The 57,671-nt window shown below is 71.6% G+C and carries 45 protein-coding genes and 3 pseudogenes (2 of these 48 cut by a window edge); 19 read left to right on the plus strand and 29 right to left on the minus strand.

What is annotated here, in order from left to right:
* Positions 1–1,707, minus strand: partial view of an amino acid adenylation domain-containing protein gene (locus ACWDD7_RS13955; protein WP_450457499.1) — the 5' portion only. The gene continues 27 nt to the left of window position 1, outside the view; only the first 1,707 of its 1,734 coding nucleotides appear in the window; the start codon lies at positions 1,705–1,707; its stop codon lies off the left edge, out of view.
* A 222-nt stretch (positions 1,708–1,929) separates the two neighbouring features.
* Here ACWDD7_RS13955 and ACWDD7_RS13960 point away from each other — a divergent pair, with 222 nt between their 5' ends.
* Entirely contained in the window at positions 1,930–2,136 is a 207-nt protein-coding gene (locus ACWDD7_RS13960) for a hypothetical protein (RefSeq protein WP_351874906.1), read from the plus strand.
* Between the two features lie 70 nt (positions 2,137–2,206).
* Here ACWDD7_RS13960 and ACWDD7_RS13965 read toward each other — a convergent pair whose 3' ends face one another.
* Both ACWDD7_RS13965 and ACWDD7_RS13970 read right to left on the minus strand, forming a co-directional pair.
* Positions 2,207–5,515, minus strand: a complete 3,309-nt coding sequence (locus ACWDD7_RS13965) for an AfsR/SARP family transcriptional regulator (RefSeq protein ID WP_450457500.1) — start codon at positions 5,513–5,515, stop codon at positions 2,207–2,209.
* A 379-nt stretch (positions 5,516–5,894) separates the two neighbouring features.
* Positions 5,895–6,245 (minus strand): annotated as a pseudogene (locus tag ACWDD7_RS13970) (helix-turn-helix domain-containing protein); the annotation flags it as partial.
* 58 nt (positions 6,246–6,303) lie between these two features.
* On the opposite strand from ACWDD7_RS13970, the gene ACWDD7_RS13975 reads away from it, so the two are divergent.
* A complete protein-coding gene (locus tag ACWDD7_RS13975; RefSeq protein ID WP_450457501.1) occupies positions 6,304–6,576 on the plus strand; it encodes a YrhB domain-containing protein in 273 nt (90 codons plus the stop codon).
* A gap of 54 nt (positions 6,577–6,630) precedes the next feature.
* A complete protein-coding gene (locus tag ACWDD7_RS13980; RefSeq protein WP_450457502.1) occupies positions 6,631–7,335 on the plus strand; it encodes a GntR family transcriptional regulator in 705 nt (234 codons plus the stop codon).
* Positions 7,336–7,370: 35 nt separating this feature from the next.
* Here ACWDD7_RS13980 and ACWDD7_RS13985 read toward each other — a convergent pair whose 3' ends face one another.
* The 10 genes and pseudogenes from ACWDD7_RS13985 to xylB form a co-directional block, all read right to left on the minus strand.
* Positions 7,371–7,553 (minus strand): hypothetical protein, encoded by a 183-nt coding sequence (locus ACWDD7_RS13985; protein ID WP_450457503.1) that lies wholly within the window; start codon positions 7,551–7,553, stop codon positions 7,371–7,373.
* Between the two features lie 300 nt (positions 7,554–7,853).
* A pseudogene (locus tag ACWDD7_RS13990) lies at positions 7,854–8,410 on the minus strand (ISAzo13 family transposase); the annotation flags it as partial.
* Positions 8,411–8,538: 128 nt separating this feature from the next.
* On the minus strand, positions 8,539–8,697 hold the full coding sequence (locus ACWDD7_RS13995; RefSeq protein WP_450457504.1) for a hypothetical protein: 159 nt from the start codon (positions 8,695–8,697) through the stop codon (positions 8,539–8,541).
* A gap of 181 nt (positions 8,698–8,878) precedes the next feature.
* Complete coding sequence (gene adh / locus ACWDD7_RS14000; RefSeq protein WP_351865576.1) at positions 8,879–10,402, minus strand: aldehyde dehydrogenase; 1,524 nt, start codon at positions 10,400–10,402, stop codon at positions 8,879–8,881.
* A gap of 56 nt (positions 10,403–10,458) precedes the next feature.
* Positions 10,459–11,766 carry a GAF domain-containing protein gene (locus ACWDD7_RS14005; protein WP_450457505.1) on the minus strand — a complete coding sequence of 436 codons (1,308 nt, stop codon included), beginning with the start codon at positions 11,764–11,766 and terminating at the stop codon, positions 10,459–10,461.
* A gap of 102 nt (positions 11,767–11,868) precedes the next feature.
* Positions 11,869–12,465 (minus strand): N-acetylmuramoyl-L-alanine amidase, encoded by a 597-nt coding sequence (locus ACWDD7_RS14010; protein WP_450457547.1) that lies wholly within the window; start codon positions 12,463–12,465, stop codon positions 11,869–11,871.
* Between the two features lie 211 nt (positions 12,466–12,676).
* Positions 12,677–13,690: an acetamidase/formamidase family protein gene (locus ACWDD7_RS14015; protein WP_351865580.1), complete on the minus strand. Its 1,014-nt coding sequence runs from the start codon at positions 13,688–13,690 to the stop codon at positions 12,677–12,679.
* A gap of 181 nt (positions 13,691–13,871) precedes the next feature.
* Entirely contained in the window at positions 13,872–15,356 is a 1,485-nt protein-coding gene (locus tag ACWDD7_RS14020) for an APC family permease (protein ID WP_450457506.1), read from the minus strand.
* A 277-nt stretch (positions 15,357–15,633) separates the two neighbouring features.
* A complete protein-coding gene (locus ACWDD7_RS14025) occupies positions 15,634–16,842 on the minus strand; it encodes an ROK family transcriptional regulator (RefSeq protein ID WP_351865584.1) in 1,209 nt (402 codons plus the stop codon).
* A gap of 39 nt (positions 16,843–16,881) precedes the next feature.
* Positions 16,882–18,327, minus strand: a complete 1,446-nt coding sequence (gene xylB / locus ACWDD7_RS14030) for a xylulokinase (protein ID WP_351865586.1) — start codon at positions 18,325–18,327, stop codon at positions 16,882–16,884.
* Positions 18,328–18,523: 196 nt separating this feature from the next.
* On the opposite strand from xylB, the gene xylA reads away from it, so the two are divergent.
* Together xylA and ACWDD7_RS14040 are read left to right on the plus strand one after the other, a co-directional pair.
* The gene (gene xylA / locus ACWDD7_RS14035; RefSeq protein ID WP_351865588.1) at positions 18,524–19,690 is read left to right on the plus strand and encodes a xylose isomerase; all 1,167 of its coding nucleotides are present in this window, start codon (positions 18,524–18,526) and stop codon (positions 19,688–19,690) included.
* A gap of 297 nt (positions 19,691–19,987) precedes the next feature.
* On the plus strand, positions 19,988–20,170 hold the full coding sequence (locus tag ACWDD7_RS14040; RefSeq protein WP_392218588.1) for a hypothetical protein: 183 nt from the start codon (positions 19,988–19,990) through the stop codon (positions 20,168–20,170).
* 23 nt (positions 20,171–20,193) lie between these two features.
* Here ACWDD7_RS14040 and ACWDD7_RS14045 read toward each other — a convergent pair whose 3' ends face one another.
* Positions 20,194–21,063 (minus strand): hypothetical protein, encoded by an 870-nt coding sequence (locus ACWDD7_RS14045; protein WP_450457507.1) that lies wholly within the window; start codon positions 21,061–21,063, stop codon positions 20,194–20,196.
* A 287-nt stretch (positions 21,064–21,350) separates the two neighbouring features.
* Between ACWDD7_RS14045 and ACWDD7_RS14050 the strand changes: the two genes are divergently transcribed.
* Positions 21,351–22,256 (plus strand): oxygenase MpaB family protein, encoded by a 906-nt coding sequence (locus ACWDD7_RS14050; protein WP_450457508.1) that lies wholly within the window; start codon positions 21,351–21,353, stop codon positions 22,254–22,256.
* On the opposite strand, the gene ACWDD7_RS14055 is transcribed toward ACWDD7_RS14050, so the two are convergent.
* Positions 22,233–22,766, minus strand: a complete 534-nt coding sequence (locus ACWDD7_RS14055) for a PadR family transcriptional regulator (RefSeq protein ID WP_351865600.1) — start codon at positions 22,764–22,766, stop codon at positions 22,233–22,235. The two genes, ACWDD7_RS14050 and ACWDD7_RS14055, sit on opposite strands and share 24 nt — an antisense overlap.
* 112 nt (positions 22,767–22,878) lie before the next feature.
* On the opposite strand from ACWDD7_RS14055, the gene ACWDD7_RS14060 reads away from it, so the two are divergent.
* On the plus strand, positions 22,879–23,634 hold the full coding sequence (locus tag ACWDD7_RS14060) for an alpha/beta fold hydrolase (RefSeq protein ID WP_450457509.1): 756 nt from the start codon (positions 22,879–22,881) through the stop codon (positions 23,632–23,634).
* Positions 23,635–23,638: 4 nt separating this feature from the next.
* Here the strand turns inward: ACWDD7_RS14060 and ACWDD7_RS14065 are convergent, their stop codons facing one another.
* Positions 23,639–24,238, minus strand: a complete 600-nt coding sequence (locus ACWDD7_RS14065) for a class I SAM-dependent methyltransferase (protein WP_351865605.1) — start codon at positions 24,236–24,238, stop codon at positions 23,639–23,641.
* 88 nt (positions 24,239–24,326) lie between these two features.
* Positions 24,327–24,755, minus strand: a complete 429-nt coding sequence (locus ACWDD7_RS14070; RefSeq protein ID WP_351865608.1) for a PPOX class F420-dependent oxidoreductase — start codon at positions 24,753–24,755, stop codon at positions 24,327–24,329.
* 91 nt (positions 24,756–24,846) lie between these two features.
* On the opposite strand from ACWDD7_RS14070, the gene ACWDD7_RS14075 reads away from it, so the two are divergent.
* Positions 24,847–25,260 carry a roadblock/LC7 domain-containing protein gene (locus tag ACWDD7_RS14075; protein ID WP_351865611.1) on the plus strand — a complete coding sequence of 138 codons (414 nt, stop codon included), beginning with the start codon at positions 24,847–24,849 and terminating at the stop codon, positions 25,258–25,260.
* A 198-nt stretch (positions 25,261–25,458) separates the two neighbouring features.
* Positions 25,459–26,487 (plus strand): annotated as a pseudogene (locus tag ACWDD7_RS14080) (DUF6397 family protein).
* Between the two features lie 31 nt (positions 26,488–26,518).
* Here ACWDD7_RS14080 and ACWDD7_RS14085 read toward each other — a convergent pair.
* Both ACWDD7_RS14085 and ACWDD7_RS14090 read right to left on the minus strand, forming a co-directional pair.
* On the minus strand, positions 26,519–27,388 hold the full coding sequence (locus tag ACWDD7_RS14085) for an acyl-CoA thioesterase (RefSeq protein ID WP_351865617.1): 870 nt from the start codon (positions 27,386–27,388) through the stop codon (positions 26,519–26,521).
* Between the two features lie 19 nt (positions 27,389–27,407).
* Positions 27,408–29,921 carry a DUF3516 domain-containing protein gene (locus tag ACWDD7_RS14090; protein WP_450457510.1) on the minus strand — a complete coding sequence of 838 codons (2,514 nt, stop codon included), beginning with the start codon at positions 29,919–29,921 and terminating at the stop codon, positions 27,408–27,410.
* 145 nt (positions 29,922–30,066) lie between these two features.
* Here ACWDD7_RS14090 and ACWDD7_RS14095 point away from each other — a divergent pair, with 145 nt between their 5' ends.
* Positions 30,067–30,861, plus strand: a complete 795-nt coding sequence (locus tag ACWDD7_RS14095; protein ID WP_450457511.1) for a metal-dependent hydrolase — start codon at positions 30,067–30,069, stop codon at positions 30,859–30,861.
* A gap of 32 nt (positions 30,862–30,893) precedes the next feature.
* Here ACWDD7_RS14095 and ACWDD7_RS14100 read toward each other — a convergent pair whose 3' ends face one another.
* From ACWDD7_RS14100 to ACWDD7_RS14115, 4 genes are all read right to left on the minus strand, one after another.
* Complete coding sequence (locus tag ACWDD7_RS14100) at positions 30,894–31,157, minus strand: type B 50S ribosomal protein L31 (RefSeq protein WP_392218578.1); 264 nt, start codon at positions 31,155–31,157, stop codon at positions 30,894–30,896.
* 60 nt (positions 31,158–31,217) lie between these two features.
* On the minus strand, positions 31,218–31,688 hold the full coding sequence (locus tag ACWDD7_RS14105; RefSeq protein ID WP_351865628.1) for a DUF5709 domain-containing protein: 471 nt from the start codon (positions 31,686–31,688) through the stop codon (positions 31,218–31,220).
* A 210-nt stretch (positions 31,689–31,898) separates the two neighbouring features.
* Positions 31,899–33,680: an ABC transporter ATP-binding protein gene (locus ACWDD7_RS14110; RefSeq protein WP_450457512.1), complete on the minus strand. Its 1,782-nt coding sequence runs from the start codon at positions 33,678–33,680 to the stop codon at positions 31,899–31,901.
* On the minus strand, positions 33,677–35,494 hold the full coding sequence (locus ACWDD7_RS14115; RefSeq protein ID WP_450457513.1) for an ABC transporter transmembrane domain-containing protein: 1,818 nt from the start codon (positions 35,492–35,494) through the stop codon (positions 33,677–33,679). The genes ACWDD7_RS14110 and ACWDD7_RS14115 overlap by 4 nt, the downstream gene beginning before the upstream one ends.
* Before the next feature lie 146 nt (positions 35,495–35,640).
* Between ACWDD7_RS14115 and ACWDD7_RS14120 the strand changes: the two genes are divergently transcribed.
* The gene (locus ACWDD7_RS14120) at positions 35,641–36,279 is read left to right on the plus strand and encodes a hypothetical protein (protein ID WP_450457514.1); all 639 of its coding nucleotides are present in this window, start codon (positions 35,641–35,643) and stop codon (positions 36,277–36,279) included.
* Positions 36,280–36,391: 112 nt separating this feature from the next.
* On the opposite strand, the gene ACWDD7_RS14125 is transcribed toward ACWDD7_RS14120, so the two are convergent.
* Both ACWDD7_RS14125 and ACWDD7_RS14130 read right to left on the minus strand, forming a co-directional pair.
* A complete protein-coding gene (locus ACWDD7_RS14125; RefSeq protein WP_450457515.1) occupies positions 36,392–38,398 on the minus strand; it encodes an N-acetylmuramoyl-L-alanine amidase in 2,007 nt (668 codons plus the stop codon).
* A 228-nt stretch (positions 38,399–38,626) separates the two neighbouring features.
* Entirely contained in the window at positions 38,627–40,288 is a 1,662-nt protein-coding gene (locus ACWDD7_RS14130) for a M1 family metallopeptidase (protein WP_450457516.1), read from the minus strand.
* A 137-nt stretch (positions 40,289–40,425) separates the two neighbouring features.
* Between ACWDD7_RS14130 and ACWDD7_RS14135 the strand changes: the two genes are divergently transcribed.
* A complete protein-coding gene (locus ACWDD7_RS14135) occupies positions 40,426–42,036 on the plus strand; it encodes a peptide-N4-asparagine amidase (RefSeq protein ID WP_450457517.1) in 1,611 nt (536 codons plus the stop codon).
* 57 nt (positions 42,037–42,093) lie between these two features.
* Here ACWDD7_RS14135 and ACWDD7_RS14140 read toward each other — a convergent pair whose 3' ends face one another.
* On the minus strand, positions 42,094–42,543 hold the full coding sequence (locus ACWDD7_RS14140) for a MarR family winged helix-turn-helix transcriptional regulator (protein WP_351865646.1): 450 nt from the start codon (positions 42,541–42,543) through the stop codon (positions 42,094–42,096).
* Positions 42,544–42,657: 114 nt separating this feature from the next.
* Here ACWDD7_RS14140 and ACWDD7_RS14145 point away from each other — a divergent pair, with 114 nt between their 5' ends.
* Complete coding sequence (locus tag ACWDD7_RS14145; protein WP_351865648.1) at positions 42,658–44,460, plus strand: ABC transporter ATP-binding protein; 1,803 nt, start codon at positions 42,658–42,660, stop codon at positions 44,458–44,460.
* Between the two features lie 130 nt (positions 44,461–44,590).
* Complete coding sequence (mltG, locus tag ACWDD7_RS14150; protein ID WP_351865649.1) at positions 44,591–45,487, plus strand: endolytic transglycosylase MltG; 897 nt, start codon at positions 44,591–44,593, stop codon at positions 45,485–45,487.
* Positions 45,488–45,508: 21 nt separating this feature from the next.
* On the opposite strand, the gene ACWDD7_RS14155 is transcribed toward mltG, so the two are convergent.
* Positions 45,509–46,588 (minus strand): NAD(P)-binding domain-containing protein, encoded by a 1,080-nt coding sequence (locus tag ACWDD7_RS14155; protein WP_450457518.1) that lies wholly within the window; start codon positions 46,586–46,588, stop codon positions 45,509–45,511.
* 71 nt (positions 46,589–46,659) lie between these two features.
* On the opposite strand from ACWDD7_RS14155, the gene ACWDD7_RS14160 reads away from it, so the two are divergent.
* From ACWDD7_RS14160 to ACWDD7_RS14180, 5 genes are all read left to right on the plus strand, one after another.
* Complete coding sequence (locus ACWDD7_RS14160; RefSeq protein WP_351865654.1) at positions 46,660–47,082, plus strand: secondary thiamine-phosphate synthase enzyme YjbQ; 423 nt, start codon at positions 46,660–46,662, stop codon at positions 47,080–47,082.
* Between the two features lie 624 nt (positions 47,083–47,706).
* Positions 47,707–48,072 (plus strand): hypothetical protein, encoded by a 366-nt coding sequence (locus tag ACWDD7_RS14165; protein WP_450457519.1) that lies wholly within the window; start codon positions 47,707–47,709, stop codon positions 48,070–48,072.
* Positions 48,062–52,336: a polymorphic toxin type 17 domain-containing protein gene (locus tag ACWDD7_RS14170; RefSeq protein WP_450457520.1), complete on the plus strand. Its 4,275-nt coding sequence runs from the start codon at positions 48,062–48,064 to the stop codon at positions 52,334–52,336. The genes ACWDD7_RS14165 and ACWDD7_RS14170 overlap by 11 nt, the downstream gene beginning before the upstream one ends.
* Before the next feature lie 21 nt (positions 52,337–52,357).
* On the plus strand, positions 52,358–52,585 hold the full coding sequence (locus tag ACWDD7_RS14175) for a hypothetical protein (protein WP_351865665.1): 228 nt from the start codon (positions 52,358–52,360) through the stop codon (positions 52,583–52,585).
* A gap of 481 nt (positions 52,586–53,066) precedes the next feature.
* The gene (locus tag ACWDD7_RS14180) at positions 53,067–54,371 is read left to right on the plus strand and encodes a glycoside hydrolase family 3 N-terminal domain-containing protein (protein WP_450457522.1); all 1,305 of its coding nucleotides are present in this window, start codon (positions 53,067–53,069) and stop codon (positions 54,369–54,371) included.
* 33 nt (positions 54,372–54,404) lie between these two features.
* Here the strand turns inward: ACWDD7_RS14180 and ACWDD7_RS14185 are convergent, their stop codons facing one another.
* Both ACWDD7_RS14185 and ACWDD7_RS14190 read right to left on the minus strand, forming a co-directional pair.
* Complete coding sequence (locus ACWDD7_RS14185; RefSeq protein WP_450457523.1) at positions 54,405–56,147, minus strand: hypothetical protein; 1,743 nt, start codon at positions 56,145–56,147, stop codon at positions 54,405–54,407.
* Positions 56,144–57,671 carry the end of a DUF5682 family protein gene (locus ACWDD7_RS14190; protein WP_450457524.1) on the minus strand. The gene runs 2,390 nt beyond the window's last position, so 1,528 of the gene's 3,918 nt are visible here — the last part of the coding sequence; the start codon falls outside the window, past its right edge; it ends in the stop codon at positions 56,144–56,146. The genes ACWDD7_RS14185 and ACWDD7_RS14190 overlap by 4 nt, the downstream gene beginning before the upstream one ends.

Below are 57,671 nucleotides of genomic sequence, written 5' to 3' on the forward strand. Positions count from 1 at the left end.
GGCGTCGGCGAGACCGGCCGGGGTGGGGGCGAGGTAGAAGGTGACCGGCGAGATCTGCACGCCGTACTCGCGCTCCAGGTCGGTGGTGATCCGCACTCCCACCAGGGAGTGGCCGCCGAGTTCGAAGAAGTCGTCGTCGGCGCCGATCCCGTCGATGCCGAGGTGGTCGCTCCACAGCTGGGCGACCGCGGCCTCGATGCCGGGGGCCGGGGTGCGGTGCTCGGCGTTCAGCTCGGGCCTGGCCGGTGAGGTGTCGGCGGTGAGGGCGGCCCGGTCGACCTTGCCGTTGGCGGTCAGCGGCAGCGCGTCGACGACCCGGACGTGCGAGGGAACGGCGTACGAGGGCAGTACCTCGCCCAGTTCGCGGCGCAGCGCGAGGGTGGCGGGCCGGGCGCCGCCGTGTCCGGTGACGAAGGCCACGAGCCGCTTGCCGCCGTCCGGTCCGGGCTGTGCGACGACCGCCGCCTCGGCGATGTCGTCGCGGGCGGCGAGCGCGGCCTCGATCTCGCCGGGCTCGATCCGGAAGCCCCGGATCTTTACCTGGCGGTCGGCGCGGCCGTGGTAGTCGAGGACACCGTCCGCGCGGCGGCTCACCAGGTCGCCGGTGCGGTACATCCGGGCGCCGGGCCGGTCGTCGAACGGATCGGGCAGGAAGGCGCGGCTGGTCTGCTCGGGGTCGCCGAGGTAGTCGAGGGCGAGACCGTCGCCCGTGGCGTACAGCTCGCCGACCTCGCCGTCGGGCACGGGCCGCAGGTCGGCGTCGAGGATGTGCACGCCGGTACCGCGGATCGGGCGGCCGATGGGTACGGCGCCCTCGACCGGTGCGGTGATCGTGTGGCAGCAGGTGAACGTGGTGTTCTCGGTGGGCCCGTAGCCGTTGACGAGAGTGAGGCCGGGCAGCGCCGCGAGGGCCTGGTTGACATGCGGCGGCGACAGGACGTCCCCGCCGGCCAGCAGGACCCGTACCCCGCCGAGGTCGTCGAGGCCGTACTCCACGACCTGCTGGAACAGTCCGGCCGTGAGCCACAGCACGGTGATCCCGAAGTGGCGGATGTGCTTGGTCAGTTCACCGATGGCGAGATCGCGCTCGGGCGCCACGTCGAGGCGGGCCCCGTTGAGCAGCGGCCCCCAGATCTCCAGGGTGGAGGCGTCGAAGGCGACGGGCGCGTACTGGAGGACGACGTCGTCGGGCCCGATGGTGAGGAAGTCGGCGTCCACGACGAGCCGCAGGACCGCGCGGTGCGGCACCCGGACTCCCTTGGGGACGCCGGTCGATCCCGAGGTGTAGGCGACGTACGCGACGTCGTCCGGCGCGGTCTCGACGGGTTCGGGGGCCGAGCCCTCGCCCAAGGCGTCGAGGTCGTCGCGGGTCAGTACGACCTCGGCGCCGCTGTCGGCGAGAATGAGCCGCCGGCGCTCGGCCGGGTAGCGGCGTTCGAGCGCCAGGTAGGCGGCCCCGGCCTTCAGGATGCCGAGGAGGGCGACGACGGTCGCGGCGCGGCGGTCCGCGTCGAGCCCGACCACGTCGCCGGGCTTGACCCCCCGGTCCTGCAAGTGCCGGGCCAGGTGGTCGGAGCGGCGGTCCAGCTCCCGGTAGGTCAGCTCGGCGTCCTCGCCGCGCACGGCGATCCGCTCGGGGGCGCTGCGGGCCTGCCGCACGAAGAGCGCTGCGATCGACGGGGGGTGCGTGCCGTACTGCGACTCCACGGGCCGGCCTCCAGGTGCTGATCGGGCGCGGCCACCGGGTTTCGGTCACCGCCGCGGCCCATCATGGGTACGGCCCCTACCGACACGCTTTCGGCCACATACCGGGCGCGGGTAGTGCGGTGATAGCGGAGGCGGTAGCAGGGCGATAGCGCGGCTGCATAGCATCGCCGCACCGAGCGACGAGCACTCGGCCGATCCATCGGCTTCGGAAAGGGAGCAGACGTGCGGAACCTCCTCACCATCGCGATCACCTCTTTGATCGCGGCGGCGGTCCTCCCGGTGGCCCTCAGCGGGCAGGCTGCCGCCGCGGACACCCCCTGGCCTTCTCCCGGTGCCAAGAGCGTGGTGACCGCGGGGGACACACCGTGGCCCGGCACCGGCACCGGCACGGCCGCCGTCAACGGCGACACCCCGTGGCCGGTGGCCTGACCCCGTCGACCGGCCTCGCTCGGGACCCGGTCCCCCCGAGCCTGGTGCCGGGGGGACTTCCGGCCGGACCTCAGCAGTGCAGCCCGCTCGGCTTCCCCGGGCCCGGCGACTGTGCCGCCCGGTCCTCCAGGTCGACTTCCAACTGGGCCAGTTCCAGGCGTACTTCGGCCGCACCCACCCGGTCCATGATGCGTTCCCGGGTCGCGATGGCGGCACGCAGCAGGCGCTGGGCGTCGTCGTTGCGGCCCAGGCGTGCGCTCACGCCGCCGAGGCGGTGCAGTACCCGTGACTCCCCGGCCACGTCCCGCCGCTCGCGCACCTGCCGCAACAGGTCGGCGAGCACCTCCTCGGCCTCCTCGTAGCGCCCCTGGCGCTGCATCAGGTCGCTGAGCACGTAGCGCACCTGCAACTCGACCCGGCGGCTGCCCGCGCCCTGGCAGATGTCCAGGGCCTCGTTGAGATAGCCGCCGGCGGTGCCCCAGTTGCCGCGGTCGCCCTCCAGGCGCCCCATGTGCACCAGCACGCTGGCCGCGCCGACATGGTCGCCCGCCTCCCGGAACTCGCCGAGCGCCGCCCAGAAGTGGCCGAGCGCGGCCTCCAGGTCGCCTCGGCGCGCCTCCAGCAGGGCGAGATTGCGCCGAGCCAGGGCGCAGCCGTGCACATCGCCGAGCGAGATGAACAACTCCAGTGCGGGTACGAGGTGTTGGCGGGCCGCCTTGAGCTGCGAGCGGCTCAGGTGCAGCGAGCCGAGCGAGCACAGCAGCGCCGCACGGCCGCGCTCGGCGCCGGCCGCCCGCACGCTCTCCAGTGCCCGCAGATGCGTGGCCTCCCAGTCCTCGAAGTAGCAGCGCGCCTCGAACAGCGAGACGAGCCCGGTGGCCAGGTCCCAGCAGGCCTCGGCCTGCCCGGTGCGGGCCGCGAGGCCGACGGCGGCGCAGACGTTGGCGCGCTCGGATTCCAGCCAGCCCAGCGGATCGGCCAGCGTCCGGTCCAGGGTGAGGCCGGCCGGGCTGCGGCGCGGCGCCGTGCCGTGCAGGACGGTGAAGTCGCCGCCGTAGATCCGCCGGTGCGCCTCGTCGACGAGGCTGAGCCAGCCGCCGATCACCCGGGCGAGGGCGGCGTCGCTGTCGTCGGCGTCCCGGTGCCGGAGCAGTTCCTCGCGGGCGAACAGCCGGACCAGGCCCGGCAGCCGGTACCGGGGACTGAACGTCGGGTCGTTTCCCACCACTTCGAGGAGCTGCGCCTCCACCAGCTGGTCGAGCAGGTCGACGGCCTGGAAGAGATCCACGTCGAGCAGGGCCGCGGCGACCCAGCCACCGGTCGAGGGCCCGTCGAGCAGGCTCAGCAGGCGCAGCAGCCGGCGGGCGCTGTGGTCGAGGGCCTCGTAGGAGAGGGTGAGTCCGGTACGGATCTCCAGGTCGCCGTAGGCCAGTTCGTCGAGGCGCCGGTGCTCGTCGGAGAGCCGCTCGACCATCCACGCCAGCGACCAGTGCGGGCGGGCCGCGAGCCGGGCCGCCACGATCCGCAGCGCCAGCGGCAGCCGGCCCACGATGCGGCCCAGCGTCTCGGCGGCCTGCGCCTCGTTCGCCACCCGCCGCTCGCCGACGACACCGGCGAGCATCCGCAGGACCTCGTCGTCGTCCAGGACGTCCACGGTCAGGGCCCGCACACCGGGCAGGCCTGCCGCCCGCGGGCTGCCGGTGACGAGGACGGCGCTGGCGCCGGTGCCGGGCAGCAGCGGGCCGAGCTGGGCCTCGGTCGCCACGTCGTCGAGGACCACGAGCATCCGCCGCTCGGCGAGCAACTGCCGGTACAGGGCGGCGCGTTCGTCGCACGACGCGGGCAGCGCCTCGCCCGGAACACCGAGCGCCCGCAGGAAGCGGCAGAGGACTTCGCTCGCGGTCAGCCGGCTGCCGGGCGCGCGGCCCAGGTCGCAGTACAGCTGCCCGTCAGGGAAGGCGCGGGCCATCCGGTGGGCGGCGTGCACCGCGAGGGCGCTCTTGCCGATGCCGGACTGCCCGGTGAGGGCGACGACCCGGACGCCGGTGGCGCCGGACCCGGTGAGCAGCTCCTCGACGGTTCTGAGGGGGTCGGTCCGGCCGACGAAGCCGACGATGTCCGGCGGCAGTTGGCAGGGGACGGCGGCGGTGTCGGTGCCGTCCGCCGCCACGACGACCGCCGGCGCGGGGAGTCCGCCGTCCGCCGGGGGCTCGACGGCGGCGGACGGCGCACTCGCCGCGGCGGCCGAGGCGATCCCGGCCTCGCCGGAGAGGATGGCGCGCTGGGTCTCCCGCAACTCGTCGCCGGGTTCCAGACCCAGTTCCTCCACGGCGAGCCGGCGGCCGGTCCGGTAGGTCTCCAGTGCCTCGGCGGTCCGCCCCGAGCGGTGCAGGGCGAGCATCAGCTGACCGCGGGTGCGCTCGCGCAGCGGGTGTTCAGCGAGCAGGGCCCTGAGTTCCCCGACGAGTTCGGTGTGGCGTCCCGCGTCGAGCCGGAGTCCGGCGTAGGTCTCCAGCGCGGCGAGGCGGGCTTCTTCCAAATGCTGGGCGCGCAGCATCAGGCGGTTGCTTCCGGTGCCACTCATCGCCGGGCCGCGCCACAGGGAAAGAGCCGACCTGAGAACCTCCTGTGCTTCGGCGGCACAGTTCTTCCTCATCAGTGCATGCGCTGCGGAAACGCCGGAAAGAAATATCTGACTGTCCAGTTCCCCTTCGGCGACCCGAATCATGTAGCCGGGGTCTTTCGTGACGATGACCGAAGAGCGTCCGCTCTTCGAAAGCAACGTCCGCAGACCCGATATGCAACTCTGTATCTGTGTGCGTGCGGTGAGCGGCGGATTTTCTCCCCACACCGCTTCCATCAGGTTCTCCGCGCTGACCACACGGTTCGCCTCAAGGAGCAGAACGGTCAATACCGTCTGCATTCGACCGCGCGGAACCCGACTCTCCGGTGACCCCTCGAAGACGACTTCGAGCGGGCCCAGAATTCGATAGACCGGACGGTTCACCGTCACCATGCAACCCCCTGGACGAGTCTTTCCGAATACCTGTGGGCACGAAGAGAGAGGGTTCATGAGCATTTGTGACGGTGCCCCTGAACACCCTCGTGACCGCACTGTACGTGAAGACAGGTGACGCCCGACGAGTCGTGAACGCTGTTCCGCGGGCGGTCCCGCCGACGTAGGCCATACGCCCGCGGGGCGGCGGGGCGCGGCGATCGTCTTGGCGGCCCGCGGTGCGAAGAGGCCGGGAATCCGCCGCGGCGGGGACTGCGACGGGCCGGCTCTGTCGCCGGGCATCTCCGGTGCCGACGCGTACGACGGCCGTGGCCTCACGTCGATCGTGCGCGGCATCCGCCACCGCGTCGCGCGCAAAGGCATCGGCGCCCGCGCCACCGTAATGAGCGCAAGGCCGGGTCATGCGTGCCTTCGTCGATATGGCCGAAGCTTTCGTCGGTCACCGCCGACTCACAACGGAATAGTGTCACCAGGGTTTTGCCGTCAGTCGTCGAATCGGCCCTCGGACATGTGCTGTCATACGGAGAGGGCCCCGACCGTCAAAGGTCGGGGCCCTCTCCGTACATGCTCACGGCCTATCTGCTCCGGCGTCAGGGCGTGGCGCCGGTCTCCTCGCCGGACTGCCGCGTGGCGGCCCCGCCCGTCGGTCCGAACGCCTGCCAGGCCTCGGCGGCGGCCGCCTCGGTGTGGGGTGGCTGTCGTCCAGCCAGTGGGTGACGAGGCCGATGAAGGCTCCGGCCGCGTGGTCCCGGGTGGGGACCAGGGTGCCGTCCGCGATGAGCACGGTGCCCTTGGCGAACCGCTTGCGGGGCTGGAGGGCGAGCATCGGCCCGAGGTGGCCGATGATCCGGTCTGCCGCTGATTTCGACACCCCGAACAACGGGGCGAGCTGCCTCATCGTGAGGTTCGTTCGCCAGTACGCCGCGACCAGTAGGGCCCGGTCCTCCAGCGGAAGACTCCACGGCCGGCCCCTGCGGACCGCGTCCGCACCCTCGCGTCGCAGCACCGTCACCAGCTTCCCGAACTGACGCGGGCTGAGCCCGGTGAACGGGGCTATCCAGGAGGGCTCCGACGCCGTGATCACATCAGCCACACCAAGATCATCTCAGGCCGGTTAGGGTGCCTTCTCCGAGTCGACGGACTGGAGACGGATGATGGAGCAAGACGAGGCCCTGCAGCTCGCGATGGCGTTTCTCGCGCACAGCCAACGCGATGACGAGCTGCCACTCGCCATCGACGCAGAGCGGGTCCGTGAGAGCAACGGGCTCCTGATCGTGCCCTACAACTCTGTGCAGTACCTCGCCTCGCGTGATGCGAGAGAGCAACTGTTGGACTGCTGGCCCATCCTCGTCGACCTTGAACGCGGAGACGTGCGATTCGGGACCCTGGACGAGCGACATCTGTGGAGGAACCCGAGCGCCTGAGGGCTGTCCCGCAACGATAGTTGCGGGACAGCCCTTAGATGTCAACATCTGAACATGGTGTCCGCTCTGCCGAAAGCCGCTCTGCCGAAAGCCGCCCGCCGAGGGCTCGCCGACGAGGCAGCCGACCTGGTCCGCGAGGCGATCCTCGCCGGCCATTTCCCACCTGGAGCGCCGCTGCGGGAGGTTGAACTCGCAACGCACCTCGGCATCAGCCGCGGCTCGGTCCGTCAGGGCCTCGCCGAGCTGGAACACGAAGGCCTCATCCGCACCGGCTGGCACCAGGCGACCACCGTCATCGAGGTGCGAACTGAGGACGTCGAGGAGGTCTACGCCCTGCGCGCCGCGCTCGACCGCCTCGCCGCGACGACCGCGCGGCGATCAGCGGGCACCGCCGACTTCGCCGAGCTCGACCGCCTCGTCGACGCGATGGACACGGAATGCCGTGCCACCGCCGACAGTCGTCGTCTGGTGGCACTGGACATCGCGTTTCACGACCAGATCTATGCCGCCGCCGGCAACGGGCGCCTCACTACGGCGTGGCACGCCATCCGATCTCAGATCCACCTGTTCCAGCTGCGCCGGTTCGAGTCCGGCTATGACCACTACCGTGCCCGGGTTGTCGACGAACATCGGGAACTGGCAGCCCTTTTGCGCGATGGCGACGTACGAACCCTGGCACGAAAGGCTGAAGAACACGTCGACTCCGCTCGCCGCTCGCTACTGGCGGGTCTGCCGAACGCGTCGCCTACATCGCCTTGATCGTGGGTGGATTCTCGCTAAGGGCTTGCAGATCATCAACATGACGTTTTGATCTTGCTGTTGAGGTCGTTGCTCAGGGCGATGACCCGGGCTTGGAGGATTGCGAGGGCGGCGGGTGGGGTGGCCACCGGTGGGATGCTGATGCCGTGTGCGTCGAGCAGTCTCCTGATCTTCAGCAGGGTGCGGTGCATGGCGGTCCGGCTGCTGCCGAAGAGCACGGCGAGGGGTTTCGCGGCCAGGTTGACGCGCAGGGCAGCACGGTGGCCAGGACCTGGTCGGGGAAGGCGAGCCGGGGAGGGCGGCCGCGTCGGGTATCGCCGGCCGGGACCAGGGTCTGGGCCAGGTCGTTCAGTTGGTGAGGGGGGGCAGTCCGGTCAGTGCGGGATCGGTCAGCAGGGCCGGATCCCATGCCGGTGTCTGCGGAGCTCGGGGTGCCGGGATGGCCGGGGTCGGTTGGGGGTGCAGGGCGTAGTCCCAGTCGCCGTGGAAGGCATGCCGGGACAGTGGCAGGGCTGCCGTTCCTTCTTCTTGGTGTCCACGCTGATCACCGGCTGGCCGGCGTCCCGGTGCTTGCGCGCCTGCTCGTTGAGATAGCGGAACTGGGCATCGCGGTCGGCGTGCTGGCCACCCTCCAGGGTCTTGGCGTTGGCCTGCGGGCTGAAGCCTTCCTCCCGCAGCAGATCGGCGACGGTATCGGCGCTGACCTTGTGCCCAGCCCGGGCCGGCTCCCGAGCGAGGGTGCGGGTCGACTTGACCGTCCACCGCAGCGGCGACATCGGATCGCCCCGCTCGTTCGGCTCGACCAGCGCCAGCAGCGCGGGCCGCAGCCCCGCATCGAGGTCCGCGACCCGTTTGCGGCCCCGCCCGGCCGCCGCACCCGTCCCGGCGGGGCCTCGCCGGCCTCCAGCTCGGACACACCCCTGTGGACCGTCGTCTCGCTCACCGTGGCCGCCCGCGCGACGGCCCGGGTGCCACCGTGCCCCAGCAGCCGGGCCTCCGCTCCCATCAGCAAGCGTCGCTGCCGCTCGTCGAAGTGCGGGACGTTCGGGCGGTCGTCGCGCCCCTCGGCGACCATGCGCACCGCACGACGGCGGAGCTCAAGCGGGCAACGGGAAGGTCATGCCGTGACTCGCTCCTTTCATGAAATCGATTCTCCATTCGAACCGGTGCGGTTCACCGGCGTGCCGGGATCTCGTTCTTGCTCTACTCCGGAGTGGACCCGACCGAGTACGCCCGCTGCGCCCGCCAGAGCGTTGCGTTGAGGTTCTCTTTCGCCACTACGCCAAGTTCCTTGACGGCCTTCGAGAGCAGGCGAACCGTCTCATCGAGCAGTCCATCAACGAGTGGCAGCGCGTCGGTCAAGTTGACGTACCCGAGGGCTGAACCGAGGGTTTGGTCCGTGACTGGTCCGGAAGCGCTGGTCGGGAGGGGTGCAGTCGTGGGAGGAACTGGGCGTTAGCGCGCAAGCCGGGCCCGGTCGAGAACGGGTTGCACGAAGGGCGCCTGACGGGTGAAAACCCAGGTCAGGCGCCTTCGCAGGCGTCTAGAAGAATCCCAGCTTCTTCGGCGAGTACGACACCAGAAGATTCTTGGTCTGCTGGTAGTGCTCCAGCATCATCTTGTGCGTCTCGCGGCCGATGCCGGACTGCTTGTAACCGCCGAACGCCGCGTGCGCCGGGTAGGCGTGGTAGCAGTTGGTCCAGACGCGGCCCGCCTGGATCGCGCGGCCCGCGCGGTACGCGGTGTTGGCGTCCCGGGTCCACACCCCCGCGCCGAGCCCGTACAGCGTGTCGTTGGCGATCTTGATGGCGTCGTCGAAGTCGTCGAACGAGGCCACCGAGACGACCGGGCCGAAGATCTCCTCCTGGAAGACCCGCATCCGGTTGTCGCCCTCGAAGATGGTCGGCTGCACGTAGTAGCCGCCCTTCAACTCCCCGTCGTACTCGATGCGTTCGCCACCCGTAAGGACCTTCGCACCCTCCTGCCGGCCGATGTCCAGGTAGGAGAGGATCTTCTCCAGCTGGTCGTTGGAGGCCTGGGCGCCGATCATGGTGTCGGTGTCGAGCGGGTGCCCCGGCTTGATCTGCCGGGTGCGCTCGACCGCGGCCGCCAGGAACTCCGCGTAGTTGCCGCGCTGGACGAGCGCCCGGGACGGGCAGGTGCACACCTCGCCCTGGTTGAGCGCGAACATCGTGAAGCCTTCCAGCGCCTTGTCGCGGAAGTCGTCGTCGTGCGCCCACACGTCGTCGAAGAAGATGTTCGGCGACTTGCCGCCCAGTTCGAGCGTGACCGGCTTGATGTTCTCCGAGGCGTACTGCATGATCAGCCGCCCGGTCGTGGTCTCCCCGGTGAACGCCACCTTCGCCACCCGCGGGCTCGACGCCAGCGGCTTGCCCGCCTCGACCCCGAAGCCGTTGACGATGTTCAGCACGCCCGGCGGCAGCAGGTCCGCGATCAGGCTCACCCAGTAGTGGATGGAGGCCGGGGTCTGCTCGGCCGGCTTGAGCACCACCGCGTTGCCCGCGGCGAGCGCCGGCGCGAGCTTCCACGTGGCCATCAGGATCGGGAAGTTCCAGGGGATGATCTGCGCGACGACCCCGAGCGGCTCATGGAAGTGGTACGCCACCGTGTCGTCGTCGATCTCGCCCAGCGACCCCTCCTGCGCCCGGATCGCCCCCGCGAAGTACCGGAAGTGGTCGATCGCCAGCGGGATGTCCGCCGCCAGCGTCTCCCGCACCGGCTTGCCGTTCTCCCAGGTCTCCGCCACCGCGAGGGACTCGAGGTTGGCCTCCATGCGGTCGGCGATCTTCCGCAGGATGTCCGAACGCTCGGTCACCGACGTGCGGCCCCATCCGGGGGCGGCCGCGTGCGCCGCGTCCAGCGCCCGCTCCACGTCCTCCGCCGTGCCGCGCGCGATCTCGGTGAACGGCAGACCGTTCACCGGCGACGGGTTCTCGAAGTACTGCCCGCGCACCGGCGGCACGTACTCGCCGCCGATGAAGTGGTCATAGCGCGCCTGGTAGGAGACGATCGCGCCCTCGGTGCCCGGCGCCGCGTAACGAGTCATCCTGGTGTGCCTCCCGGTGCAGCGCTGCCCGCCGTTGGGCAGCTCTCGGCGCGAGGCTAGGCGGGCGGACGTTGCAAGTACGTTGCGCCGCGGAATCGCGTGTGTGTCCCCGCGACCGGCACCGCCAACTCGGCCTCCAGCGCCGCCAGCCGCGCCCGCACCGACGCCGTCGGCCGCACCGCCGCGAGCGCCCGCCACACCTCGATGTCGTCCTCCCCCCACGGAGCGTGTGCCCAGTCCGCCAGCAGATCCGGATCGCGGTGCGCCACCAGTGCCGTCCGCAGCCCCCGCGCGAGACGCTCCCGCAGCCGCACGATCGCCGGCGCCCCCGATCCCGGCAGCAGCGGGCCGGCGTACGCCTCGGTCGCCGCGGTGAGCGCCCCCGACGCCAGCCGCCGCTCCACCACGGTCGCGTCCGCGTCGACCGCGGCCGTCAGGCGGTACGGCCGCGAGGCCAGCAGTCCCGGTCCCAACAGCCGCCGCAGCCGTGCCAGTTCCGCCCGCAACGTCACCGGGGTCACCGACTCGTCCGCGTACAGCGCGCACAGCAACGCGTCCCCCGTCAGCCCCTCGGGGTGCCGCGACAGCAGCAGCACGATCTCGCTGTGCCGACGGCTGAGCCTCATCCGCCTTTCTGGAAGCACGAGTTCGGCCTCGTCCCGGCCCAGCACGCGCAGCATCGGAGCGTCACCCGTCTGCCGCGCCGGGGCGAGCAGCGCCAACTGGGCCTCCGCGGCCCGCGCCACGGCCTGCACGAAACCCAGGCTGTGCGGATGCGCCAGGCCGTCCCCGCCGGTGACGTCCACGGCGCCCAGCACCCGCCCGGTGCGCGGATCGTGCACCGGCGCGGCCACGCACGTCCAGGGCTGCACCCGCCGGGTGAAGTGCTCCGCCGCGAACACCTGCACCGGCCGATCCAGCGCCACGGCGGTCCCCGGCGCGTTGGTGCCCACCGCGGCCTCCGACCAGCGCGCCCCGGGCACGAAGTTCATCGCGTCCGCGCGCCGCCGCGCCGCCGGATGCCCCTCGACCCACAGCAGTCTGCCCTGCGCGTCGCACACCGCGAGCAACTGCTCCTCCTCCGCGGCGAACGTGCCCAACAGCTCCCGGAACAACGGCATCAGCCGGGCCAGCGGATGCTCCGCCCGGTAGACACCGAGGTCCTCGTCGGACAGCTCCACGGACGCCGTGCCGTCCGGTACGACGCCGGCCCGCGCGCTGCGCCGCCACGACTCGGCCACCACCGACCGCACCGGGCGCGGCACCGCGCCCACCGTGGTGAACGTCTCGTGCGCCCGGCGCAGCACCCGGACCCGCTCGGCGGGATCGGCCCCCGGCTCCAGGGCCACCCACGAATCGGTCAACTCGGCCTCCCCGGACGGCGTTGCGGCGATGATCCGTCCGGGACCATCGTCACGTGCCGTGTCCGCGCAGACAACCGGTGTGACGCCGGTTCGGGTTCTGTGCTAGGCGAAGTTGACCAGTCTGATGTAGCGGACCCAGTCCCAGTAGGGGCCGGGGTCGGTGTGGTCGGTGCCGGGTACCTCGTAGTGGCCGATGATGTGCTCCCTGTCCTTGGGGATGCCGTACCTGTCGCAGACGGACGCCGTGAGCGTCGCCGACTGCTCGTAGAGGGCGTTGGTGAAGTAGGAAGGCTGGTCCACCCACCCCTCGTGCTCGATGCCGATGCTGCGGGTGTTGTAGCTCCAGTTGCCCGCGTGCCAGGCGATGTCGCTCTCGTGTACGCACTGGGCGACGTGCCCGTCCGCCGAGCGCACCACATAGTGGGCGGAGACCTGTTTCTGCGGGTTCTGGAAGATGGCCAGGGTGTCGGCGTACGTCTCCTGGGTCACATGGATGATGACGCGGTCGATGGCGTAGCTGCCGGGCCTGCCGGAGGCCGTGTAGTTGGAGGCGCTGGCGGGGGCCCACTCGGCGGGCGGGTAGTCGACGGAACCGCTCGCGCCCGCGCGCGGTTCGGGAAGCAGCGCGTACGGAACCGCGGCGAGCGCCGCGCCCTTCAGAATCCATCGTCTGCTCGGACGCGGCCTTTCCCGGTTCATGTCCATCGTGGGATTCCTTCTCGGAGTGGGGGAGTCGGGGAGTGATGGGAGTACGGGAGGTGGTGCTTCCTGCGTGTTTCGAAAGGGGCTCACGGGAGGGCCCGGTCGGTGCGTCGGTGCACCAGTGGGGGCGGTGCGCTGGATGGGCCGGTGATTCTGGTGTCAGCGGGCGCCGTCGGCGTGCGTACGGCGTCGGGGACGGACCGGCTCGTCAACCGCGCAGTGCCCGCGCGGTCTCCCGCAGCCGCGCGTGCACACCGCGGTAGGTCTCCCGCGCGGGCAGCCACTCCTTGCGGAGCTTGGCCACGCACGTGTAGTTCGTGTCGCACACGTTCGCCAGCGGCGACTCGACCGTCTGGGTGGCGAACTGGTACGCGTCCAGTTCGCTGAACCCGTAGTCGCGAACCAGCCAGTGCACCAGGTCCAGCTGGGATATCCGGAACGCATCCTCCAACGGGCGCGCCGAACCGGTCGAGACGATGTGCGTGTCCGACTCCAGCCGGGGCCACGGTGTGGCGACATCCTTGAGGAGGTCCACGATCACCACGGTGTTCATCGCGCATTCCACCGCCACCCCACAGGTCTCGCCCTCACCCTGCCGGGCGTGCCCGTCGCCGAGACTGAGCAGCGCGCCCTCCACATTGACCCCGAGGTAGCAGGTGACCCCGGCGCGCATCTCCGGTGTGTCCATGTTCCCGCCGTGCGCGTCCGGGACCAGTGCCGAGCGGACCTCCAGGTTGGCCGGCGCCACGCCCACCGTGCCGTGCATCGGTTCCATGGGCAGTTCCCGCTCGAAGTCGCTGTCCCGCGCACGGAAGAGGGCGGTGCGCCGCGCACGGTCCAGCTCCCAGATCCAGACCCGCTCCGGCAGCGGCGGCTGGAGCGAGGCGGTGGCATGGGTGGAGGTGAGCGCCCCGAAGAGGGGGACCGTCGTGGACGCCGCCCAGTCGCGGGCCGGTTCGATGGACACGAAGTGCACGGCCACCGTGTCACCGGGTTCGGCGCCCTCGATGTGGAAGGGGCCCGTCTGGGGATTGAGGAACGGGAACTCGCAGACCTCGGACACCAGGTCCTTCTCGGAGCGCACCCGGCCGGCGAAGCAGTCCTCCGTGAACAGGTCGAGCACCGTGCCGGGCGCGATGCGGGCCACGGGCGCCGCGCCGCCGAACGTCCAGGCGTACTCGCCCGGTTCCGGTCGCACGGTGAGAATCCGGGGGTCGGTCATCGTGTCATGGTCCTTTCTGGTGGGGGCGTGACGGAGAACGGACAGGGGGCGGGGAGAAGAGGGGCGGAGTGGGCGGGAGAGCGAGGAGAGGGCGGGAGGGGCCGCAGAGTGCGGCGCGGTGTTCGGTGGGGGACCGCCGGGTGCGGCCGGTCGTACGGCACGGAGTCGGTGCGGTCACCGGTCAGCGGGGCACGGTCCCGTCCTGGCGGTGGCCGGCCGTGTCGTCGTCCTCGATGTGCACCCGCGCGGTCTCGGCTATGCGCTCGGGATGACGCCGGGTCAGGACCAGCAGCACCACCACACCCGCCACCATCCAGGCACCGACGATCGGACCCGCGTAGGACACCGGAGTCGTCAGCTCGGTCACGAAGTCGAACACCGGGAGGCCGGCCGACGTCAGCAGCGCGGGGACGAAGGCGACGATGCCCAGCACCGGGAACAGCAGGTGCCGTATCGGCCTGAAGGCACTGCCGCCGACGCGTACGAAGTGGCCGGCGCACGCGAGGTTCACCACGATGTAGACGCCGATGACGACTGTGACGATCACTGTGGCGAGGAGCAGGAACGCGGTGTCGGGGCCGTAGCCGAGGCCGAGTCCCAGCACGGCTGCGACGGCCACGACGGTCTGTACGGCGATACCCGTCACAGGGGAGCGGTGCCGGGGATGGAGTGTGGCGAGCGCCCGGGGCAGGACCCGGATACGGGCCAGGGCGAAGGCGGTACGGGTCGACACGTTCGCGCACGCGTTGGCGTTGGCGATCGTGGAGTTGACCACCGCGAGGAACAGCAGCACCCAGAAGAGGCCGAACGAGGCCCGGGCGACGCCCTCCCAGGACGCTCTGCCCGACGCGCCGAACCCGGTGAACCGGTCCGGTCCGAAGTAGACGGTCATCGCATAGGTGGTGACCACGTAGAACAGGCCGATGCCCAGGGCCGCGCCCAGCACTGCGCGGTGCATCGTCCGCCGGGGCTCGCGCGTCTCCTCGGCGAGTGGTGCCGCCGCCTCGAATCCGGCGAACGCCAGCACCGTGTACACGGATCCCGCGAAAACACCGCCGATCCCGCCATGTCCCGCGGCGGTGTGGGAAGTGCCGAAGACGGACAGGGTGTTGGCGCCGCCGGCCTTCGCGATCAACAGCGCCGCGAACACCAGGAAGACGAGGACCTCGAAGGCTCCGAGGACGGTTCCGAAGCGGGCCGAGGCGCGGACACCGAAGCATCCGGCGGCGGCGATCACGGCGGCGCCCGCCAGGGAGTACGGCCACCAGAGATCCGCCGGGTACGAGGGCCATTCGTCATGCAGTGTCCCCGCCACCGTGAAGCCCAGTTGCAGGAGCAGCAGCGGGGGGACCAGCATCTCCACGAAGACGTAGCCCCAGCCGACGAGGAAGCCGACGGCCGGGTGCAGTCCCCGCGCCGCGTAGGTCGCGACCGAGCCGGCCGCAGGCAGCTCCCGTGCCAGCTCGGCGACGCAGGAGGCGGTGAACAGGCAGGCCACCAGGGCGACCAGCACGGCCAGCGGCAGGCTGCCGCCCGCGAAGGCCGCGCCGGACGGGATGGACGCGGCCACCGCGGCGGCCGGCGCCATCGCCGTGATGCTCTGGAACAGGACCTCGCGCAACCCGATCGCGTCGGGCCGCAAAGTCCTGGTGGTCTCCTCGCGCATGTGTCCCCCGATACCGTCCGTCCGATGCCGCCCGATCTGGGTGAATGGCTCTCACATCACGGGCCTCGCAGCGGCTCTGACGTACCGACAGCGCGTGCCTCGTGCGATTCACGGTACGGCGCGGGTGGGCCCGGCAGAAGGGTGCGCCACGGTTCCGTGGACAAGCGGAAGTCTGTGGATAACTTCGCCACTCGTTCGGGTGGGGACAGTGCGCCGGGAGCCGTGCGGCCGCGCCGGAGCCCCGATGGACAGGTGTGCGCTGGTGCCCGACGAGGCGTCAGGTCCGCTTCGCCACCGATGCCGGATCGTCCAGCACAGCGCGGACGACGGAGTGCGCCGCGCCCAGCAGCGGACCCTCGGGGCCCAGCGGCGACACCGCGACGGGGCAGGCCGGGCCCGCCGTACGGCCCGTCAGCTCCGCCTCCAGCGAGGGCAGCAGCCACGGCGAGAGCCCCGCCAGGGCGCCGCCCAGGACCACCGTCTCGGGGTCGAGCAGGTTCACCGCGCCGGTCAGGGCGATGCCGAGGGCCGTGCCCGCGTCCCGGAGTGCCGCCCGCACGCCTTCCTCGCCCTTCTCGGCGCGCTCCGCGAGCAGGCCGACGAGGTCCTCGCGCGGGCGGAGCCCCGCCGCCCGCAGTACCGCCTCCTGACCCGCGTACTGCTCCAGACAGCCGCGCCCGCCGCACGCGCAGGACGGCCCGTCCGGCCGTACCGGCACATGGCCCAGCTCGCCCGCGAACCCCCGCGTTCCGCGCAGCAGCTGCCCGTCCACGACGATCGCCGCACCGATACCGATCTCGGCCGACACATGCAGGAACTCGCGCGGTGTGCCGGCGCCGAGCCACAACTCGGCCAGGGCGCCGAAATTGGCCTCGTTGTCCACGGTGAGCGGCCAGTCGCCCGGCAGCAGGTCACCGAGGTCGGTGTCGCGCCATTCGAGGTTGGGTGCGCGGACGACCGTCCGGCCGTCACGCGCGACCAGTCCGGGTACGGCGACCGCGAGCCCGGCGGGCCACAGTTCCTCCTGCTCGGCCTCGGCGACCACCTGGCGGACCAGCGACGTCAGCTCCGCGATCACCGGCTCGGGCGCCCGGCCGCGGTTGGTGCTCCGGCGCACGGCCTGCGCGCGGACCGCGCCGCGCAGGTCGACCGCGCACACCGCGAGATGATCGACGCCGATCTCCGCGCCGATGCCGGCAGGGCCGCGGCCGCTCACGGCCAGTGCCGACCCGGGCCGGCCCACGCGCCCCGGCCGTTCGGGGCCCAGCTCCTCCAGCAGCCCCCACCGGATCAGCTCGTCCACCAGGGTCGACACCGCGGCCCGCGTCAGACCGATGCGCGAGGCCACCGCGGCCCGGGACAGCGGACCCTCGGCGCTGACGGTGTGCAGCACCCGCGCGAGGTTGCGCCGGCGCATGCCCTGCTGGGTGTCCGGCAGGGCCCGGCCGACTCCCGCGGGCCGGGCCTCGTGCAGCGGTGCGGTCATGCCTGCGTCAATCCTCGTTCCAGGGCCGGGCGGTGCGGCTCAGCGGTCTTCCGTCCCCCGCTCCAGCAGCGGGGACGCGTCGGAGAGTACCCCGCCGATCCGGGCCAGCGTCTCCTCGTCCCGGGGCACGGGCTCCAGCACCGGGCCCGCCGCGGTGTTCCAGCGGCGCGCCACCGCCGCCGGGTCCTCGCCGGTCAGCAGCCCGGCTGCCTGGGCCGCCGCGCCCAGGGCGACCAGTTCCTTCGCCGTGGGAATCTGCACCGGCCGCCCGGACAGCCGTCGCACGGTCTGCTGCCAGGCCCGGCCGCGCGCTCCGCCGCCGATCAGCAGCAGCGGGCTGTCCCGGTCCGCGTCCTCGTCGAGGACGAGGTCGAGGGCGCCGAGCAGCGAGTGCACCGCACCGTCGTACGCCGCCTGGAGCAGTTGGCCCGGCGTCGTGTCGTGGCGCAGCCCGTGCAGCAGTCCGGAGGCGTTCGGCAGGTTCGGGGTGCGCTCGCCGTCCAGGAACGGCAGGAGCGTCACGGAGCCGCCGGGTGCCACGGCCTCGCGGTCCAGGCCCAGCAGGGCCGCGACGCGGTCCACGGCGAGCGTGCAGTTCAGGGTGCAGGCGAGCGGCAGCCAGTCACCTCGTGCGTCGGCGAAGCCCGCCACCGTCCCGGTCGGATCGGCCGGGCGGTGCCGGGAGACGGCGTACACCGTGCCGGACGTTCCCAGGCTCAGTACCGGGGTGCCGGGCAGCAGCCCGAGGCCCAGCGCGGCCGCCGCGTTGTCACCGGTGCCGGCGGCCACCAGCGTGCCCTTGGAGAACGGCAGGCCGTGGCCGTCGCGCACGGTCCCGGCCACCTCGCCCGGACGGACCACGCGGGGCAGCAGCGCAGGGTCGAGCCCGATGTGCGCCAGGGTCTCCTCGTCGTACTGCTCCGTGCCGGACGCCCACCAGCCGGTGCCGGAGGCGTCACCGCGATCGGTGACAGCCTGCCCGGTCAGGCGCTCGGTGAGGTAGTCGTGGGGGAGCCGAACGGCCTTGGTCGCGCGGGCCGCCTCCGGCTCGTGCTCGGCCAGCCACGCCCACTTCGTCGCCGTGAACGACGCCCCGGGCACGCTGCCGGTGCGCTCCGCCCAGGCCTTGGGGCCACCCAGCTCCTCCACCAGCCGACGGGCCTGCGGCGCCGAGCGGACGTCGTTCCAGAGCAGCGCCGGGCGCACCGGCTCACCGTGCTCGTCCAGCGTGACCAGGCCGTGCTGCTGGCCGCCGATCGACACCGCGGCCGCCTCGTGCGCCGCGTCGCCGCACTGGCGCAGCGCCTCGCGCAGGGCGTCCCACCACTGGCGCGGATCGCTTTCCCGGCCCGCCCCGGAGGTGACGGTGTGCGGCGCCTGGCCGCTCGCCACCACCTGCCCGGTGGCCGCGTCGACGACCAGGGCCTTCGTGGACTGGGTGGACGTGTCCACTCCGACGACGAGCGGGCCCTCCGCTGCTGACATGGGTCTCTCCCTCTTCCGCGGCTCAGCGGGATGTGCTGTGGGGCGCTCCCGAGGACGCCCCGAGGGCGTCCGTGGAAGACATCTGTCGAAGACACCTTTGTGGTCGAAGACACCTTGTCTCTTCCCAGAGGCGTGGTCGCATACTAATTTGTAAACGGCCATGACGAAATAGTCGTACGGAACAAGGAGCAGCGCCATGAGCTTCCAGCCCACCCCCGAGGACAAGTTCACCTTCGGTCTGTGGACCGTCGGCTGGCAGGGAAGGGACCCGTTCGGCGACGCCACCCGCCCTGCCCTCGACCCGGTCGAGACCGTGCAGCGCCTGGCCGAGCTGGGCGCCTACGGAGTGACCTTCCACGACGACGACCTGATCCCCTTCGGGTCGTCCGACACCGAGCGCGAGTCGCACATCAAGCGGTTCCGCCAGGCCCTGGACGCCACTGGCATGACGGTGCCGATGGCCACCACGAACCTCTTCACCCACCCCGTCTTCAAGGACGGCGGTTTCACCGCCAACGACCGCGACGTGCGCCGCTACGCGCTGCGCAAGACGATCCGCAACATCGACCTGGCGGCCGAGCTGGGCGCCAAGACGTACGTCGCCTGGGGCGGCCGTGAGGGCGCCGAGTCCGGTGGCGCCAAGGACGTGCGCGACGCCCTCGACCGCATGAAGGAGGCGTTCGACCTCCTCGGCGAGTACGTCACCGCCCAGGGCTACGACCTCCGCTTCGCCATCGAGCCCAAGCCCAACGAGCCCCGCGGCGACATCCTCCTGCCCACCGTCGGCCACGCCCTGGCCTTCATCGAGCGCCTGGAGCGCCCGGAGCTGTACGGCGTCAACCCGGAGGTCGGCCACGAGCAGATGGCCGGCCTGAACTTCCCGCACGGCATCGCGCAGGCCCTGTGGGCGGGCAAGCTCTTCCACATCGACCTCAACGGCCAGTCCGGCATCAAGTACGACCAGGACCTGCGGTTCGGCGCCGGCGACCTGCGGGCGGCGTTCTGGCTGGTCGACCTCCTGGAGAGCGCCGGTTACGAGGGCCCGCGGCACTTCGACTTCAAGCCGCCGCGGACCGAGGACTTCGACGGCGTGTGGGCCTCGGCCGAGGGCTGCATGCGCAACTACCTGATCCTCAAGGAGCGCGCGGCCGCCTTCCGCGCCGACCCGGAGGTGCAGGAGGCCCTGCGCGCCGCGCGTCTGGACCAGCTGGCCCAGCCGACCGCGGCGGACGGCCTGGAGGCCCTGCTCGCCGACCGCACCGCGTTCGAGGACTTCGACGTGGAGGCGGCCGCCGCGCGCGGCATGGCGTTCGAACGCCTCGACCAGCTGGCGATGGACCACCTGCTGGGCGCGCGTGGCTGACGGTCGCGCCCAGGAAGCGGTGACGGAAGAAGACCGGGGGACGCGGCGCCTGCGCGGGCCGTGCTCCCCGGCCGTTCCGCGTGCACCGCATGGGCGCTTTCGCACTGGCCCCCTTGGGCTGAAGGTGGCCCGTGGTCACCGCGGCCATGCTTCGCGGGTGCCGCTCCACCGGCGGAACCGGCCCGCCCATTAGGGGCACACCTCAGGGATGTCTCAGGGGCGAGGCCCGGAACCGCGGGGAGCGGGAAGCCGTTCTCACAGCAGAGAACGGCAGCGGCCGTGAAGGAGGCGACGCTCATGTCGAGAAATGCGAAGATCGCCGCAGGGGGTGTGGCGGTCGGCCTGATCCTGCTGGTATGGCTGCCCTGGTGGGTGGCGTTCCTGATCGTGGTGGGCGTCCCGGCGGCCGCCTACCTGGCACTGGACCCGTCCCAGCGGCGCAGGCTCCGCAGGGTCACCCGCAAGGAACTCGGCCGCTGAGACGGAGACCGTGTCGCCCCGGATCACAGGGGCCGTACGGCCATCTTGTCGAGCGCTTCCAGCAGTCCGGGCAGTTCCGGGCCGCGGCCGATCGGCAGGACCTCGCCCGGCTCGTCGTCGAGCAGGACGAAGGCGATGTCGTCGGTGCGGGCCACCATCGACCAGCCGGGGCCGTCCGCACGCAGTGTGCGGGCGTCGCCGGGGGCGAAGGTGGAGCGCACCCGGCCCAGCGGCGGCGGTGAGTCGACGTAGGCGCGCGCCTCCGCGAGCACCCGCCGGATCCCCTGGTGTCCGCCCCTCGGGGATGCCACCTCGCCCCCGTGGCCCTCGCCGCCCTCCTCGGCCTGTGCCGGGGGTGAGGCGACGGGGCCCCAGCCGGCCGGCGCGGTGAACTCGTCGTCGTTGATCCGCTGCCGCCACTCCCCCCACTGCGACGCGATCTCGTCGGCGCCCAGGCGCCGCTGAGCCGGCCCCCAGACACTGGTGTCCGGCGGACTCAGCGGAGGCTGGTCCGCCGTCTCGGGAGCGGGATCGTGCGGCGCGGGGACGCCGGGGGCCGCGACGGCGACCGCCAGCGGCCAGCCCGGCAGCGCGGTCACGATGGCGTGCTCGTCCGGCGACAGCTCGTACTCCAGGCCGCAGTCCCAGGACGCGATCGCCACGGCGACCAGCGAGACGTCGTCGATGACGACCGTCCAGCGGGCGCCGTCGCCGTCCTGCCCCAGTACCAGGCCGTACCCGTCGGCGCGGGGCGCGAGCCCCAGCGTCGCGCACGCCTCCGGATAGTCGTCGCCCAGCACGCTCGGAAACTGCGCCGGTGTCAGCAGCACCGCCGTCAGCACATACAGCGCATCGTCCGCGGCGGCGACGGCCCCATCGTCCGTCCCAGCCATCCGTGCCTCCCCATCGGCTTGTCCAACCGCGCGCACCCTAATCCGGACGGAAGGCCCTTGTCACGACTCCTCACACCACGCGGACCTGCAACTTTCCCCCTGGACAGGGGCGAAACGACCACGGTCTCCACGGGACTTCCCCAGACCACCCCCACCCTGGGACGTATCCGGGTGCGGATCCTGCCGGGCAAGGCAGCCGGCCCCCTCCGAAACGGGGACATCGGTGATGGTTCATCTCCTCGCATTCCACGTAGAGTTGGGGTCCGGCGACAGAAGGGGGCGGCGCGGTGAAGCGCTTCGAACGGCTGGAGCGGATCCGCCGACTGGACCCGGTGGCCGACGCACCGGAGATCTACCGGCTCAGCGCCGTCTTCGAATTTCCCTGGGACTACACCCGGGCCCTGGAGTTGGCCCTGTACCGCACCTACGCGGTTCCGAGCATCGGCCGGCTCCTCGCCGAGACCGCCGAGCTGACCGACCGCACACAGAAGCGGTACGACGACACCGCGCTGCTCCTCGACACGGTCGTGGAGCACGGCTTCGCCGCCGAACAGGGGCGTACGGCGATCCGCCGCATCAACCAGATGCACCGCAGCTACGACATCAGCGACGACGACATGCGGTACGTGCTCAGCACCTTCGTCGTGGTGCCCAAACGCTGGATCGACACCTACGGCTGGCGTCGGCTGTCCCGGCACGAGATCGTCGCCGCCGCCGAGTACTACCGGACCCTCGGCCGGCACATGGGTATCCCGGATCTCCCCACGACGTACGAGGAGTTCGAAACCCTCCTCGACACCTACGAGGCGGCACACTTCGGCTGGGACGAGGGGGCCCGACGTGTCTCGGACGCCACCCTCGACCTGATGGCGTCCTGGTACCCCCGTCCCCTGGCCCCCCTGCTGCGCACGGGTGTGCTCGCCCTGCTCGACGAACCGCTGCTGAACGCCTTCCGCTACCAGCGGCCGGGCACGGCCACCGTCGCCCTGGTGCGGCGCGCCGTCAAGGCGCGCGGTCGGGTGGTACGACTGCTGCCGCCGCGCCGCTCGCCCCATTTCGCGCGCCAGAACCGGGAGATCAAGGGGTACCCGAACGGCTATCGCGTGGCCGACCTCGGCACTCGCCCGGTCCCGGGGTTGCGCGGCTGCCCCGTACGGCATCTGGACACCTCAGCGGCCGACTCCGCCGAGTGACGCGAGGGTGTCGCGCAGCCAGGCGAGTTCCGCCTGGCTCGTGGCACGCGCGATGGTGAGGATCCCCTGCCGGAAGGGGTCGTTCACTTCCTCGGCACGGACCGGCCGGTCGCCCTCGTAGAAGAAGCTCGTCGGCTCCTCCAGGAAGGCGAGCCGGCGGCGCAGCACGGCGGTCTGGGCGGCGGGGTCCTCCAGATGCCGCAGGAAGGCGAGCACGACGAACCACTGGTTCTCGTCGGTGATCTCGCGCTGCCCGGGTTCGGCGAGCCTCCGTCTCAACTCGCCCCGGCCCTCCTCGGTCAGCCGCAGCACATGACGCGGCGCGGCCACGGCCCCCGGCTCGGTGGCGCGAACCAGCAGTCCGGCCTTCTCCAGCCGCTTGATCGCCGGATACAGCGTGCTCTCCGCGACCGGCCGCACATGACCGGTGAGTGCCGCGATGTGCCGGCGCAGGAGGTATCCGTGCAGGGGGGCCTCGTACAGGAATCCCAGGATGGCGAGTTCGAGCATGGCCGCATTCTTGCGTACGGCTGTACAGCGATGCATCGATACTCTGTTGACGCCATACCTCGATAACGAGGTATGGTCGGGTCAGTGATCGAGGTCGGCAGGGGAGGACGTTGTGCGGCAGGCTGTTTTCGACGGTGAGGGAAGCCGGATCCGCTGGACGGAGGCACCGGGGGAGGAGCCCGCCCGGGTCTATCTGCACGGGCTGGGATCGATGTCCGCTGCCTATCACGCGCACATCGCGGCCCGCCCCGAGCTCGCGGGCAGACGCAGTCTCTTCCTGGACCTGCCGGGCCACGGCCTCAGCGACCGGCCCCGGCACTTCGGTTACACACTGGAGCAGCACGCCGACGCGGTCGCGGCCGCCCTGGACACCGCGGAGGTCCGCGGTGCCGAGCTGATCGCGCACAGCATGGGCGGCGCCGTCGCCATCGTGCTCGCGCACCGGCGGCCGGAACTCGTCTCCCGGCTGGTGCTGGCCGAGGCCAATCTGGACGCCTTTCCGCCCCTGTCCGCGGGCAGCAGCGCGATCGCCACCTACGAGGAGGACGAGTTCGTCGAGGAGGGGTACGCGCGCGTGCTGGAGGCCGTCGGTCCGGTGTGGGCCGCCACCATGCGGCTGGCCGACCCGCGCGCCCTGCACCGCAGTGCCGTCGGGCTGCGGCGCGGCTCCGACCCCGTGATGCGCACGATCCTGGAGGGTCTGGGCGTCGACCGGGTGTACCTACAGGGGGAGAAGAGCGGTGAACTTCAGGACCGCGGGCTGCTGGAAGAGGCCGGCGTACGGGTGCTGACGGTGACTGGCGCCGGGCACAACATCATGTTCGACAACCCCGACGCCTTCGCCGCCGCCGTCGCCGGAAACCTCTGATCCTTCAGTCCTCGCGCACGGCGAGCGCGAGGAAGCGGGCGTCCTCGTCGACGTACGACGTCATGCGCCACCCCGAACGGGACAGCAGCGGGTGGAGATGGTGCTCGGCCCGCAGGTCGTCCGGCGTGATCTGCCTGCCCTGCCGTGCTGCCAGAGCCGCGCGCCCGACGGGATGGAACAGGGCGAGCCGCCCGCCGGGCCGCACCACCCGGGCGAGTTCCCGCAGGTTCTCCACGGGGCGCGGCAGATGGGCGATCAGCCCCGCCGCGAACACCGCGTCCAGGGACCCCGAACGCAGCGGCAGGGCGGCCACGTCCGCGAGCAGCAGTGTCCCCTCCCGGTCCCGGCCCGCCGCTACGGCGGCCGCGAGCATCGCCGAGGTCAGGTCGGCGCCGAGGACCACGCCGGTGGGGCCCACGGCGGCCCGCAGCGGGGACAGCGCGCGCCCGGTCCCGCAGCCCGCGTCCAGCACGCGGTCGCCCGTGCGCAGCCCGAGGTCGGCCACGGCGGCCGCGTACGCGGGCCCGTCATCGGGAAACCGGCTGTCCCAGTCCGCGGCCCGGGCGGTGAAGAACTCCTGGACGTGTGCGTGGTCGTCGCTCATGTCCCGCATGATGCCCTGATTCCGCGCCGGCGCGCGGACAACGGTCGGCGCGGAGGCGCCCCTGCGGCTGATCGGCCGAGGCAGCCGTTCAGGCCGCGAGATCCCGCACCGCCACCACCTGTTCGATGGGAACGCGGACCAGCAGCTCGCCGGGAACGCCGTTGCGGGCGCCGAACTCCTCGGCGCGGTCCTCGCCCATGTAGCGCGCGGCGACCCGCGCGGCCCAGTGGCGCACGTCCACCAAATCCTCCGACAGCCGGGCGTGGCCGTTCAGCACCACGAAATGGAACGGCGGCCGCTCTTCGTCCACGCACAGAGCGACACGCCCGTCACGGGCCAGATTGCGCCCTTTCACGGTGTCCCGGCCGGTGAGAAAGACCAGTTCGTCCCCGTCCAGCAGGAACCAGACCGGGGCCACATGAGGGCTCCCATCGGCGCGAACGGTGGACAGTTTGCCGGTGCGGGTGCCTTTTGAGACGAACGCCCGCCATTCCTCGTCGGTCATCTTCTGTGCCATGCGCCCATCCTGCTTGCCCGTATGCCGCACGTGGGGAAGGCTTGCGGAGGGTTCCTCCAGCCAGGGGGAGACATCACACGGGGAGACGGAAATGGCGCAGAACCAGGGACTCGGCTGGCTCCTGGACGATCTGACGGAACGTGTGGACGATGTGCGGCACGCGCTGGTCCTGTCCAACGACGGACTGGTCACCGGCGCGAGCACCGGACTGCGCCGCGAGGACGCGGAGCACCTCGCCGCCGTGGCGTCCGGTCTGCACAGTCTGGCCAAGGGATCGGGACGCCACTTCGGCGCGGGCGCGGTACGTCAGACCATGATCGAGTACGACGACGCCGTGCTGTTCGTGACCGCGGCCGGCTCCGGCAGCTGCCTGTGCGTGCTCAGCGGGGCGGAGGCCGACATCGGACAGATCGCCTACGAGATGACCCTGCTCGTCAACCGGGTCGGCGAGCACCTCGGCGTCGACGCCCGCAAACCCGAGCAAGCACCGGGAGCAGACCTCTGACCTGGGAATTCTTCAGGATCCCCGGAGTTATCCACAGGCCCACCGCGCGATGCGGCGAAACGGCTACGGTGTGTGCACGGCGATCGCACGAGGCGTGAGCCACTGACTCCACGGGGGAGTATGACCATGTCGGCAGACACCTTCGGAGCAGCCTGCTCCGAGACCTGTGCACCGGGCCGGGCCGCTCGTGAACTGGGCATGCTGCGGGGCGAGTTCGACCTCGCCGTCCAGCTCGGGCACGTGCGTACCGTGCCCGACGAGGGCGGGGGCTGGGGGCGGCTGGTGGAGCGCGCGGAGATCGACCGGCTGCGTGCGCAGGACGGGTTCCCGGACACGCTCAGCGATCGGGTTCGCGTCGTGGGCACCAGCGACGGCGCCGAGCTGATGGACATCTCGGTCGGCCGCTTCACCCGGCTCGCGCGCCTGGGCCTGCTCGTGCCCATGAAGGCCTACGTCAACCGGTACGGGGCCGTGGTCTGGCTCTATCTCGCCCAAGAGCTGAAGGACTTCGCGGCCGCCGCGGAGAACACGCGCCTGCTCAGGGGGCGCACCCCCGAGACGCTGCGGAGCCAGCTCGCGGAGGGCGTCGACCTGCGTGCCCGCAACTGGCGCATGCGGTAGCTCGGATGTCTGCTGCGGCAGACCGGGGACCCCTGGGCCCGAGCCGGGGCCCTGGCCACCCTGCTCCCGCCCGCCGAGGTCGCCGATGTCGTCGAGGACCCGTACGAACGCGCCTGGGTGAACCGGTTCCGGTCCGCGCTGCCCGGTCAGACCCTGCCGGGAACAACGTTCGCCCACGTCGCCGAGCGGATCACGACCGCGCAGGACGCGGACGAGATCGAGTGGCTGCGCAGCGACCTGGCCCGCTCGGTCGAGGAAGCACGGGCCCTCGCGCCGGCCCCCCGGCCGGCCGTGCGCCGCGCCAGGCCGACGACGCGTCCGACGGCACGGCCGATCCCGCCGATGGCACGCACGGCGACGGCGCCGGTGGAGGCGGGGGAGCCAACGGTCCGCCCGCCGGAGCCGACGGCGGGGACGGCCGTGCGGGCCGCCGAGCCGTGTCCGATCCCCGGAGGGCGCGCGCCCGAGCGGCGACAAGTGCCCCGGGCATGGCCGGCCCCGCCCTCCGGTCCGCGGTTCCCCGGACCCGGACACACACCGCCGCGCTCCACGCTCCGCCTGCGCGCCTGGCTGAGGCGGAGAGGCCCGCGACCCGCAGAGGTCTGAGCACACGTGGTCGAGCCCGGTCGACGGCCCGCTACAGGGACCTGAACAGTCCCTCTTGGACGACCGAGACGAGCAGCTGCCCCTCGATGTCGTAGATGCGCCCGCGGGCGAGCCCCCGCCCGCCGGTGGCGATCGGCGACTCCTGGTCGTACAGGAACCACTCGTCGGCGTGGAAGGGCCGGTGGAACCACATGGCGTGGTCCAGCGAGGCCATGTCGAAGCTCCGGCGGCCCCACAGGGGCTCGATGGGGATGCGCACCGCGTCCAAGAGAGTCATGTCGCTGGCGTAGGTCAGCGCGCAGGTGTGGACCAGTGGATCGTCCCCCAGTGGCCCCACCGCGCGCATCCACACGGCGCTGCGCGGCTCGGCGCCCCTGACCTCCTCGTCGTTCCAGCGCAGTGGGTCGGCATACCGGATGTCGAAGGGCTGGCGGCGCACCATCCGCTCCAACTGCTCCGGCAGCGTGCCCAGATGCTTGCGTATCTCCTCGGCCACCGTCGGCAGCGTTTCGGGATGCGGCAGCTCACGGGCCGGCGGCAGCTGGTGTTCGAACGGTCCTTCCTCAGGCTTGTGAAAGGAGGCGGTCAGATTGAAGATCGTGCGGCCCTGCTGCACGGCGGTGACCCGGCGCGTGGTGAAAGAACGCCCGTCGCGGATCCGCTCCACCTGGTACACGATCGGCACGCCCGGACGACCCGGGCGCAGGAAGTACGCGTGCAGCGAGTGCACCGGTCGGTCGCCGTCCGTGGTGCGGCCTGCGGCGACCAGGGCCTGGCCCGCCACCTGGCCACCGAAGACCCGCTGCAGGGACTCCTGCGGGCTTCGGCCGCGGAAGATGTTGACCTCGATCTGTTCCAGGTCGAGCAGATCGACCAGTCTCTCGGCCGGGTTCGTCGTCATGGGTGGGATTCTCCTGTGGTCACAGCTGGCCGACATCGGTGACGCGTACGACCGCGCGACCCTCGGCGTCCGAGGCCGCGAGGTCGACTTCCGCACTGATACCCCAGTCGTGATCGCCATTGGGGTCGTCGAAGATCTGGCGGACCCGCCAGAGGCCGTTCCCCGGCTCCTCCTTGATGACCAGCAGCTTCGGACCGCGGGCATCGGGGCCGGTGCCGAGGTCCTCGTACTCGTCCCAGTACTTGTCCATGGCCTCGCCCCAGGCGTCGGCGTCCCAGCCGGACTCGCCGTCCATCTCGCCCAGTTCCTCGACCTGGTCCAGCGCGGCCAGCTCCACGCGGCGGAAGAGCGCGTTGCGGACCAGCACCCGGAAGGCGCGCGCGTTGGTGGTGACGGGCTTGACCTCGTCGGCCTTCTCCTGGGCCTGCTCGGCGGTCATTTCCTCGGGATTCGCCAGCTGCTCCCACTCGTCCAGCAGGCTGGAGTCGACCTGGCGCACCATCTCGCCGAGCCACTCGACCAGATCCTGCAGGTCCTCGGACTTCAGGTCGTCCGGGATGGTGTGGTCGAGGGTCTTGTAGGCACCGGCGAGGTAGCGCAGCACGATGCCCTCGGTGCGGGCCAGCTCGTAGAAGGACACCAACTCCGTGAAGGAAAGCGCCCGTTCGTACATGTCGCGGACGACCGACTTCGGCGACAGCGGGTGGTCGCCGACCCAGGGGTGGCTCTTGCGGTAGGTGTTGTAGGCGTGGAAGAGCAGCTCTTCCAGCGGCTTCGGGTAGGTGACGTCCTGGAGGCGCTCCATGCGCTCCTCGTACTCGACGCCGTCGGCCTTCATCGCGGCCACGGCTTCGCCGCGCGCCTTGTTCTGCTGGGCGACGAGGATCTGCCGCGGGTCGTCCAGCGTGGATTCGACCACGGAGACCATGTCGAGGGCGTAGGACGGCGAATCGGGATCGAGGAGTTCGAACGAGGCGAGGGCGAACGTGGACAGCGGCTGGTTGAGCGCGAAGTCCTGCTGGAGGTCGACCGTGAGCCGCACGATGCGCCCCTCCGCGTCGGGCTTGTCGAGCTTCTCCACGATGCCGCCGTCGAGCAGCGAACGGTAGATCGCGATCGCCCGGCGGATGTGCCGCAGCTGCTGTTTGCGCGGCTCGTGGTTGTCCTCCAGGAGATGGCGCATCGCGTCGAAGGCGTTGCCCGGCCGGGCGATCACCGACAGCAGCATGGTGTGCGTCACCCGGAAACGGGACGTCAGCGGCTCCGGCTCCGAGTCGATCAGCTTCTGGAAGGTGTTCTCCGTCCAGCCGACAAAGCCCTCCGGCGCCTTCTTGCGCACCACCTTGCGCCGCTTCTTCGGGTCGTCGCCCGCCTTCGCCAGCGCCTTCTCGTTCTCGATGACGTGTTCCGGCGCCTGGGCGACGACGAGGCCCGCCGTGTCGAAGCCGGCCCGGCCGGCCCGGCCCGCGATCTGGTGGAACTCCCGCGCCCGCAGGGTCCGCACGCGGCTGCCGTCGTACTTGGTCAGTGCGGTGAACAGGACGGTGCGGATGGGCACGTTGACGCCCACGCCGAGCGTGTCCGTGCCGCAGATGACCTTCAGCAGACCGGCCTGGGCGAGCTTCTCCACCAGCCGCCGGTACTTGGGCAGCATGCCGGCGTGGTGCACGCCGATGCCGTGCCGGACGTAGCGGGAGAGGTTGCGGCCGAACTTGGTGGTGAAACGGAAGTTGCCGATCAGCTCGGCGATCTGGTCCTTCTCCTCGCGCGAGCACATGTTGATGCTCATCAGCGCCTGGGCCCGCTCCACGGCCTGCGCCTGGGTGAAGTGGACGATGTACACCGGCGCCTGTTTGGTCTCCAGCAGCTCGGTGAGCGTCTCGGTGAGCGGGGTCAGCTTGTACTCGTAGGAGAGTGGCACCGGACGGGTCGCCGAGCGGACCACCGCGGTCGGTCGGCCGGTGCGGCGGGTGAGGTCCTTCTCGAAGAACGACACATCGCCCAAAGTGGCGGACATCAGGATGAACTGTGCCTGGGGCAGCTCCAGCAGTGGAATCTGCCAGGCCCAGCCGCGGTCACCCTCCGCGTAGAAGTGGAACTCGTCCATGACGACCTGGCCCACGTCCGCGTTCTTGCCGTCGCGCAGCGCGATCGAGGCCAGCACCTCGGCCGTGCAGCAGATCACGGGGGCGTCGGCGTTCACGGAGGCGTCGCCGGTGAGCATGCCGACGTTCTCGGTGCCGAACAGCTTGCACAGCTCGAAGAACTTCTCCGACACCAGCGCCTTGATCGGGGCCGTGTAGAAGGTGACCTCGTCCCGGGCCAGTGCCGCGAAGTGCGCGCCCGCGGCGATCATGCTCTTACCGGAGCCGGTGGGGGTGGAGACGATCACGTTCGCCCCGGACACCGCTTCGATCAGCGCCTCTTCCTGGTGGGGGTAGAGGGTGAGGCCGCGCTCCTGGGCCCACGACTCGAAGGCTTCGTAGAGGGCGTCGGGGTCGGCGGTCGGCGGCAGCTGATCGATGAGGGTCACCCTCCCATCTTGCCTGCCCTCCTCCCTGATCGGGGAATCGGCTGGGGCCGGGAAGATCACGGCAGCTACGCTGTGTCGCCGACGGAGCGTCAGCGAACCAGGTCAACTGGACAGCGGTATACGAGGAATGGGGCGGGAAGCGGCCATGATGGGACCAGCACACTCACTGTCGGGAGCCGCGGCCTGGCTCGGCGTCGGAGCGGCCGCCGCCGCGGCCGGGCACCCGATGCCCTGGCCGGTCCTGCTGGTCGGCGCCCTGATCTGCGCCGGCGCCGCGCTCGCCCCGGACCTCGACCACAAGGCGGCCACCATCTCGCGCGCCTTCGGGCCGATCTCGCACTGGCTCTGCGAGATCGTGGACAAGCTGTCCTACGCCGTCTACAAGGCGACCAGGAAGAAGGGCGACCCGCGCCGCTCCGGCGGCCACCGCACGCTGACGCACACCTGGGTGTGGGCGGTCCTGATCGGCGCCGGTTCCTCGGCGGTGGCGATCACCGGGGGGCGCTGGGCGGTGCTGGCGATCCTGTTCGTGCACATGGTGCTGGCCATCGAGGGCCTGCTGTGGCGGGCGGCGCGGGGCTCCAGCAGCGACGTCCTGGTCTGGCTGCTGGCGGCGGCCTCGGCGTGGATCCTGGCGGGCGTGCTCGACAAGCCCGGCAACGGCTCGGACTGGTTGTTCACCGAGCCCGGTCAGCATTACATGTGGCTGGGACTGCCGATCGTGCTGGGCGCGCTGGTGCACGACATCGGGGACGCGCTGACCGTCTCGGGCTGCCCGATCCTGTGGCCGATCCCGCTGGGCCGCAAGCGCTGGTACCCGGTGGGCCCACCGAAGGCGATCCGGTTCAGGGCGGGCAGCTGGGTCGAGCTGAAGGTGCTGATGCCCGTGTTCATGGTGCTCGGAGGGGTGGGCTGCGCGGCGGCCCTCAATGTGATCTGAGTCTGACCTGCGGTTCCGGTGGCGGCGACGGATCAGGTGGCCTCGCCCGGATCCGCCCCGCCGTAACGGCGCTCGAAGCGGGCGATGCGGCCCTCGGTGTCGACCGTGCGGGCCTTGCCGGTGTAGAAGGGGTGGCTCTCCGAGGAGATCTCCACGTCGATCACCGGGTAGGTCTGCCCGTCGTCCCAGTCGATGGTCTGCTCGCTCCGCGCGGTGGACCGGGTCAGGAACGCATAGCCGGCGGCGCGGTCGCGGAAGACCACCAGGTGGTAGTCGGGATGTTTGTCCTGCTGCATGGCGGCTCCTCGCGCGGGGCGGTCGGGCAGGGCGCCGGCGGGTCGGTGAGGGCCCGCGGCTCAGCCGGAGACGGAGTCCTCGTCCACGATGTGCATCGCGGCCTCCTCGGCGGAGGCGGCGGCGCCGTCGATGCCGACGTCGCTGGCCACGAGGGCGGCCTCCTCGTCCTCGTGCGCACCCTCGTCCGGGGCCACCAGCCGGCCGGAGCGGAGGTCGCCGACCTCGTTGTCGAGGAGTTCCCCGTCGGTGCCCTCGCAGTCGCCGATGCCGTCGTCGTCGGGGACCTCCCGGTCCGGCACCTCCTCGGCCAGGCGTTGATCGAGGGTCTCGCCCGCCTTCCGCTCCGCCGCGGTCACACCGTCGTGTTCCACCGCCCACGGCCGCTCCGGAGGGGACCAGCCGCGGTCGAGGGGGTCGTCGACACCGTCGAAGTCCAGAGTGTCCTCGACGTCGAGCACTCCCGAGTCCTCCCGGATCTCCGAGGGATCGGGCTGGTAGACGTCGTCCCCCCAGCCGTCGGCGCTGTCCACGACTACCTCCAGGTGGTGAGGACGGCCGGATACCGCCGGAAAGGGCGGCGGGCCGTCGGCACACACGGCACGGATGTCACACGGCGTGTACCAGGGGGTTCCCGGGCGAAACCCGAGCCGGTGCCGTTCTCCAGACTTCCACTGCTGCTCACCACCGCGCAACGGCACGGGGTGCGGGCGGCTCCCACCGGGGCCGCCCGCACCGGGTGCTCAGCCGTGCCAGGACCGCCACAGGGCCGCGTACGCGCCGCCCGCCGCGACCAGGTCGTCATGGCTGCCCAGCTCGGTGATCCGGCCGCCTTCCACCACGGCGATCAGATCGGCGTCGTGGGCGGTGTGCAGCCGGTGGGCGATGGCGACGACCGTGCGGCCGTCGAGGACACGGGCCAGGGACCGCTCCAGGTGGCGGGCCGCCCGCGGGTCGAGGAGCGAGGTCGCCTCGTCCAGGACCAGCGTGTGCGGGTCGGCCAGGACCAGCCTGGCCAGCGCGATCTGCTGGGCCTGCGCCGGGGTCAGCGTCAGCCCGCCGGATCCGACCTCGGTGTCCAGGCCCTGGTCCAGCGTCCGCGCCCAGCCATCGGCGTCCACGGCTCCCAGGGCCGCCCACAGCTCGGCGTCGTCGGCGCCGGTGCGGGCCAGCAGGAGGTTGTCCCGCAGGGAGCCGACGAAGACGTGGTGCTCCTGGTTGACCAGGGCGACGTGCGAGCGGACGCGTTCGGCCGGCATCCGGGACAGCTCGGCCCCGCCGAGGGTGATCCGCCCGTTCCGGGGCGCGTAGATCCCGGCGAGCAGCCGGCCCAGGGTGGACTTGCCCGCGCCCGAGGGGCCGACCAGGGCGAGCCGGGTGCCCGGCGCGACCCGGAGGGACACCTCGCGCAGCACGTCGACGCCCTCGCGGTAGCCGAAGCGCACCCGGTCGGCGTGCACGTCCCGCCCCTCCGGGGCCGTCGACGCGTCCCCGCTGCCCGGCTCGATCTCCCGGACGCCGACGAGACGGGCGAGCGACACCTGGGCCACCTGCACCTCGTCGTACCAGCGCAGGATCAGGTTCAGCGGGTCGACGAGCATCTGCGCCACGAGCGCGCCCGTGACCAGCCGGCCCACCCCGAGCCAGCCGTGCAGGACGAACAGGCCGCCCACCATCAGGACGGAGCCGAGGACGATGACGTGGGTGGCGTTGATGACCGGGAACAGCACGGACCGCAGCCACAGCGTGTACCTCTCCCACGCGGTCCAGGACTTGATCCGCTGCTCGGACAGGGCGACACGGCGGGCGCCCAGACGGTGTGCCTCGACGGTGTGGCCGGCGTCCACGGTCTCGGCGAGCGCGGCGGCGACGGCTGCGTACCCGGCGGCCTCCGAACGGTAGGCCGCGGGCGCCCGTTTGAAGTACCAGCGGCAGCCGGCCACCAGCCCCGGCACCGCGAGGAGTACGGCGGCCGCGAGCGGCGGAGCCGTGACCACGAGCCCGCCGAGCAGCAGCAGGGTCCATACGACACCGATCGCCAGTTGCGGCACGGCCTCGCGCATGGCGTTGGCCAGACGGTCGATGTCCGTGGTGATGCGGGAGAGCAGGTCGCCGGTGCCCGCCCGTTCCAGCACGCCCGGCGGCAGTCCGACCGACCGGACGAGGAAGTCCTCGCGCAGGTCGGCGAGCATTTGTTCGCCGAGCATGGCGCCGCGCAGCCGTACCTGCCGGACGAACGTCGCCTGCACGGCGAGCGCCAGCAGGAACAGCCCGGCGGTCAGGCCGAGACGCAGCTCCCGCCCCCCGTCCGACACCCGCTGGACCAGGTCGCCGAGCAGGTAGGGACCGATCATGGAGGAGATCACGGCCACCGTGTTCACGGTGATCAGCAGCAGGAAGGCCCGGCGGTGCCGGCGGAACAGCTCGGCGACGTAGGCACGTACGGTCGAGACCGCGCCGACGGGCAGGGTGGGGGCGGTCGTCGGGGCCGCCGGGTCGTGCGCCGGTGGTGCGACCCCGATCATGCGCTCTCCTCGATTTCTTCCAGCTCCTTGAGGGCGTCCAGCAGCGCGCCCTCGTCGGCCGCGGCCGGTTCGTCGTCCGTCTCCCGGGTCACCACGTGCCGGTACCGGGGCTCGCCGTCGAACAGCTCCCGGTGCGTGCCGCTCGCCACGACCTCGTCCTCGTGGATCAGGACCACCCGGTCGGCGCGGTCGAGGAGCAGCGGCGAGGAGGTGAACACCACCGTCGTGCGCCCTGAGCGCAGCCGGCGCAGCCCGTCCGCGATCCGGGCCTCGGTGTGCGAGTCGACGGCGGAGGTCGGTTCGTCCAGCACCAGCACCTCCGGATCGGTGATCAGGGAACGGGCCAGGGCGAGCCGTTGGCGCTGGCCGCCGGAGAGGGACCGGCCGCGCTCGGTGATGCGGGCGTCCATCGGATCGGCGGTGTCCAGGGACCCCTGGACCAGGGCGTCCAGGACGTCCCCGCACCGCGCGGCCGCGAGCGCGTCGGCGGCCGTGACGGCGCCGGACGCGGGCACGTCGAGCAGTTCGCGCAGGGTGCCGGAGAGCAGGACCGGGTCCTTGTCCTGGACGAGGACGGCGGTCCGGGCGACGTCGAGGGGAAGCTCGTCCAGCGGTTCCCCGCCGAGCAGCACCGAGCGGCCCGGTTCCGTGGGGTGCCCGCCGAGCCGCTCCGCGAGCCGTCCGGCCGCGTCCGGGTCGCCGCACACCACCGCGGTGAGCCGGCCCGACGGAGCGACCAGACCGGTCGCGGGATCGTACAGATCGCCGCGCGGCACGTCCGCCCGGTCCCCGCCCGGTACTCCCTGGACGCCTGCCGTCGACCGCCGCAGCGACAGCACCCGTGCCGCTCGCTTGGCCGAAGGACGGGAGAACGAGTAGGACATCGCGATCTCCTGGAAATGCTGCAACGGATAATTGAGGACCATCACCGAGCTGTAGACGGTGACCAGTTCACCGACGGCGATGCGGCCCTCGCGTGCCAGCCGGACGCCGTACCAGACGACCGCGATCAGCAGCAGACCCGGCAGCAGCACCTGTACGGCGGAGATCAGCGACCACATGCGGGCGCTGCGCACCGCCGCGTGCCGCACTTCCTGGGAGGCCCGGCGGTAGCGGTCGAGGAAGAGTTCCTCGCCGCCGATGCCGCGCAGCACCCGCAGTCCGGCGACGGTGTCCGAGGCCAGCTCGGTGGCGCGGCCCGCCTTCTCGCGCTGGACGTCGGCGCGGCGGGTGGCGCGCGGCAGCAGCGGCAGGACCGTCAGTGCCACGACGGGAAGCCCGGCGGCGACGACCGTGCCGAGCGCGGGCTGGTAGACGAGGAGGCCGACACAGACCACGACCACGGTCAGCGCGGCGGCGGTGAAGCGTGAGGCCGCCTCCACGAACCAGCCGATCTTCTCCACGTCACCGGTGGACACGGCGACCACTTCCCCGGCCGCCACCCGCCGGGTCAGCGCCGAGCCGAGTTCCGCCGCCTTGCGGGCGAGGAGTTGCTGGACGCGGGCTGCGGCGGTGATCCAGTTGGTGACGGCGGCCCGGTGCAGGAAGGTGTCGCCCACGGCGATGGCCGTGCCGCACAGCAGCATCAGACCGCCCGTCAGGGCCAGCCGGGTGCCCGATCGGTCCACGACGGCCTGCACCGCGAGGCCGACGCAGAAGGGGAGTGCGGAGACGGCTGCGAAGTGGAGAAGGCCCCAGGCCAGCGCTTTCAGCTGGCCGCCCAGTTGATTGCGCCAGAGCCACCACAGGAATCGGGGTCCCGAGCGTGCGTCGGGCACGCCCGGGTCGGGATAGGGAAGGTCGTGAATCTGCATGACGTCCAGATGGCTCGTGACAGGGTGTCAGGGAACGGCGGCAGCCGACGGGGGCGGCCCGGGACAAGCCGTGAAAGGTTCGCTGCGTAGAGTGGGGAATTTCAAACGGTTTTCGCGTCAATCGGGCGTCATCCCGGCATGGCCGGGTGCGTAGAGACCGTGTGCGGCGCTGGGCGGCGGTCCTCGGAACCCTGCTTCTGACGACCCTCTCGGCCTGCGGCACGGCGTCGTCCACCGCCGCGCCGGGCCACCACGGCCCGGCCGCGTCGACCGCCTCCGGCCCCGTGCCCGCCCCCGGCCCGACCCGCGTCCCGGGCATCGGCAGACGCCTGTACGCGCGGAAACCGGAAGCATCCCGCCAGGTCGTGGCCGTCTACGGCAAGGGCCGGGAATCGGCCGAGTCCGAAGTGGTGCTCTACCTCCGGCAGGGCATCGGCTGGCACCGGCCGGGGAGTTGGCCGGCGCACGACGGACGGCGCGGCTGGACCCTCGACCACCACGAGAACGACAAGCGCAGCCCGGTCGGCGTGTTCACGCTGTCCGCCGCCGGGGGTACGTTCGCCGATCCCGGGAGCAGACTGCCGTACGACCACGACATCTACGCCTACGCGTTCCCGCGGGAGTGGCCCGCGGCGTACCGGCACGACTTCGGTCACGTCGTCGCCATCGACCACAACCGGGTGCCGGGCGCCCCACCACGCGACGCCCCGTCCCCCGAGGCGCGGCCAGGGGCGGCGGCATATGGCTGCACCTGGACCACGGGAGCGGTACCTCGGCCTGCGTGAGCATGCCGAAGAACGCCATGGAGGTGCTGCTGCGCACGCTCGACCCGACCCGGCACCCCGTGCTGGCGATGGAGGACCGGGCGGATCTCGGCGCCTGACGTTCGCGCGCCCGTCAGTTGTCCGACGAGCCGCCCTGGGGCGCCGACGACGGTCCCGCCGTGACGGCCGAGCCGATCACGTCCACATCGCTGGAGCGGACGTAGGCGATCCGGTGGTCGAACTGGATCTGGTAGTAGGTCTCCTCGCCCTTGACCACCGGCTGGGGCGTGTCGACGAAGGCCGAGCGCGGGACGAAGGAACTGTCGATGGTGCCCTCGGTGACGTACCGCTGGCCCGCGCGGAAGTGGTAGGGGAGCGGCGCTTCGGGCTCCTCCTCCATGCCCTCCGGGTAGGCGTCCTCCTCGGGGAGCGCGCGGCCGAAGACCGGGATCTCGTCCAGGCCCTGCCTGGGCGTCACCATCTTGCCGTCCGCGCCCACCGCCGTCTCCTGCTTCTTCGGGTTCTTGAACCAGGCCTTGCGGCCCTGGTACCAGACCGCGGTCCAGTCGCCGCGGCGTTCCGCGACGGCGAAGGTCTGGCCGGCCGAGGCGCGCGCCCCCAGGTCGTCGACGTCCAGCGTGGAGTCCGCGCCGTCCGGATGGCGGCCCGGGTCCTGGATCAGCGGTGCCTTCTCGTCCGGTCGGGTGTACATGCGTACGGCGCTGGAGCCGTGCTTCGGACATGTCACCCCGGCCTTGCGGCAGCCCGTGAACTTGGGCGAGTGGGTGGTGTAGTCCGGCAGGATCGTCACCATGTCGCTGTCCTGCCCGGCGGTGGCCTTCAGCGGCGCGCCGAGGAGGTCGAAGTAGTGGCGCCAGTCCCAGAAGGGGCCCGGGTCGTCGTGCATGTCGGGGATGGAGTCGCCGGTCGGCGAGGGTACGTTGTCATGGCCGAAGATGTGCTGCCGGTCGAGCGGGATGTCGTACTTCTTGGCCAGATAGCGCACCAGGCGTGCGGAGGACTGGTACATCTGCTCGGTGAACCAGGTGCCCGGCTGCCGGAGGAAGCCCTCGTGCTCGATGCCGATGGAGCGGGCGTTGACGTACTGGTTGCCGGAGTGCCAGGCCTCGTCCTTGGTCTGGACGTGCTGGGTGATGTGGCCGTCGCTGGAGCGGATCGAGTAGTGCCAGGACGCCTCGGTCGGGTCCTGCACCGTCTGGAACATGCTGGACAGCTTGGCCTCGGTGTCGTGGATGACGATGTACTCGATCTTCTGGTCGCGCGGCCGGTCGGCGAGGTCGTGGTTGCCGTAGTCGCCGTCGTCGTCGATCTCCTCGTACGGCGCCGCGAGCCAGTCGCAGGACACCTCGGCCGGGCACTCCGTCCCCTTGGCGTGCCGGGGCTTCTCCGTGCGGACGGTGTGGGGGCGCACGGAGGGGTTCGCGGGCAGGGAGACCTCCTGGCCCTCGGCGGTGGTGCGGTGGGCGCCCTTGCGGATCACCGAGAAGACGTCGTTCGCGTACGTGGCCGCCGACGTGATGTCAGGCGTGCCGGGGAAACGTTCCACCGCATCCCACCAGTCCGCGGGATCGTCACTGAGGGGCTTGCCCAGCTGCTGCTGGGTGGCCGCGAGCAGAGCGGCGCCGCCGCGCACATTGGCGGTGGCGTCCGTGCGCAGCCGTCCGGCCGGGGCATCGGTAAGCCGGGCGGCGCGCTGGAGGTCCGCCGGCTTCACGGCACGGCCGGACAGGACACCCTCGGGACGCGCGGCGGGCGCACCCGCCGCGCCCGCGCTGGGCTGGAGCGCGCCACCGCCCTGGACGCCGGTGGAGGGCGACGCGGCCGGGAACTGGCTGGTGTCCACCAGGTGCATCGGCCCGTAGCCTCCCGCGACGCTCGGGGAACCCGGATGGGCGTCCCAGCGGGTCTGCACATAGGACACGCTCATGAGCACACTGCGCGGCACATGGAAGTCGTGGGCGGCATCGGTGAAGGCGACCTGCAGACGCTGCTCCGGCGCCTCGTCGTCCGTCATCGGGGTGAGCAGCAGCGGCGCCAGCAGGGCCGCGAATCCGATGGCGCAGGCGGTACGGCGGCACACGCGGCCGTTGGGGACACGTGGGACGGTGGGTCTTTTCATGGCACGGGTCTCCAAACATGTTCATCGCGCTCTTCGCAGCCAGGACAAAGGAGTTGCCCCTGACAACCACCCCTCGTACGTTTCCGTGCCCCGCGTGTCCCGTCGCGCCAACCGTCACCGGGGTGGACCAGCGGCCCGGCAGAGGCCACCCGGTCGGCGGCAGCGGCTCCGCTCCGACAGCCCGTCAGCGCGGCAGCCCGTGCGGGCCGGTGGCGGAGGACATCCGGCTCAGTCCTCGACCGGGTCGACCTGCCAGTCCGGGTGGCCCGGCATGGGCGGGGTGCGCGGGCCGTGGAGCCAGTCGGTCAGAAAGGGTTTCAGATCCTCGTCGGCGACCCGGGAGGCGAGGGCGATGAAGTCCTGGGTGCCGGCCGTGCGGCCCCGGTAGGTGCTCACCCAGGACTTCTCGATCCGCTCGAAGACCGCAGCGCCCACCTTCTCCCGCAGGGCGTAGAGGACCAGGGCCGAACCGTCGTAGCGCATCACCTTGAACAGGGTGTCCGCGGTGGGTTCGGCGGGTGCGCCGTCGTCGTGCCGCCACTGGTCGTGCTGCGCGTAGGCGTCGCGCATCGCCTCCTCCAGGCTGACGCCGCCGTGTGAGTCGGAGTACAGCCGTTCGTAGAAGCGGGCGTGACCCTCGCTCAGCCACAGGTCGGACCAGCGCCGGACGGCGACGCTGTCGCCGGTCCAATGGTGTGTCAGCTCGTGCACGAGGTTGCGTTCGGCGTCGACCCGGTCGCCGAGCAGGTCGTCCTTCGGTACGACCGACAGCGACTGGGTCTCCAGCGCCACCGGCAGCTCCGTGTCCCCTACCAGTACGCCGTAGCGGCGGAACGGATACGGCCCGAGCCGCTGTTCGAGCCAGGCCAGGTGCTCCGGGGTGAGCGAGCGGTACTCCTCGGTGTCGCCGACCAGGCCGTCGGGGACGACGTCGCGCACCGGCAGCCCGCGCGGGCCTCTGCTGTTGACGACACGGAACTTTCCGATCGCCAGCTGAACCAGCTGAGCCGCGATCGGCTGCTCGGAGTCGTAGGTCCACTCGACACGTCCACCGGGCCGCTTGCTGGTGCTGACGAGGCGTCCGTTCGCCACCGCGCTGATGTCCGCGGGGGTGGTGACGTGGAAGATGACCGGCGCGCGCAGGCTCGGATGGTCGTCCGCAGGGAAGATCATCTTTGCGCCGTCGGGCTGGGCGCAGACCACGGTGCCGTCGGGCGTGGGGACCCAGCCGTAGTCACGGATCGCGTCGTCGCGGTGGCGTTGCTGGGTGGGGTCGGCGGTGTAGGCGACATGGACGGTGAACGCGCCGCCGCGGGGGATCGGCCGGGCGGGGGTGATCACGAGTTCGTCGCTGTCGCGTACGGCCGTGGCCGGTGCGCCGTCGACCGTGACCCCGTGCAGCGTGTTGCCCGCGAAGTCGAGGTCGAAGCGGGACAGCGCCTGGGTGGCGGTGGCGCTGATCGTGGCGCCGGCCTCGAAGGGGGTGCGGGGCGCCCGCCAGTCGAAGTCCAGCGTGTAACGGCGGACCGTGTAGCCGCCGTTTCCCGCGAGCGGCATCAGCGGGTCGCCGATGCCGCTCGCGCCGGGGGACGGGGGCGGGCCCTCTGCCGGGCCCGAGGCGGCCAGGCGCCCCGGCGGGGCGGCGGGGCCGGGGGCGGGTGAGCCGTGGCCCTCGCGGGGGAGCAGGTCGAAGCAGATGGCGGTGCCGGTCAGGGCGAGGGCACCGGCGAGGGCGAGGGCCGCGCGGCGGGGACGCGCCCCGAGGAAGCTCTGGTGCGGCCGTCCGGACCTTCGGTCCGGGCGTTCTCTCCCGGGCTTCTTGTCCGGGCGCCCCGTTCCGGACCCCTGGCGCGGGGGTCCCGCCAGGTCGCCTGCGGGCGTGATCTCCATGAACGCACTATGTCACTATGATCCATTTATAGCACTAAATATGCGTCAGAGTGACGGCGCGCCAGGCGTGTGCCGCGAGGGTCCGGCGTGGCGTCGGCTCGTTGCGGTCGCGCCCAACTCCCCGTAGAAAACCGCCCATGAGACAACGGATGGTCATGTCCATGCTGGCAACCGCGGTCCTCTTGGCAGGCGCCCTCTTCGGCGCCGGGGCCGCGACCGCGCGAGCCGCCGACGTCCCCGCCGAGTTCGGCACCGACTGGCACGACCCGGTGACCGCCGCCCCGCCCGTCGACAGGCCGCGCACCAAGTCCTGTCAGGTCGCCCTGGCCGACGCGCAGTTCCGCGACTTCACCCCCTACGAGGGGACGTACACCCCGCCCAAGGGGTGCGGCGACCGCTGGAGCAAGGTCGTACTCCGCCTGGACGGCACGGTGAAGGGCCGTCAGTACGACCGGCTCGGCTATCTGCACGTCGGCGGGGTCGAGATCCTCCGCACCTCGACCCCGGAGCCCTCGCCGGACGGCATCGCCTGGCACGTCGAGAAGGATGTCACCCGCTACAGCGACACCTTCCGCAGCCCGCGGGACGTCGAGATGCTGATCGGCAACGTGGTCGACGACACCTATACCGGCGTCATCGATGTCAAGGTCACCCTGACGTTCTACGCGGGCCGCCCCGCCGAACGGACCCCGGACCGCGTGCTCACCCTCGCCGACACGCCCGCCGGCACGACGCTCACCGCACCGCGCAACAGCGAGCGGATCGTGGCCGAGGTCTACGCCACCGGATCGGGTGGCGGCTGCGAGGAGTTCTGGTATCTGACGGTCGCCGACCCGGCGTCCTACTCCTGCAAGGCCGACCACGGCCCCTACCGTGAGGTGCGGATCAAGGTCGACGGCCGTACCGCGGGCATTGCCGCGCCGTATCCGAACGTGTGGACCGGCGGCTGGTCCGACCCGTTCCTCTGGTACGTCGTCCCGGCCCCGGGCGCCTTCGACGTGCGTCCCGTCGAGTACGACCTCACGCCCTTCGCGGCGCTGCTGGACGACGGCCGCCCGCACCTCGTCGAGGTCACCGTCGTGGGCGTACCGGCGGGTCAGGCCGGCTGGAGCACCCCGGTGAACGTGCTGGTCTGGCAGGACGCGCACCGCGACCACCTCACCGGCGCGGTCACCGAGGACAGGGTGAGCGACCTCGCCGACTCCTCGACGTACACCCCGGGTTCCGAGAACCGGGTGGACACGGAGGCGGGGCACCGGCTCACCGTCAGCGGCTACCTCGACACCTCTCACGGACGAGTGGCCACCACCGTCACCCGGACGCTCGCCGACACCTCCGTCCACCGCTGGACCGACGGCGAGGACACCGACGGGCTGGACGCCACCTGGATTGATGACCAGACCGTCACCACGGTCGGGGCCGGCCCCGAGCGGTCGGCGCACACGCTGCGGACGTACACCATGAACGGCGCCACCGCCATCGGCTCCGACGACCGGCTGCGCACGGTGCTGACCCTGGGCGACCGCGCCTCGGTGACCGAACTGCGGGGCGGACGGCCCACCGCATGGTCGCGGACGGACGACACCTACCACGGTGACGCCTCGTACACCCTCGGCGTGCCGCGCGAGCGGCGGCACGCGGTCGGCACCTCGTCGGAGCGCTATCGGTCCTACGGCTCGGGCGGCTGTTACGACCACGTGCTGGCCACCGCCCAGGGAGTGCTGACGGAGGACCGCAGCGGCTGTTAGCCCCGCGGGCAGAGGGCGGGTCCCTCGGTGCGGGGGGTCCACCCGCCGTGCCGGGGGTCAGCAGGGCTTGGCGGCGTCGCCGTCGATCAGGGTGTCCAGCAGCACGCCGAGCACCTCGCGCTCCTTCTCTGTCAGCGGGGCGAGTATCTCCTCGGCCGCCGAGCGGCGCGCCCCGCGCAGTTCGCGCAGGGTCGCCCGTCCCTCCTCGGTCACCTCGATCCGGGTCACGCGCCGGTTCGCCGGGTCCGGTGCCCGGCGCACCTTGCCGCTCGCTTCGAGACCGTCGACCAGCGTCGTCACCGCGCGCGGCACCACCTCCAGGCGTTGGGCCAGATCGGCCATGCGCGGCGGCGAGTCGTAGTGCGCGAGGGTGCGCAGCAGCCGGGACTGGGCGGGGGTTATGCCCAGTTCGCGCCGTTCCAGATGGCGTTTCTGGATGCGGTGCACCCGGCGGGTGAGCCGCAGCAACTGCTCGGCGAGCAGTCCCTCGGGATCGGGGGAGGTCATGCGGGAACAATATCAGGATGCGGTTCATTGTGAGTATAGGTAACAATGAGCTACGATCCGTTCCGTCGTCGTCGGCCGACCCCGTCCGGCGCCCGTTCGCCTTCGTAGGAGCCCATGCATCCCGACCGTGAGACCTCCTGGACCCCGCCCCCCGGCGCCAAGGACCGGCCCCGGCAGTGGCGGCGGATCCTCAAGCTGTTCCGTCCCTACCGCGGGCGGCTCGCGATCGTCGGCCTGCTGGTCGGCGCCTCCTCGCTGGTCTCGGTGGCCACACCGTTCCTGCTGAAGGAGATCCTCGACGTCGCGATCCCGCGCGGCCGCACCGGCCTGCTGAGCCTGCTCGCCCTCGGCATGATCCTCAGCGCGGTCCTCTCCAGCGTCTTCGGCGTGCTCCAGACGCTGATCTCGACCACCGTCGGCCAGCGCGTCATGCACGACCTGCGCACCGCCGTCTACGGGCGCCTGCAGCGCATGTCGCTCGCCTTCTTCACCCGCACGCGCACCGGCGAGGTGCAGTCCCGCATAGCCAATGACATCGGCGGCATGCAGGCGACGGTCACCTCCACCGCCACCTCCCTGGTCTCCAACGTCACCAGCGTGGTCGCCACCATCGTCGCCATGGTCGCCCTCGACTGGCGGCTCACGATCGTCTCGCTGCTCCTGCTCCCGGCCTTCGTCTGGATCAGCCGGCGCGTCGGCAACGAGCGCAAGAGGATCACCACGGAGCGCCAGAAGCAGATGGCCGCGATGGCCGCCACGGTCACCGAGTCCCTCTCGGTCAGCGGCATCCTGCTCGGCCGCACCATGGGCCGCACCGACTCGCTCACCGGCTCCTTCGCCCAGGAGTCCGAGCGGCTGGTCGACCTGGAGGTCAGATCGAACATGGCCGGGCGCTGGCGCATGGCCGTGATCACCATCGTCATGGCCGCCATGCCCGCCGTCATCTACTGGACGGCCGGCCTCGCCCTCCAGTTCGGCGGTCCCCAGGTCTCGCTCGGCACCATCGTCGCCTTCGTCTCGCTCCAGCAGGGCCTGTTCCGCCCGGCCGTGAGCCTGCTCGCCACCGGCGTCCAGATCCAGACCTCCCTCGCGCTCTTCCAGCGCATCTTCGAGTACCTGGACCTGCCGATCGACATCACCGAGCGCCCGCGGCCGGTCCACCTCGACCGGGTCAAGGGTGAAGTCCGCTTCGAGGAGGTCGAGTTCCGCTACGACGACAAGGGCGGCCCCGTCCTCGACGGCGTCGACATCACCGTCCCCGCCGGCGGCAGTCTCGCGGTCGTCGGCCCGACCGGTGCGGGCAAGTCCACGCTGGGCTACCTGGTGCCCCGGCTGTACGACGTCACCGGCGGCCGGGTCACCCTCGACGGGACAGACGTCCGCGACCTCGACTTCGACACCCTCGCCCGCGCGGTCGGCGTCGTCTCGCAGGAGACGTACCTCTTCCACGCCTCCGTCGCCGATAACCTGCGCTTCGCCAAGCCGGGTGCCACCGACGAGGAACTGCACGCGGCGGCCCGGGCCGCGCAGATCCACGACCACATAGCGGCGCTGCCCGACGGCTACGACACGGTCGTGGGTGAGCGCGGCCACCGTTTCTCCGGTGGCGAGAAGCAGCGCCTCGCGATAGCCCGCACCATCCTGCGCGACCCGCCTGTCCTCATCCTGGACGAGGCGACCAGTGCCCTGGACACCCGGACCGAGGCCGCCGTTCAGGAGGCCATCGACGCCCTCTCGGCGAACCGTACGACGATCACCATCGCCCACCGGCTGTCCACCGTCCGCGGCGCCGACCAGATCGTGGTGCTGGACTCCGGACACGTCGCCGAACGCGGCACGCACGAGGAACTGCTGGAGCGCGACGGGCGGTACGCGGCCCTGGTGCGCAGGGACGCGCAGTTGGAGCCGACGGGGTGAACGCGGTGACCGGGACTCGCGGGCCGACCGGCTCCGGAGGACGGCCGGGGTGGCGGGGTGCGACGGGTGACTGGGCCGACAAGCTGAATATATGCCGGGTTTGCGGTGATCTACGTATTACGGTTCCCGCATGCAGACGCTTATTCCGCCACGGAGCAGGATCCGACTGACACGCCGGGGCAGACTCGCCCTCGTCGTGACCGGTGTCGTCGTGGCCGGTACCGCCGTGGCGGTGCCGCTGCTGACGGTGGCCGATCACCATGAGGCACCCAGGTCCGCCGCACTCGTCGTCCCGGAGGGCTGGCGCGCGAGCCAGGTGTACGAGGCGATCGACAAGGCGCTCGCCCTGCCTTCGGGCAGCACCCGCACCTCACTCGGCAAGGCCCGGCTGACGCTGCCCAAGGACGCCGGGGGCAACCCGGAGGGCTATCTCTTCCCGACCTCCTACCCCCTGCGCAAGGGCGCGACGCCCGAGTCCGTGCTGCGCTCCATGGTGGACACCGCCCACCAGAAGTTCGACGGCGCACCGGTCGCCGCCGGGGCCCAGCGCAACTCGCTGAACGTCTACCAGGCCCTCACCGTCGCCAGCATCATCCAGGCCCAGGCCGTGAAGAAGGAGGACATGGGCAAGGTCGCCCGGGTCATCCTCAACCGGCTGGAGCGCGGGATGCCGCTGCAACTGGACTCCACCCTGAGCTACGCGCTGGGCCGCGCGCGCACCACGGAGGACGACACCAAGAGCGACAGCCCGTACAACACCTATCAGCGCATGGGCCTGCCGCCGACGCCGATCGGCAACCCGGGCGAGGACGCGATGCGCGCCGCCATCAACCCGACGCCGGGCGACTGGCTGTACTTCGTGACGGTCAAGCCGGGGGACACCCGGTTCACCGCCGATTACGAGACGCATATGCGCAATGTGGAGGAGTTCAACTCCCTGCAGCAGAAGGCGGGGCAGCAGACGGGCGGGAGCCGGAGCCCGAGCCCCTCCTCGTCGTCCGCGCCGCGGTCCGGGGAGGCCGGCTGAGCCGACAGCTCCGGCGGTTCGTCACGCGGCGACCGACCGGTCCTCCGCCAGCAGCCGTCTGATGTCCCGTACGGCCGAGCGGCCGGCCCGGTTGGCCCCGATCGTGCTGGCCGAGGGTCCGTAGCCGACGAGGTGGACCCGGGGGTCGGCCACGGCGCGCGTCCCCTCCACCCGGATCCCGCCGCCGGGCTCGCGCAGCCGCAGTGGCGCGAGATGGCCGAGCGCCGCCCGGAACCCGGTCGCCCACAGGATCACATCGGCGTCCACGCGGTCGCCGTCCCGCCACTCCACGCCGTCGGGGGTGATCCGGTCGAACATCGGCCGCCGGTCCAGGACCCCGTCCGCGAGCCCCCGGCGGATCGCGTCGTTCAGGGGCAGCCCGGTGACCGAGACCACGCTGTGCGGCGGCAGCCCCTCGCGCACCCGTTCCTCCACCAGCGCGACGGCGGCCCGCCCCGCCTCCTCGTCGAACGGCCCCTCGCGGAAGACGGGCGGCCGCCGCGTGACCCAGGTGGTCGCGGCCGCGTACGGGGCGAGTTCCAGCAGGTGCTGGGTGCCGGAGGCGCCGCCGCCCACGACCACCACCCGCCGTCCGGCGAACTCCTCCGGCCCGGTGTACTGCGCGGTGTGCAACTGCCGCCCGCGGAAGGTCTCCTGGCCCGGATAGCGCGGCCAGAACGGGTGGTCCCAGGTGCCGGTCGCGTTGATCAGCGCACGGGCCGACCAGGTGCCGGCGGAGGACTCCACGAGCAGTCGCCCGCCGTCCCCCTCGCGCACCGCCCGCACCTCCACCGGGCGCCGTACCCGCAGGTCGAAGGCGTGTTCGTACCGGTCGAAGTACGCGCCGACGACCTCGGCCGACGGCCGCGCCGGATCGGCGCCGGTCAGCTCCATCCCGGGGAGCGCGTGCATCCCGTGCACCTTGCCGTACGTCAGCGAGGGCCAGCGGAACTGCCAGGCGCCGCCCGGCGCGGGGGAGTGGTCGAGCACCACGAAGTCGCGGTCCGGCTCGAAGCCGGCCCGGCGCAAGTGATAGGCGCTGGACAGTCCGGCCTGACCAGCGCCGACGACGACCACCTCGACCTCACGCATTTCGTTCACGCTTCTACCAACAGCGTGCCATGCACCGCTCTTCCCGCCCGGTGTCACAGGCATGCGCCAGGATGGGAGGCATGTCAGATGCCTTCACCACCCGAATCCTGAACGTCTCCACCGGCTCCCGGGAACGCGTGGTCGACCTCACCGGGGACTGCGAGGACTTCCTGCGGGAGACCGCGGGCGGCCGCGACGGTCTGCTGAACATCTTCGTCCCGCACGCCACCGCCGGGATCGCCGTCATCGAGACCGGCGCGGGCAGTGACGAGGACCTCCTCGCCGCCCTGCACACCCTGCTCCCCGCCGACGACCGCTGGCAGCACCGCCACGGCAGCCCCGGCCACGGCCGCGACCATGTGCTCCCGGCGTTCGTCCCGCCCCATGCGACCCTGCCGGTGATCGGCGGCCGGCTGGAACTCGGCACCTGGCAGTCGGTGTGCCTGGTGGACACCAACAGGGACAATCCCGAGCGCAAGGTCCGGCTTAGCTTCCTCGGCTGATGCGTGTGGGGAAACCGTAGCGTCGAATTCCGGCCGTACCCAATGCCCCTCGGCCCCTGCGGTATCAGGCCGTGGCCGTCATGGTCTCTGGTGTGGTCGGGCGGCGGGATGTGAGCCCGCGACCTCTTGGTTCCGAATGAGGATCGATTGCTGGGCCTGCCAAGGCGGATGGCGTTTGCGCCGGTCGTAGACGGGTCCCGGCTGGCGTCGCCTGACCCGGAGGTGCGGTTGGGGGCGGGTTGGTTCCCGGATGGCTCCCGACGGACGGAGCCTCAGTCTTGTGCTGGGAGCGGGATCGACGCGGATTGTGTCGGGGCGGGGCGACGATCGCTATGACGACGGCAGTCGCCGAAGCGGCAAGGGTGAACGCGCCGGGTGTGGTGGCCCAGGCCGCGAAGGCGGCACCGGATGGTGCGTCGTGGCGGCGAGCCGACGCCGCTTGATCTCTCTGCTGTGCGCACGTGCGGCTGCCCTCCGACAGCTCCGAGGTGCCGCGCAACGTGGTTGCGCGGCACTGCGTCACCGCCGGTACATTGCCTTCGTGTGCCTTTGCTATGACCTTCTCATGGCCCGCCTCCTTTAGGGTCAGAAGCCGCAGTTGCGAACCAGGGGGAGGCGGCAGCGATGGGTGACGGCAAGGTCCCCGGCAAGGTGCTGGACATCAAGACCGCCGACATCAAGGCGGCGGCACCTGCCTTCCATCAAGGGGCCGTCGATCTGGGCAAGGCCCTGACCGCTCTCGTCCAGACCCTTGATGCCCTCGGCGAGCCCTGGGGTCACGACAAGCAGGGCAATCAGTTCGGCGGCGTCTACAAGCCGCACCAGAAGTCGATCGAGAGCGCGGCGGGGATCCTGGTGCTCGGTCTGACGAGCATTCATGAAGCCATGGTCGACATGGCCGACGGGCACGTGGACAACGACAAGCTGGTCGCGGGAATGTTCACGGAAGTGAAGATCCACAAGCAGAGCGACGGTGCCGGTGAGCATTGAGAGCAAGGCCCGCCACATCCTTCTCGACATGGGCCTGTGGTGGCCGGAGGCCGACTCCGGCAAGCTGCGGGACGCGGCGAAAGCCTGGCGTGCGTTCGCTCATTCGGTGGATGACGTCCGTTCCCCGGTGCACCGCAGCGCTTCCGGGATCATCCACAACAACACGGGTGAGTCGATCGAGGCGTTCCACAAGTTCTGGGACCGCTACGCCAAAGGCAAGGACGGCGGCTGGCTGAGCGACCTCGCGAAGTCGTCGCGGGACATGGCCGGCGCGCTGGAGAAGTTCGCCGACGCCATCGACGATGCGATCAACAAGCTGTGGACGCGGATCGCCGTCGACGCCGCCGTGATCGCGGGTGGCGTGGCGCTGGCCATCATGACCGCGGGCATTGCCTCGGGTGCGGCGGCAGTTGCGGCGGACGCGGTCATCGAGTTCGGCGCCACGATCGGCGTCGGGGTCTCCACGGTGGTGGCCGACATCATCGGAGGCGCCTTCGTCGGCGTCGCGTTCGGCGGGGTCGAGTCGGTCACCGTCGACCTCGCGGTGGCCCAGCCGCTGCAGATGGCCACGGGTCTGCAGCACGGCTTCAGCCTGGACGAGGTCAACCAGGCCGCCGAGAACGGCATGATCTTCGGTGGCGCCCTGGGAGCGGGCGGCGGCCTGCTGAAGGCCAGCATGGAAGGCGGCCTCGCCGACACCACCCCACTGCTACTGCGCCCGCCATCGCTCCGCCCCGACCTGGTCGATCTCGGCCCGGCGGCCCGCAACGCCGACGACACGCCGTGCGTGGGCGAGCCGATCGACGTGGCGACCGGCGCGATGCTGACGACGCAGACCGACCTGACCCTGCCGGGCAGCCTGCCGCTTCAGTTCACGCGCACCCACCTCTCCTCCTGCCGGGGAGGCGTCTGCTTCGGTCCGACCTGGATGTCCACCCTCGACGAGTGCCTCCAGATCGACGGTGAGGGCGTCGTGTTCGCCGCTGCCGACGGCATGCGCCTGGTGTACCCGGTGCCGGAACCCGGCGTTCCCACGATGCCGGTGAAGGGTGCCCGCTGGTCGCTGGAGTGGGACGGCGAGCCGGATGGCGCGATGGCGGTCACGGACCCGTCTACGGGCGTGGTCCGCACGTTTGCCGCCCCGGTCCCGTCACCGTCCTTCGGCGTGTTCCACCTGGCCCTGGACTCCTGGAGCGACCGAAACGGCAACCGCATGGACATCGAACGCGACGACCAGGGCATCCCGTTCGGCATCCGCCACTCCGGCGGCTACTACATCGCCGTCGACACCCAGGGCCCCCGCGTCACAGCTCTGCGCCTCCTGGACGAGCCGTCCTCCCGCTACCGCCCGGACCGTGCGACTGACGAGGGCACGGTCGTCATGCGTTACTGCTACGACGCCACCGGCAGCCTCACGGAGGTCATCAACTCCAGCGGCGAACCCCTGCGCTTCAGCTACGACCCCGAGGGCCGCCTCACCCGCTGGACCGACCGCAACGGCATCTGGTTTTCCTACGCCTACGACGAGCGCGGCCGGGTCACCCGCACCGAGGGCATCGACGGCATCCTCTCCGGCACCCTGACCTACGACGACACCACCCGCACCACGACGTACACCGACTCCCAGGGCCACGTATCGGTGTACCGGTACAACGCCGAAGGGATGGTGGTGGAGGAGACGGACCCGCTGGGCCATGTCACACGGACCGAGTGGGACGAGTACGGGACACGGCCGCTCGCGGTGACGGACCCGCTGGGCCACACCACGCGCTACGCGTACGACGACGCAGGCAACCTCACCGGCCTGACTCTCCCCGATGGGGCGGAGGTACAGGCGGAGTACAACGCGCTCGGACTGCCGACAAAGGTCATCGAGCCGGGCGGGGCGGTCTGGCGGCACACCTACGACAGCCGCGGCAATGTGCGTGTCACCACGGATCCGACCGGTGCCGAGACCCGCTACGAGTACGACAGTTCAGGGCACCTCATCGCGGTCACAGACGCGCTGGGTCACACTCGGACAATCGAGTCGAATGCGGCCGGTCTGCCGATCACGCTCAGCGACGAGCTGGGACATGAGACGACGGTGGGCCGCGACGTGTTCGGCCGGATCGTGGCGGTGACGGACCCACTCGGTCACACCACACGCATGGGATGGACCCTTGAGGGCAAGCCGGAGTGGCGCGAGTGTCCCGACGGCACGCGCGAATCCTGGACCTGGGACGCTGAAGGCAATCTGATCGCGCACACCGATCTCGCCGGAAATACGACCCGGCAGACGGCCGCACCCTTCGACGTCCCGGCAACCCGCACAGACTCGGACGGCACCCGGTACGGGTTCACCTACGACACCGAGTTGCGTCTGACAGGCGTCACCAACCCCGAGGGGCGAACATGGTCCTACCTCTATGACGAGGCCGGCCGGCTGATCGCGGAGACGGACTTCAACGGGCGCACGCTGACATACGCGTTTGACGCCGCGGGCAAGTTGATCGCCAGGACCAACGGTGCCGGCGAGATCCTGCGCTTCACACGTGACGCGCGCGGCAGGGTCGTGGCCCAGGAAACCGACAGCGGTGAGATCACGGCATACGCGTACACACCGGACGGCAACCTGTGCCGCGCGGCCAACACGGACGCCCAGGTGGTCCTGGAACGGGACGCACGGGGGCGGATCCTGTCGGAGACGGTCGACGATCGCACGTCGGTCTTCCAGTACGACGCCCTCGGGCGCCGTACTCGGCGTGTGGCACCGTCCGGCCTGGCGTCGGACTGGACGTACGACGCGGCCGGACGACCGATGCGACTGCGCTCAGTGGCAGGCTCGCTGGACTTCTCGCACGACGCCGCGGGTCGTGAGATCAAGCGCCGGTTCGGAGAGGGAGCGACGCTCACACAGAGCTGGAACCCGAACGGGCAGATGACCGCGCAGTCTCTGACCTCCGTCACCGCCGGGGCCGTTCCGGACCGCCTCCTTCAGCACCGTACGTACGCGTATCGGGTCGACGGCCATCTCACCGAGATCCGAGAGCTGACTTCGGGCACACGCCGCTTCAGCCTGGACGGTACGGGCCGGGTCACAGAGGTACAGGCGCACGGCTGGACCGAGACCTACGCCTACGACACCACCGGCAAAGTGCGGGAGGCGTCGGCGCCCGGCCACGGCTCCCCCGGTGAGCGCGCGTTCGAGGGCATGATCGTCCGCCGGGCGGGGCGGACGACGTACGAGCACGATGCCCAAGGCCGGGTCATCCGGCGTACGCGCAGACTCCTCAGCGGGAAAACGCATACATGGTCCTACGGATGGAACGCGGAGGACCGCCTGACCGAGGTGGTCACGCCGAGCGGCGACAGATGGAGGTACACCTACGATCCGCTGGGCCGGCGCATCTCCAAGCACCGTGTGACCGACGATGGATCAACCGTCGACCGTGTCGAATTCTCCTGGGATGACACCCGTCTGACCGAAGAGGCGGGCCCGGACGGCAAGGTGACCACGTGGGACTACGAACCGCACACCCACCGCCCGGTCACCCAGACCCATCACACACCGTCGCCTGTCCCTGGGGGAGACTCCTTCCTCGCGCGACTCGCGCAGGAGACGGGCCCCGAGAACGACACGCGTTTTCTCGCAGTCATCACCGACAACGCCGGTTCCCCCATGGAACTCGTCGCCGAAGAGGGCGAGGTGGTGTGGCAGCGTCGTAGCACCTTGTGGGGCACCCACGTTCCTGCTGGGACCGACGACCCGGAATCTGTTGTCTGTCCGCTGCGCTTTCCGGGCCAGTACGCCGACACTGAGACGAGCCTGAACTACAACTACTTCCGCTACTACGATCCGGAAGTAGCCCGGTACCTCAGCCCCGACCCGCTTGGGCTCGACGCCGCTCCCGATCACTATGCTTACGTCGACGCGCCGCTGCTGCTGGTCGACCCGCTGGGTCTGAAGTGCGAAGAGGTCGTTCCCACGCCCCGGACCGGGGTCAAGGGGCTCATCAAGGACGCTCAGCTCCCCCACACGGGACGCATCCGCTTCGTCCCGGACAAGAGAGTGTCGGTCAGTACGGGCCTGCCCCGCGGCGCTCGGAAGGGTTATATCGACCGGTTCGGTAATGAATGGATCAAGGGGCCGTCCAGGACCGCCGGGCAGCCGTTCGAATGGGATGTTCAGCTGAGCAAGCTGGGCAAGGCCAAGATGGGGTGGCTCAGCAGAGACGGTAGCCACCTCAATGTGTCCCTCGACGGCGAGATCACTCACAAGTGATCGGAAAGGACTGACCTAAAGATGGCGGACACCCTCCCGTTCTACGGAGAAGTGCGCGTTCTCCAGGCCTCCGACAGACCGGATCTGGAGGGCAAGCTCGGAGGCATCCTCGGCATCACCGAGCCGCCCGACGAAGCGACTCCGCCTGCCTACGCCGTGATGGTCGACGGAGAGGAGGAGGTGTACACATTCCTCCGTGAGGAGATCGAGCCCACGGGGCGTATGCGAAAGCAGGAGGACTACTACTGACGGCGGTCGCCGACGGACTGGGCGTCACTGTCTACGACGCGGGCGTACGCGAGCCGTTCGGTCCGCCCCGGCCATCCGACGCGCCGCCTGAGGGGACAACAGTCAACCGGCCTCGCCTTTACGGGGCGTGCGCTGGGGCCGTTCCGACTGCATGCTTTCCCTGAACTCGTTCCGGGGGTGGCGACCATCGGGTCACCCATCTGGCGGGCAGCACGTCCCGGCAGGAGGTCCCCGCCCGGTGAAGATCAACGGCCAGGCCGCACGTCCGCGGCGACGCGTGGGCGACGCGGTACGACAGGGGGATTCCCGGGCCTGCCACGCGCCGCCGGGTCCGCCGTGGATACTCCCGCTCCTCCGCCGTGGGGCGAACAAATGCTCAGTAACGTACGGTGTGGTGGACGCAGCAAGCCGGGCTCGCCGCGACAGAAGCGGTTGCGCAGTACGCGGCAGCCCCGGTCCGTCCAGGCCCGGGAGAGGAAGCATGACCATACGCGTCCGGCAGCGGCCCAGGAGCCGCCGCACAGCCCTGCGCACCGGGGTCCCGCTGGTCACTCTGGCACTCGCAGTCGCGGGCTGCGGTGCATCGGTCACGCCAGGGGCGGCGACGAGTTCCCCCCGGGCCACCGCGGCCACCCACGGCACAGGGACCCCGGGCACCACCGGTCCGGTGCCGAGCCGTACCGGAACCGACGTCGCCACGACCACCGTGCGCACCGCGCCGATGTCCCCCGCCGCCACCTGCACCGACCGGTTCCTGTCCGGCATGACCACGGCCCAGCGGGTCGGACAGCTCTTCATGGGGGGAGTCTCCGCGGCCCGGCCCGACCAGGCCCAGTTGCGCATTCTGCGCGACAACCACGTGGGGTCCGTCATGCTGACCGGCCGCAGCACCGCCGGTACGGCGGCGACCAGGAAGATCGTCGATGGTTTCCGGGGCCAGGCGGACCGGGTCGGCGGCCGGCAGGTCGGCCTGATGGTCGCGACCGACCAGGAGGGCGGCCGGGTGCAGGTGCTCAACGGCCCCGGCTTCTCGGCCATGCCCAGCGGGCTGGTCCAGGGCAGCCGGCCGACCACGATGCTGCGCGCCCAGGCCGCCGTGTGGGCCCTCCAGCTCAAGAGGGCCGGGGTCGACCTGAACCTGGCGCCGGTCGCCGACGTGGTGCCCGCCGAGCTGGGCACCCGCAACATCCCCATCGGTTCCTTCCAGCGCGAGTACGGCCACACGCCGGACACCGTGACCTCCCACACCGGCGCCTTCGCCGCCGGCTTCGCGCAGTCGGGCGTGATGACCACGCTCAAGCACTTCCCCGGGCTGGGCCAGGTGATCGGCAACACCGACACCACCGCCGGTGTCGTGGACTCGGTGACGAGCGCCACCAGCCCCAGCCTCAAGCCGTTCCAGGCCGGCATCCAGGCCGGGTCGCCCTTCGTGATGGTCTCGTCCGCCACCTACACCAAGATCGACGCCAAGCACCTGGCGGCCTTCTCGCCGACGGTCATCGACCAGCTCCTGCGCGGCCAACTCGGCTTCGGGGGAGTGGTCATCTCGGACGACCTCGGGAACGCGGTCGCGGTACGGTCCTTCAGCCCCGCCCAACGGGCCGTCAACTTCACCGGGGCGGGTGGGGACATGATCCTCACCGTGCGGCCGGACATCATACCCGCCATGACGCAGGCCATCCAGACCAAGATGGGGCAGGACGCCTCCTTCCGGGCCAAGGTCGACGCCAGCGTGCGCCGGATACTCGACGCCAAGGGCAAGGCGGGCCTGCTCGACTGCGGCTGAGGTCTCGAAGCGCGAGTCGCTCGCAGGGCACGGTCACGACGTCCAGGCGGCCAGGCACAACGCGCGGTCCAGTTCGGCCGTGTAGTGGGCCGCGGCCAGCCAGGCGCGGGCGAAGCGGTCGGGGTCGGCGGGCCGGAGGCGGCCGAAGACGTCATGGGCGCGGTCCGCGGCGGCGGAGTGGAGGTCCATCAGGAGGTCCGCCGCCGTGGCCAGACCCGACTGGTGCAGGCGGCGGGCGTCGGCGCGGGTGCCGCCGGGGAGGGCGAGGACGGGGCGGCCGCCCGAGACGGTCTGGTGGACACGGCGGCGGAGCAGGTGGATCGGCGCCTCGTCGGGGACGGGCGCCGGGCGGGCCGGAGCCGCGGGAACGGCGGGCAGGTCGGCGCGCTGGAGACGGTCCAGGCCGATGTCGAGACGGGTGTCGGACCGGGTCGGGTGCTCGGCGGCGAGCAACCGGGCCCGCGGATGCGCGGCCGGGGTGAGGCGGGCCACGATGCGCAGCCGGGTGCCGCGGGCGGCGGACAGCAGGCGCAGATTGTCGCGGTGGGGGAGCGCGGGATGGTCGTGCGCCGCGGTCAGGCGCAGGGCGACGCCGTTGCAGTCGGCGAGCAGGCAGTCGCCCGCCGCCTCCGCCGCGGTGCCGGCGAGGGTGACGTCCAGGAACAGCAGGCCGTGGCCGCCGGTCAGGGCGCGGGTTATCTGGTCGGGGACGGGCTCCGCCCAGAGCCGGGCCACCGGGTCCTCGTGCCAGCCGGCACCGGAGGCCCGCACCGCCCGTACTCCCGCGCCCGCGCCGAGCCGGCCCGTGGGGGAGACGGTGGCGCCCGACACCGCGAGGCCCGCGCGGGCCAACTCGCGGTGGGTCAGGGCGGTGTCGCCGAGCCGCACGGTCCGGTCAGCCGCGCCCACCGCCCGCCCGGCGCCGCCCGGGGCCACGTCGGACACCTGGTACAGCCGGCCGTCCGCGTCGGCGGTCCAGGTCACCGCGCCCGCGTAGCCGCTCGCGGTGAGCACCGGTTCGGAGAAGAGGCCGTACAGGCGCAGTGAGCCGTCCGGGCGGTAGGGCTGTCGCGCGGTGCCGCGCAGGGCGGACAACTCGGTGCCGGAGGCGGCCGGGACGCGGTGGGAGACGTGGAGGACGTCGTGCAGGCCGGTGACGAGATCGGTCAGGTGGTACGCCGGGTCGGCCGAGCGGGCCGCGCGCAGGGCGGTGACCACCGAGACGGCCGTGGCCGCGGCCCGGTGCAGGCCCGCGAGACGGGCGGTGTGCGCGGCGCGCAGCAACTCCGCCTGGAGCACGGCACCCGCCCCGTCCGTACCGGCCTCCAGCACGGCGGCCGCGGCGAGTCGTACGGCGCGGGCGGCGGCACGCTGGTCCGGCGTGGCCGACTCGTACGGCACGGCCGCCTCTGTCGGCCGCTCGTCGTCCGAACCGCCGTGCCCGGCGGGGGAGCCGGCCGAGATCCCGCCGCGTTCCGATGCTTCGTCCTCCGCGACCGGGGCCAGGGAGGCGGCCGCGGCGCGGTGCAGGCAGTCCGGGGCCAGCAGGCAGCCGCAGCGGACGGCGTCCGCCTGTCTCACCGCACCGTCCGGGGCGTGGAGTTCGAGGCCCGTGTCGTCGTCCACGGCGATGCGCACGACGTCGCCGTCGCGGACCACGGGCCGGTCCGCCAGCTTGGCGATGCCGGAGTCGAGGCGTTTGCGCAGCCGGGACGAGAGCGCGGCGACGAGTTCGGCGGTCACGGCCGGGGCGACCGGAGGCAGTTGCGGACTCATGCGATCTTCTCCCCTACCCAACGGGCGAGTTCGAGCGGACTGAGGGCGGCCACCGGCATGCCCGCGGCGACCAACTGGCCCGCGACGCCGGTCGAGTAGCGCGGGCGGCCGGAGTCGTCCAGGCTCGCGCAGCCCAGGACATGGCAGCCCGCGCCGACCAGGGCTCGGACCTCGGAGAGCAGCCCGCCGAGCGGATAGCCCTCCTCGAAGTCGCTGATGACCACGACGAGGGTGCGCGAGGGCACCGTCACCAGTTCGCGCGCGTGGCGCAGCCCGGCCGCGATATGGGTACCGCCGCCGACCCGCACCTCAAGGAGCAGCGACAGCGGATCCTCGACATGGTCCGTCAGATCCATCACCTCGGTCGAGAAGGCCAGGAAGTGCGTGGACAGCGTGGGCACGGCGGCCAGCACCGAGGCGGTGAGCGCCGCCCAGATGGTGGACGCCTCCATGGAGCCCGACACGTCGGTGACCAGGACCAGCCGCCAGTCGGCCGCGCGCCGGGCGCGGCTGCGGAAGACGGGACGTTCGGGGACGACGAGGACCGTGCCGTCCGGCTCGCGGCGGGCGGTGGCCAGGTTCGCCCGCAGGGTGCGGGCCAGGTCCAGGCCGCCGCCGGGGCGCCGACCGGGGCGGGGCAGGGCGGTGCCGTGCAGCGCGGGGCGCAGCCGGGTCGCCAGCTGCCGGGTCAGCGCCTCGACCAGCCGGCGCACCAGCGGACGCAGCGCGGCCAGCCGGGCCTCCGGCAGCCCGCCCGCGTGCCGCAGCACCGAGCGCAGCAGGTCCACGGAGGGCCGTACGGTGTCCGGGTCCAGCTCCGTGAGCACGTCCCGCCGGCCCGCCGCGGCCGCGGCCGCCAGCACCTCCTCACGGATGCCGGGACCGAACAGCGCCGCCAGCTCCTCGGACCACTCGCGTACGCCGGGGTACGACGCCTCGCGCCCGCCGCGGCCCCCCTCCGCCATGTCGCCCCGGCTGCCCTCGCCGCGGCCGCGGCCGTACAACTCGTCGAGCGCGGTCGCCAACGGACGTGCGGAGGCGGGGAGCTGGTTGCTCCGGCGGCCCAGAAGGAGACGCCAGCGGTCGGCGGGGGAGAGGTGGTGGGCGGGAGTGGGGCCAGGGGCCGGTCCCAGGCCGGGCGTGGTCGGGGCGGGGGGCTCGACGGCGTCGGTGGCGCCCGCCACGGGGGCCTGGGCGGTGCTGTCCCCGGCGGGCCGCTCGGGCGGCAGCAGGCCCAGCGCGGCCAGCGCCTCGCGGGCGGTCAGGTCGGCTCGGGTCCAGCGGGCCAGGGCCGTGGGGTCGATGTCGTCCGTGTCGTAGGGGCGTTCGCCGTCCAGACGTTCCTCGACCGCGGACAGCAGGCGTTCGCGCGCGGCGGGACTGAGGGTGTCGAAGCCGCCGCGCAGGGCCGGGAGGCGGTCGAGGAAGTCGCGGTCGGACAGCTCCGACACCCGGTTCAGCAGCGGTTCCAGTGCGGGCGCGGCCGATTCGAGCAGCGGTCCGGCCGCGGCCAGCAGGCCGGTC

The organism is Streptomyces sp. NPDC001056 (assembly GCF_053598955.1).

What these genes read in the sequence shown, in the direction of transcription:
- ACWDD7_RS13965 (WP_450457500.1), bottom strand. Translation starts at nt 5,515, where the DNA reads ATGCCTTTGCGCGCGACGCGGTGGCGGATGCCGCGCACGATCGACGTG.
- ACWDD7_RS13975 (WP_450457501.1), top strand. Translation starts at nt 6,304, where the DNA reads ATGATGGAGCAAGACGAGGCCCTGCAGCTCGCGATGGCGTTTCTCGCG.
- ACWDD7_RS13980 (WP_450457502.1), top strand. Translation starts at nt 6,631, where the DNA reads ATGGTGTCCGCTCTGCCGAAAGCCGCTCTGCCGAAAGCCGCCCGCCGA.
- adh (WP_351865576.1), bottom strand. Translation starts at nt 10,402, where the DNA reads ATGACTCGTTACGCGGCGCCGGGCACCGAGGGCGCGATCGTCTCCTAC.
- ACWDD7_RS14010 (WP_450457547.1), bottom strand. Translation starts at nt 12,465, where the DNA reads ATGAACCGGGAAAGGCCGCGTCCGAGCAGACGATGGATTCTGAAGGGC.
- ACWDD7_RS14015 (WP_351865580.1), bottom strand. Translation starts at nt 13,690, where the DNA reads ATGACCGACCCCCGGATTCTCACCGTGCGACCGGAACCGGGCGAGTAC.
- ACWDD7_RS14020 (WP_450457506.1), bottom strand. Translation starts at nt 15,356, where the DNA reads ATGCGCGAGGAGACCACCAGGACTTTGCGGCCCGACGCGATCGGGTTG.
- ACWDD7_RS14025 (WP_351865584.1), bottom strand. Translation starts at nt 16,842, where the DNA reads ATGACCGCACCGCTGCACGAGGCCCGGCCCGCGGGAGTCGGCCGGGCC.
- xylB (WP_351865586.1), bottom strand. Translation starts at nt 18,327, where the DNA reads ATGTCAGCAGCGGAGGGCCCGCTCGTCGTCGGAGTGGACACGTCCACC.
- xylA (WP_351865588.1), top strand. Translation starts at nt 18,524, where the DNA reads ATGAGCTTCCAGCCCACCCCCGAGGACAAGTTCACCTTCGGTCTGTGG.
- ACWDD7_RS14040 (WP_392218588.1), top strand. Translation starts at nt 19,988, where the DNA reads ATGTCGAGAAATGCGAAGATCGCCGCAGGGGGTGTGGCGGTCGGCCTG.
- ACWDD7_RS14045 (WP_450457507.1), bottom strand. Translation starts at nt 21,063, where the DNA reads ATGGCTGGGACGGACGATGGGGCCGTCGCCGCCGCGGACGATGCGCTG.
- ACWDD7_RS14055 (WP_351865600.1), bottom strand. Translation starts at nt 22,766, where the DNA reads ATGCTCGAACTCGCCATCCTGGGATTCCTGTACGAGGCCCCCCTGCAC.
- ACWDD7_RS14065 (WP_351865605.1), bottom strand. Translation starts at nt 24,238, where the DNA reads ATGAGCGACGACCACGCACACGTCCAGGAGTTCTTCACCGCCCGGGCC.
- ACWDD7_RS14070 (WP_351865608.1), bottom strand. Translation starts at nt 24,755, where the DNA reads ATGGCACAGAAGATGACCGACGAGGAATGGCGGGCGTTCGTCTCAAAA.
- ACWDD7_RS14075 (WP_351865611.1), top strand. Translation starts at nt 24,847, where the DNA reads ATGGCGCAGAACCAGGGACTCGGCTGGCTCCTGGACGATCTGACGGAA.
- ACWDD7_RS14085 (WP_351865617.1), bottom strand. Translation starts at nt 27,388, where the DNA reads ATGACGACGAACCCGGCCGAGAGACTGGTCGATCTGCTCGACCTGGAA.
- ACWDD7_RS14095 (WP_450457511.1), top strand. Translation starts at nt 30,067, where the DNA reads ATGATGGGACCAGCACACTCACTGTCGGGAGCCGCGGCCTGGCTCGGC.
- ACWDD7_RS14100 (WP_392218578.1), bottom strand. Translation starts at nt 31,157, where the DNA reads ATGCAGCAGGACAAACATCCCGACTACCACCTGGTGGTCTTCCGCGAC.
- ACWDD7_RS14110 (WP_450457512.1), bottom strand. Translation starts at nt 33,680, where the DNA reads ATGATCGGGGTCGCACCACCGGCGCACGACCCGGCGGCCCCGACGACC.
- ACWDD7_RS14115 (WP_450457513.1), bottom strand. Translation starts at nt 35,494, where the DNA reads ATGCAGATTCACGACCTTCCCTATCCCGACCCGGGCGTGCCCGACGCA.
- ACWDD7_RS14125 (WP_450457515.1), bottom strand. Translation starts at nt 38,398, where the DNA reads ATGAAAAGACCCACCGTCCCACGTGTCCCCAACGGCCGCGTGTGCCGC.
- ACWDD7_RS14130 (WP_450457516.1), bottom strand. Translation starts at nt 40,288, where the DNA reads ATGGAGATCACGCCCGCAGGCGACCTGGCGGGACCCCCGCGCCAGGGG.
- ACWDD7_RS14135 (WP_450457517.1), top strand. Translation starts at nt 40,426, where the DNA reads ATGAGACAACGGATGGTCATGTCCATGCTGGCAACCGCGGTCCTCTTG.
- ACWDD7_RS14140 (WP_351865646.1), bottom strand. Translation starts at nt 42,543, where the DNA reads ATGACCTCCCCCGATCCCGAGGGACTGCTCGCCGAGCAGTTGCTGCGG.
- ACWDD7_RS14145 (WP_351865648.1), top strand. Translation starts at nt 42,658, where the DNA reads ATGCATCCCGACCGTGAGACCTCCTGGACCCCGCCCCCCGGCGCCAAG.
- mltG (WP_351865649.1), top strand. Translation starts at nt 44,591, where the DNA reads ATGCAGACGCTTATTCCGCCACGGAGCAGGATCCGACTGACACGCCGG.
- ACWDD7_RS14160 (WP_351865654.1), top strand. Translation starts at nt 46,660, where the DNA reads ATGTCAGATGCCTTCACCACCCGAATCCTGAACGTCTCCACCGGCTCC.
- ACWDD7_RS14165 (WP_450457519.1), top strand. Translation starts at nt 47,707, where the DNA reads ATGGGTGACGGCAAGGTCCCCGGCAAGGTGCTGGACATCAAGACCGCC.
- ACWDD7_RS14175 (WP_351865665.1), top strand. Translation starts at nt 52,358, where the DNA reads ATGGCGGACACCCTCCCGTTCTACGGAGAAGTGCGCGTTCTCCAGGCC.
- ACWDD7_RS14180 (WP_450457522.1), top strand. Translation starts at nt 53,067, where the DNA reads ATGACCATACGCGTCCGGCAGCGGCCCAGGAGCCGCCGCACAGCCCTG.
- ACWDD7_RS14185 (WP_450457523.1), bottom strand. Translation starts at nt 56,147, where the DNA reads ATGAGTCCGCAACTGCCTCCGGTCGCCCCGGCCGTGACCGCCGAACTC.